30 protein-coding genes and 1 riboswitch (1 of these 31 only partly in view) are annotated in these 40,421 nt (G+C 46.6%); of the genes, 15 read left to right on the top strand and 15 right to left on the bottom strand.

What is annotated here, in order from left to right:
* The first annotated feature begins 501 nt into the window (after nt 1–501).
* On the top strand, nt 502–1,833 hold the full coding sequence (gene ltrA / locus B2739_RS08785; protein ID WP_331345487.1) for a group II intron reverse transcriptase/maturase: 1,332 nt from the start codon (nt 502–504) through the stop codon (nt 1,831–1,833).
* Nucleotides 1,834–2,194: 361 nt separating this feature from the next.
* On the opposite strand, the gene B2739_RS08780 is transcribed toward ltrA, so the two are convergent.
* The 6 genes from B2739_RS08780 to B2739_RS08755 all read right to left on the bottom strand — a co-directional run bounded on the left by B2739_RS08780 (nt 2,195) and on the right by B2739_RS08755 (nt 12,492).
* A complete protein-coding gene (locus B2739_RS08780; RefSeq protein ID WP_331345486.1) occupies nt 2,195–2,575 on the bottom strand; it encodes a DUF2195 family protein in 381 nt (126 codons plus the stop codon).
* A complete protein-coding gene (locus B2739_RS08775; protein ID WP_331345485.1) occupies nt 2,556–3,077 on the bottom strand; it encodes a tlde1 domain-containing protein in 522 nt (173 codons plus the stop codon). Before B2739_RS08775 ends, B2739_RS08780 begins: the two co-directional genes overlap by 20 nt.
* Before the next feature lie 329 nt (nt 3,078–3,406).
* Nucleotides 3,407–5,116, bottom strand: coding sequence for a DUF5597 domain-containing protein (locus B2739_RS08770; RefSeq protein ID WP_331345484.1), 1,710 nt, complete (start codon nt 5,114–5,116; stop codon nt 3,407–3,409).
* A 193-nt stretch (nt 5,117–5,309) separates the two neighbouring features.
* Nucleotides 5,310–8,231 (bottom strand): TonB-dependent receptor, encoded by a 2,922-nt coding sequence (locus tag B2739_RS08765; protein ID WP_331345483.1) that lies wholly within the window; start codon nt 8,229–8,231, stop codon nt 5,310–5,312.
* A gap of 50 nt (nt 8,232–8,281) precedes the next feature.
* The gene (locus tag B2739_RS08760) at nt 8,282–10,666 is read right to left on the bottom strand and encodes a glycoside hydrolase family 95 protein (RefSeq protein WP_331345482.1); all 2,385 of its coding nucleotides are present in this window, start codon (nt 10,664–10,666) and stop codon (nt 8,282–8,284) included.
* Between the two features lie 323 nt (nt 10,667–10,989).
* On the bottom strand, nt 10,990–12,492 hold the full coding sequence (locus B2739_RS08755; protein ID WP_331345481.1) for a tryptophan halogenase family protein: 1,503 nt from the start codon (nt 12,490–12,492) through the stop codon (nt 10,990–10,992).
* 244 nt (nt 12,493–12,736) lie between these two features.
* On the opposite strand from B2739_RS08755, the gene B2739_RS08750 reads away from it, so the two are divergent.
* Both B2739_RS08750 and B2739_RS08745 read left to right on the top strand, forming a co-directional pair.
* Nucleotides 12,737–13,714 carry a hypothetical protein gene (locus B2739_RS08750; protein WP_331345480.1) on the top strand — a complete coding sequence of 326 codons (978 nt, stop codon included), beginning with the start codon at nt 12,737–12,739 and terminating at the stop codon, nt 13,712–13,714.
* Nucleotides 13,715–13,833: 119 nt separating this feature from the next.
* Entirely contained in the window at nt 13,834–14,949 is a 1,116-nt protein-coding gene (locus B2739_RS08745) for a phospholipase A (protein WP_331345479.1), read from the top strand.
* A gap of 11 nt (nt 14,950–14,960) precedes the next feature.
* Here B2739_RS08745 and B2739_RS08740 read toward each other — a convergent pair whose 3' ends face one another.
* Nucleotides 14,961–15,323 carry a PilZ domain-containing protein gene (locus tag B2739_RS08740; protein WP_331345478.1) on the bottom strand — a complete coding sequence of 121 codons (363 nt, stop codon included), beginning with the start codon at nt 15,321–15,323 and terminating at the stop codon, nt 14,961–14,963.
* On the bottom strand, nt 15,320–17,731 hold the full coding sequence (locus tag B2739_RS08735; protein WP_331345477.1) for a DUF1631 family protein: 2,412 nt from the start codon (nt 17,729–17,731) through the stop codon (nt 15,320–15,322). The genes B2739_RS08740 and B2739_RS08735 overlap by 4 nt, the downstream gene beginning before the upstream one ends.
* A gap of 435 nt (nt 17,732–18,166) precedes the next feature.
* A riboswitch (guanidine-I (ykkC/yxkD leader) is annotated at nt 18,167–18,342 on the top strand.
* A gap of 68 nt (nt 18,343–18,410) precedes the next feature.
* Between B2739_RS08735 and B2739_RS08730 the strand changes: the two genes are divergently transcribed.
* The 6 genes from B2739_RS08730 (at nt 18,411) to uca (ending at nt 26,530) form a co-directional block, all read left to right on the top strand.
* Nucleotides 18,411–19,472: a putative urea ABC transporter substrate-binding protein gene (locus B2739_RS08730; RefSeq protein WP_331345476.1), complete on the top strand. Its 1,062-nt coding sequence runs from the start codon at nt 18,411–18,413 to the stop codon at nt 19,470–19,472.
* Between the two features lie 85 nt (nt 19,473–19,557).
* Nucleotides 19,558–20,379: an ABC transporter permease gene (locus B2739_RS08725; protein WP_331345475.1), complete on the top strand. Its 822-nt coding sequence runs from the start codon at nt 19,558–19,560 to the stop codon at nt 20,377–20,379.
* 64 nt (nt 20,380–20,443) lie between these two features.
* Nucleotides 20,444–21,220 carry an ABC transporter ATP-binding protein gene (locus B2739_RS08720; RefSeq protein ID WP_331345492.1) on the top strand — a complete coding sequence of 259 codons (777 nt, stop codon included), beginning with the start codon at nt 20,444–20,446 and terminating at the stop codon, nt 21,218–21,220.
* Nucleotides 21,221–21,223: 3 nt separating this feature from the next.
* Nucleotides 21,224–21,958 (top strand): urea amidolyase associated protein UAAP1, encoded by a 735-nt coding sequence (locus B2739_RS08715; RefSeq protein WP_331345474.1) that lies wholly within the window; start codon nt 21,224–21,226, stop codon nt 21,956–21,958.
* Between the two features lie 154 nt (nt 21,959–22,112).
* A complete protein-coding gene (locus B2739_RS08710; protein ID WP_331345473.1) occupies nt 22,113–22,754 on the top strand; it encodes an urea amidolyase associated protein UAAP2 in 642 nt (213 codons plus the stop codon).
* A gap of 170 nt (nt 22,755–22,924) precedes the next feature.
* Entirely contained in the window at nt 22,925–26,530 is a 3,606-nt protein-coding gene (gene uca, locus B2739_RS08705) for an urea carboxylase (RefSeq protein ID WP_331345472.1), read from the top strand.
* A gap of 178 nt (nt 26,531–26,708) precedes the next feature.
* Here uca and B2739_RS08700 read toward each other — a convergent pair whose 3' ends face one another.
* Nucleotides 26,709–29,336: a DUF1631 domain-containing protein gene (locus B2739_RS08700; protein WP_331345471.1), complete on the bottom strand. Its 2,628-nt coding sequence runs from the start codon at nt 29,334–29,336 to the stop codon at nt 26,709–26,711.
* A 217-nt stretch (nt 29,337–29,553) separates the two neighbouring features.
* On the opposite strand from B2739_RS08700, the gene nadC reads away from it, so the two are divergent.
* Nucleotides 29,554–30,411: a carboxylating nicotinate-nucleotide diphosphorylase gene (nadC, locus tag B2739_RS08695; protein WP_331345470.1), complete on the top strand. Its 858-nt coding sequence runs from the start codon at nt 29,554–29,556 to the stop codon at nt 30,409–30,411.
* Here nadC and B2739_RS08690 read toward each other — a convergent pair.
* The 4 genes from B2739_RS08690 to B2739_RS08675 all read right to left on the bottom strand — a co-directional run bounded on the left by B2739_RS08690 (nt 30,408) and on the right by B2739_RS08675 (nt 33,650).
* A complete protein-coding gene (locus B2739_RS08690) occupies nt 30,408–30,902 on the bottom strand; it encodes a pilin (RefSeq protein WP_331345469.1) in 495 nt (164 codons plus the stop codon). The genes nadC and B2739_RS08690 overlap by 4 nt on opposite strands.
* A 227-nt stretch (nt 30,903–31,129) precedes the next feature.
* Entirely contained in the window at nt 31,130–31,825 is a 696-nt protein-coding gene (gene tfpZ, locus B2739_RS08685) for a TfpX/TfpZ family type IV pilin accessory protein (protein ID WP_331345468.1), read from the bottom strand.
* A gap of 21 nt (nt 31,826–31,846) precedes the next feature.
* Nucleotides 31,847–33,076: a serine hydrolase domain-containing protein gene (locus B2739_RS08680; RefSeq protein ID WP_331345467.1), complete on the bottom strand. Its 1,230-nt coding sequence runs from the start codon at nt 33,074–33,076 to the stop codon at nt 31,847–31,849.
* A 64-nt stretch (nt 33,077–33,140) separates the two neighbouring features.
* Nucleotides 33,141–33,650, bottom strand: a complete 510-nt coding sequence (locus B2739_RS08675) for a pilin (RefSeq protein WP_331345466.1) — start codon at nt 33,648–33,650, stop codon at nt 33,141–33,143.
* Between the two features lie 283 nt (nt 33,651–33,933).
* On the opposite strand from B2739_RS08675, the gene pilB reads away from it, so the two are divergent.
* The 5 genes from pilB to yacG are packed head-to-tail and all read left to right on the top strand — an operon-like array spanning nt 33,934 to nt 38,700.
* Nucleotides 33,934–35,661, top strand: a complete 1,728-nt coding sequence (gene pilB, locus B2739_RS08670; protein ID WP_331345465.1) for a type IV-A pilus assembly ATPase PilB — start codon at nt 33,934–33,936, stop codon at nt 35,659–35,661.
* 3 nt (nt 35,662–35,664) lie between these two features.
* Nucleotides 35,665–36,951, top strand: coding sequence for a type II secretion system F family protein (locus tag B2739_RS08665; RefSeq protein ID WP_331345464.1), 1,287 nt, complete (start codon nt 35,665–35,667; stop codon nt 36,949–36,951).
* 2 nt (nt 36,952–36,953) lie between these two features.
* Nucleotides 36,954–37,853 (top strand): A24 family peptidase, encoded by a 900-nt coding sequence (locus B2739_RS08660; RefSeq protein WP_331345463.1) that lies wholly within the window; start codon nt 36,954–36,956, stop codon nt 37,851–37,853.
* Between the two features lie 4 nt (nt 37,854–37,857).
* On the top strand, nt 37,858–38,466 hold the full coding sequence (gene coaE, locus B2739_RS08655; RefSeq protein ID WP_331345462.1) for a dephospho-CoA kinase: 609 nt from the start codon (nt 37,858–37,860) through the stop codon (nt 38,464–38,466).
* Between the two features lie 21 nt (nt 38,467–38,487).
* A complete protein-coding gene (gene yacG / locus B2739_RS08650) occupies nt 38,488–38,700 on the top strand; it encodes a DNA gyrase inhibitor YacG (protein ID WP_082191340.1) in 213 nt (70 codons plus the stop codon).
* Nucleotides 38,701–38,765: 65 nt separating this feature from the next.
* Here the strand turns inward: yacG and B2739_RS08645 are convergent, their stop codons facing one another.
* Complete coding sequence (locus tag B2739_RS08645) at nt 38,766–39,716, bottom strand: Nudix family hydrolase (RefSeq protein WP_331345461.1); 951 nt, start codon at nt 39,714–39,716, stop codon at nt 38,766–38,768.
* A gap of 15 nt (nt 39,717–39,731) precedes the next feature.
* A protein-coding gene (gene argJ / locus B2739_RS08640) for a bifunctional glutamate N-acetyltransferase/amino-acid acetyltransferase ArgJ (protein WP_331345460.1) crosses the window boundary here: on the bottom strand, nt 39,732–40,421 show its 3' portion. It continues 531 nt past the right edge of the window; only the last 690 of its 1,221 coding nucleotides appear in the window; its start codon lies beyond the right edge, outside the window; its stop codon occupies nt 39,732–39,734.

Genomic DNA, 40,421 nt, shown 5'->3' with positions numbered 1-40,421 from the left:
TTGGCGTGCGCCGTGATAAGGCGGCGCTTTCCCCGTGGGTGAAAATCCCACTCGGCTATCGCTCCAGCCGAAAGCAACCGGAGCAACTATGGAGGCAACGAAATAGTTGAAGCCTCCGGTGAAGCGTGCCACAAAATATGGTGGCAGCGCGAGTGTGCAGGCCGTAACGCGAGTGAACGCCGAGCAATCCTCGAAATGGACGTTACACAGGCCGACCCGATCGCCATTTCGGGGAAGGCTGATACAACTGGAGGACTTGAGCAGGGTTGATTCCAGTTGCTGTGTCGGGGTAGTGGCGACAGCATGTACACAAGGGAAGCGCGCGCAACACGGGAAGCCCCTCTGCGTGATCTGGGGAGATCAACCGAACACCCGTGAGGGAGCGTTTGGGCGCATCGGGGTGGCGGAGAGGCTCGTAGTACCGCGGAAGCCGAGTAATGTCGGTGGAGGAAAGGGGCCTCAGTTCAAAACCAATGTTTAAAGTAGGAAAGGATCAGGAGATTGGGCAACCTAGCAACTCCAATTAGTGTTCGGAAACTACAGAGAGCATTACACGTAAAAGCGAAGACTGAAGATAACTACCGTTTCTACGCCCTCTATGACAAATTGTATCGACAAGATGTCTTGGCTCATGCCTACGCAAAGTGCCGCGCAAATCGCGGAGCACCTGGTGTAGACCGACAAGATTTTTCTGACATAGAAACATATGGTGTTGAGCGATGGTTATCGGAACTTGCGCAAGCACTAAAAGATGAGAGCTATCGGCCTGATGCAATCAGGCGAGTGTATATCCCCAAAGCCAATGGCAAACTCAGACCGCTGGGTATCTCGACGCTAAGAGATCGCGTTTGCATGACAGCAGCAATGCTGGTGCTGGAACCGATTTTCGAAGCAGATCTTCCACCACAGATGTATGCCTATCGTCCGAGGCGCAATGCGCAACAGGCGATAGTTGAGGTGCAAGAACAAATGTATCGAGGGCGACCCGATGTTATCGATGCAGATCTTTCGGATTATTTTGGCAGTATTCCCCACGTTGAAATGTTGAAGTCACTTGCGCGTCGTGTTGTTGATCGACGTGTTCTGAGTTTACTAAAGCGATGGTTGGAATCTCCTGTCGAAGAGAAGGATTCGAAAGGCCGCACAATGAAAACAACGGAAGCAAAAGACCAGCGGCGAGGAATACCTCAAGGTTCGCCAGTGTCACCACTGCTAGCAAATTTATATATGCGCCGGTTTGTGGTGGCATGGGAACAATTCGGCCTAAATGAACGTCTTGGAAGTTTTATTGTTACTTATGCAGATGATCTGGTGATTTTATGTCGGCGTGGAAAAGCTGATGAAGCATCTTCATGGATGCGCAAAATCATGGAGAAACTCAAGCTGACAGTGAACGAAGACAAGACGCGAATTTGTCGAATACCAGAAGAGTCTTTTGATTTTCTGGGTTACAGCTTTGGCAGGCTTTACTCACAGAAAACGGGCAAAGCCAGATTGGGTATGCGACCGTCGAAGAAGAGCATCAAGAACATGGTGCAAAAGCTTCATGGAATGACGACGAACTCATATTCGTGCATGGATACCACAGAAATGGTAAAACAATTAAATCGCACACTGGTTGGATGGGCGAATTACTTTTCAGTAGGAACTCATCTGCAAGCTTATCGTGCGATTGATAGTTATATCGCTATGCGGTTGCGTAAGTGGCTGCGACACAAATACAAAGTTAGAGGACGTCGAGGTGGGGCATTTCCTCAATCCCATCTCTACGGGCATTTTGGGCTCGTACGTTTAACGCAATTGGGTCGCGGTGAGTCGTGGGTGAAAGCGTGATGTTTTGTCCGAGAGCCGGATGCGGGAAATCTGCACGTCCGGTTCGATGAGCGGGGGCTGGAAACGTGAGCAAGGTAGAAGGAGTGTCACCTGCATTAAATCGAAAGAGCAGGAGTAGGAAGCCACTACCTAAACTCGGCGCGCCAGTCTTCGACTCTACCGAAAACCGAAATAGGTATTCATGCAGCGCTCTAAATCAACATTTCATGTTGGGGTTCGCAAGCTCACCACCAACCTACATTTCTAAACTTATAGGTGGTGAAGCGTGAACTTACAAACCTGATACGATCAAAAATGCTATAAACAAAAAGCCCGCCCGTTTTACAAAGGGCGGGCTTTTAACACCGGACATATTTAAAGATTAATCAGGCTGAGCACAAGAAAAGCTAACCTCCAAATCAACTTTATCGATCAAGGCATAATCTGCAGCAAGAGGAATTTTTTTATTACCTGATTTTTCCAGCGCCACTTTTCCACTTAACAAATATGACTTATAAGAATCCCGCTGGGATGACACTGAAAATAAACTCAATGCTGACTTACAACCACAGTCTGCGATTGAATTCTTGAGCTGTATATTGAATGACAACATCGGAATGGAATTTTCTTTTACAATTTTTGAATCAAAAATTTTTGTACATGCAGAGAGTTTATTATTTACCACTACAACTTCGTTAGCAGCTGCAGTGGCACTAATAAACAATAATGTACAGAAAAAGTAGTTAAATTTTTGTGCCGCCATTTGTTTGCTTTCCTTTGATATATGCCACTTTTATGGTTAGAAACGATTTTCCCGAGTTTCTCCCTGTTTCCCTTAGACCAGAAAAAATTCGCCCTTCAACTTCGATACATCCATGACTGTAACCTTTTGTAGAATCATGTAAATAAAAGCCGCCTCTTGTAATTGGAGAGCAACGAATTTTGGTAGCAGTGTCTGCGGGCTCCATTCTCGCTCTGTTATGCCCCCAATTTTGCCAATACGGCTCGCAGTTACCCGCATCAACACCTCGTGGTATAACTTGAATACCCCATGCAGGCTTGATAGCGCATCGACCTGTACCATCGTCCACGGCATTACCTTTGTCTGCAATAAATATTTTATAAAACCCTTCCGGTATCGGGCCGCTATCAGGAACACAATAGTACTCAGGATCCTGAAAACCAGTTAACCCAGATGTTGCTTTAAATGTGCCCTTACCAGACCACACTATTTTTTGTCCGTTATAAATCATATCGGTAATCACAATATTTGTTCTCCTTTACACGTACATTTAACTTACTTAAACAATAAAATCACTTAATCCTTGAGACCACATGAATATTCATGGTCTTTTGAGAGTTATTCAAGCCAAATAGTGTGATGCATATCAATCAATTCGCGCTGAATGGACTATTAGTAGAAAAAGCACAATAACAAGTGCCAAATTTCATCTCGGCGTTAACGCTAATAAATATTCTATTGATAATAAAAAAGCCCGCCGGTTCACAACAGGCGGGCTTTTTTGCTAAACGAAAATTTATAGAGAGTAACGTCCCCTCTCCCTTTGGGAGAGCGTCAGAATGAGCGCAATAATCAATTGACTTCGTAAGCTGCCATTTTCACTTTTAGTGTAACGGCGCGGTCACTGAAGTTCATACCCCAATCGGTTTGGTCGCCATTCCACACGCGATCCATCACCCATTGCCCTTTCACAAAATTGCCTTCTTCTACGCGTTCAATCATGTATTTTTTATTGGCCAATTCTGCAGATGGTTTAAATTCCACGCGCGCTTTGTGCGCAGTGACCAAATATTCGTTCTCACTGAGTTGGACAACCAAGGCACCACCAGCGGCTGGTGCGTTGCCTTCCGGTGGCGCGATCCAGAACATTGGGCGGCCGTAGGTGACTTCTATGTCCCATAGGCCGCCATCGACCACTTGCGTAAGTGCAGCAGCGCGGTCTTTTTTATGCTGGTCTTTTTCTTCCGGTGTTGCCTCGGCATTCCAGATTTTTTGTGTATCGCCTGTGGTGTCTAACGGTTCTGCAAAACCCCAGCTGTTATTTTCAAATAACAATTTTGCCCAAGCGCGCATATTCGATTCTATTGCACGATAGTGCTGTGCAAAGTGTTCGATGGTTTCATCGTTATATTCTTTTGCACCGAGCGGATAGTTGGTGTAGCCAGTGTCATCCATTCCGAACGGAGAAAAGCCAATACCACCCATGCCCAGCGTTGGGTATAGATAGCGGGCGTAAGGTTGGTCATTACCAATTTCTGCGACAAACAGGGCGTTATCAGCGCGGGTGTAAAGCTCCAATACTTTGCTGACAGTTTTGTGATCGCGGAAATAAATATCCGGTGCAATCAAATCAATATCGGGCGCAGCCGCTTTCCAAATGTGCAACACATTGTCGGTGCCACCGCCGCTGGAATATTGCCCCGGCAACCCTGGGTTAAACGGATTGCGCAGTGCTACGTTGACATACATCGGCAGATTTTTAATGGCTTTACCTGCTGCAGTAATGTCATTGCAATATTTTGCAATGTGATATGCATGAAAAAATTCATCCGCATCTTTTCCGAATACCTGCGCCCAGGTTCCGGCTTTCAGATTTAATGCTGCAACCAAATCGGCGGGCACAGGCGCATTGAATACTTGCTGGGCAGCAGGAGAAAAATCGCGTACGGAACCGTAGGTGCCAACTTCGTTTTCCACTTGCACCATAATGACTGTGTGATCTTTATCGGTTTTTTTCAGATGTTTCATTAATTCAACAAAGGCTTTTTTATCTGCCTCCATTGTGCTTTTCGCTAATGGCGACATTGAATTCAATGTATCGCCATCTTGTTTCACTACACGGGAAAAACGTTTGTTATCCAACTTCACCCACGCAGGTGCGTAATGCGGTGCGTTATTTTTCCAGGTAGCAAACCACAGCAACACCACTTTTACATTGCGCTCGCGCGCTTGCTTGAGCAGTATATCCACGTAAGAAAAATCAAACTGGCCTTCAACCGGTTCAATCTGTTCCCATGCCACTGGAATGCTCAGGGTATTGGCATGCATTTTTTCAACTGATGGCCACACATTTTTTAATGCCGCCGGATAATTACTGGAATTGTTGGTTTGTGCGCCCAGCATAATAAACGGCGCACCTTCTACCATTAACGCATGCTTGCCATTTTTACTCACCAACTGCGGCAGTTCGGCAGCCTGTAATTGCACAGGCAAAAAAACCGTTGCGCATAGAGCCGCAATTGCAGGTATTAACGCACGGAAAAATGTGGCTTTGTATTTCATAAAATGGATTCCGGAACTGAGTATTTTGATGCAGAAAAAAAATAAAACTGCTGCAGATAATTATTACCCAATTAGTATTTTTGATACGTAAACAGACAGGACTTTTTACTTACCATTACAAAATTATGTGGCTTTTTAAACTAAAAATGCCCTGTATCGCATTTGCGATACAGGGCACAAGCCTAACAACTCATTAGAAACGTGCGCGGATGCCCACTGCAAAACGGGCATCTTGTGCGTAAGAATACGCAACGTGATCGCCTGCTGCATTTTGGTCAATAATACCGACGGTTTTTTCTTTCAACAGGTTAGAGGCTTCCACTGTTACCGTGTAATTATCGAGGAAGTTATAGCTAATGGATGCATCCAATTGGCCATAGTCATCGTTGTACACCGGGATACGTGCTTTGCCGCCCAAACCATCGTTGAAGTCAGGATCAAAACCATTGCCGCCCCACGCGATCAGATATTTGCTGCGCCATGAATACGCCAAACGTGCAGACAAACCATCTTTCTCATACATACCCACAAGGTTGAATGCATTTTTTGACAGCTGATCAATTGGCAATTGCCCGTAAGAAGAACGGTCGGTATCAAGAGGAGCCGCGCCCGCTTGGGTATCACCGCCAACTGGTTGGGTATTTAATGGGATGTCAGCTTTGCTATCGATGTAAGTGTAGTTAGCTTGAATACCCAAACCATCGAACGGAGCAGGAAGCGCGTCAAAGAATTTATTCACGCCGATTTCCAAACCGTTGATATCGCCGCTACCGATGTTATCCAACCAGGTGGCTTCGCCTTTGTAATCGCCAATGGCATAAGCATCGGTTGTCTTTTTAAAGAAACCTTCTACTTGTTTGTTAAACAAAGCTGCATAGGCCATACCGCCGTTTGAATCGAAATACCACTCTACCGATAAATCGAATTGCGTTGCTTCCATCGGCTGCAGATACGGGTTGGTATCCTGATTCAGGTTGAACGATTTGATCACACCGGTTTCTTCATCGATATCGGCACTCACAGTTACGAATGCTTGCATATCGGAGAAAGATGGATTCCAAATAGCTTCAGACGCAGCAAAGCGAACATACAAATCTTCAGTTGCTTGCATACGCAAGTTGAAGCTTGGCAACACATGGGTATTGTTAGTTTTGGCTTCCAGCGGCTCGGTTGAACGAGGTACAACCACTACGCCATCAACAGTCGCTTCGTTAACAACCAAGGTGCCTGATGCGGTGTTATCGGTTTGCACCACACGCACACCAAAGTTACCGTCGATTGGCATCGCCAGATCATCAAAACCATAATTGGTCATGATATACATGGCCACGGTTTTTTCTTCTTGCAGATTGCGGTAATCCGGATTTTCCAAACGGTCCCACTCTTGATACACACTGCCCGCACACCACCATGCACCATCCGTTTCACAATCAGCGTTCACGGCATCGGTAGTTGCACGGAAATTTCTCGCCGCGTTTGATGAATACAAATAACCATTAGCAGGAACAGTCACATCGCCGCGTTGGAAATCACCAAATGAATAGAGAGTCAAATAATCTGCTGCTTGATCTGCAGTAACTTTTGGAATGGAATTTTTGTCAAAACCAAACCAGGTTGCGTAACGGGTATTCCAGTCGTAACCGGTATTGATGTTGTCACCGGTTTTTTCTGAATAACGAACACCGGCTTTAACCGATTTAATGACTGCGCCATCAAAATCATATTCTGCATCGATACGGCCGGTTTTTGCTTCGGCTTCATTGCGCTCAAAGTGGGTCATCGCTTGGCCAAGGTTGTAATTGGCGTAGTTAGACATGTACGCATCGTCGATGATGATCGAAGGCTTTTCAGTTCCAATACCTTCCATGCGCGCTTGCGCAGGAATCACTTTCAGACCCAGCGTGTAATCATCTACGCGTGCATCGGCTTTTACGTATTGTAAATCGGCAGAGAATTTCCAATGATCATCCGGAGACCATTTGATACCGGTGGAGTAGTCAGTGGTTTTGGAAACGTTTTGCGCCCAACGGGTACTGGTACCAAAATCAAGACCCCACTGTGCAGGGTTGGCAACCGTTACCGTACCGGATTCCATTGCGCCGTTTGCACTGTAAACCCAATCGTTGCCGGCAGTAGGAACCAGCGCTTGATCGCCATTATGGCCTTCAAGGAAAAACGCGTTTTCGTCATACACGTTGTCGTGTTTGGTTTGGAATGCAGTGAAATAAAGTTCAGTGTTGTCATTCGGTGCCCATTGCAATGCAAGGTATCCACCTTCACGAGTACTCTCGTGATCGTTGCGACGCCAATCCACACCTTTGGATACCCACACATCATCGCCATTAATATTTCTTGGCATATAAGGACGTGAGTACACCTGATCAGAACGCGTTGCCAAATCCGATGTGGATGCGTTTATAAGAATACCGAATTCACCTGCATCGGTTTCCCAACGGTTGCTGTATAAACCGGAGTATTCACCGTTGGTTTCTTCCAACTGATCACCGTAGTTGGCTTTTGCAGATACACTCACCAATTGGCCATCGGCATCAAATGGCATACGCGTGCGCAAATTAACGGTGCCGCCCAAACCGCCTTCAATCATATCGGCCGATGGACTTTTGTAAGTATCCACTGCATACATCAATTCAGCGGGAACAGATTCAAAACTTAAACCGCGACCACTCGCCGCAGAAAATACATCGCGGCCGTTTAATTCAGCGCGCACTTGTGTCAAACCGCGCACCGCAACACCACTACCTTCTGCTGCCGGGTGCTCGGCATCGTTATTGGTGTAGCGACCAACGGTTACACCGGGAACGCGTTGCAATGCTTCTGTTACGCTGCGATCCGGTAATTTACCGATATCTTCTGCAACGATGGAATCCACCACAACGCTGGAATTTCTTTTTACATCCTGCGCGCTTTGGATACTCGCACGCTGGCCACTTACGATCACTTCTTCAACTTGGTCTTCTGCAGCATCTTGCGCAAATGCAGGCGCTGTCAAACCCATAGTGCCAACGACCAGTGAAAGGCCGGAAGCCATTTTGATATACGCTGGTAATTGCTTTTTAAGGAATTGCGTTTTCAGCTGTTTGTTTTTGGTTGTCATGATTTTCTCCAGTTAGAATTATGTAATGACCTATTGGATTTTTAATTCTCCTAAAACGGTTTCTCGCTCCCCGCATCACTGCTTATCAAGCGATAGCTGCTGCCTCCTTGTGCGATAAAACTCCCGGTATTCCCCTCGCGTTTTAATTCAAGGGTTTTTCCTTTCGTTGCATCCTTTAATAAAAATTTTGTTAAAGGCTGCGCTATTCTGAGCTGTAAAAATTGTTTGGATGTTGACGATATTGTTGCTTCTGTTAATGCATGGTTGTGCCATTTCAAATCCAGGGTGATGCCGCCGCGGGCGCGCAGGCCGGTTACCGAACCCGATGGCCATGCATCCGGCAGTGCGGGCAGTAAATGCAATTCACCGTTGTGGCTTTGCACCAGCATTTCTGCAATGCCGGCTGCTGCGCCAAAATTGCCATCGATCTGGAACGGAGGGTGGTTGTCCCACAAATTACTGAGTGTGCTGCGCTGCAATTGCTCGCCCAACACTTTGTGCGCACGCGTGCCGTCTAATGCACGCGCCCACATGTTGACTTTCCAGGCTTGCGACCAACCGGTGCCGCCATCGCCACGGGCATTAAGGGTGGTGCGTGCGGCCTGCAACAATTGCGGTTGTTTGTGCGCATCGATTTGACGCCCCGGATGCAACGCAAATAAATGCGAGATATGGCGATGATCGTTTTTGGGATCATCCACATCTTCTTTCCATTCTTGCAGCTGCCCCCATGAACCGATGCGAATTCCTGAATCGAGTTGCGCTAGAGTTGAATAAATTTTTTGCGCGGATTTTTTATCGCCCAAGCGCACGGCGGCTTCATGGGTATTGCGCAGCAAATCAAATACGATTTGCTGGCTCATGGCAGCGCCGTTGGTAAAGTTGCCCTGCTCGGGTGAAAAACTCGGGGAGACGATTAGTTTTCCATCGCGAGGATCTTTTATTAAAAATGCCAACCAAAAATCGGTAGCACTGCGCATTAGTGGATAGGCGCGCTCACGCAAGAATTGTTCATCGCCAGAAAACAAATAATGTTCGTAATAATGTTGTGCCAACCACGCCGCCGCTTCCGGTTGCCAAAACGCAGTGGGCCATTCAATAACGCCAGTGAAGCCCCAAATATTGGTGTTTAGAAATAACGTCCAACCGCTGTTAACACCGGTGACTTTTTTTGCCGCGATGGTTCCCGGTTCAACCAGGCTATCGACAAAATCAAAATAAGGTTCCATCAACTCGGGCAAGTTGGTGGTTTCTGCCAACCAATAATTCATCTGCAAATTAATATTGACGTGATAGTCGGCATTCCACGGCGGCGTAACAGAATTGTTCCAAACACCTTGCAAGTTTGCTGGCAGTGAACCGGCGCGCGATGAGGCGATCAACAAATAGCGGCCGAATTGGAAGTAAGTTGCTTCCAGGGTGCGATCCAATTGCGCATCGCCGGTTTTGTATTTTTTTAATAGCGCTGCGGTCGGCTCAGTTGAACTGCGCTGGCCGATATTTAAATTCACGCGCGTAAATAGCGCTTGGTAATCGGCGCGGTGATCAGCTTGTATTTGTGCAAACGATTTTGCACGGGCGGTATCCATCGCCTGCTGCAATTTTTTGTGCGGATGTTGCCCGCGGTAGTGCGGATAGTGTTGTGCGTAATCCGTACCGGCATTCAACAAAATAATCAAGCTGTCGGCCTTGGCAATACGGAGGGCGTTATCGCCCACAGCCGATAATTCACCGCCCTGATTCAGGAATTGGATTTGCGTTTCATATTGCAAACCATTGCTGTGCAATTTTCCGGTCGCGATTAAACGGCCGGATTCAATGCGGGTGTTGATGCTGCGGTTGTCGGGCACACCGAGCGTGGCACGCAGGGAAATCTTGCCGGGTTTATCGGCACTGAGTTTGATCGCAATGACCCCATCCGGATAACTCGCCAGATACTCACGTTTGTAGTGCACGCCGCCCTGGGTGTAGGTCACATCAACTTGGGCATTATCCAACGACAAAACACGCTGATAGCTTCTGACATCGCTGTCATTTTTTTCAAAAGCAAGTTGTAGCTCGCCGAAGGTCTGGTAATCGCCATAGGCTGTGATTTTTTGCCCCAGTAATCGGGCTGCAGCTTCAGGCGCAAGGGAACCCTGCCCGGTGATGATCTTCCGGGCTTGGGCAAGTGCTTCTGCCCGTGGCTTTTGCGGCCAGCCAAAATCGTAACCTTGCGCCCCCGGGCCACCTGTCCACAGGGTTTTTTCATTGAACTGGATAAGGTCGCGCTCTACCCCGCCCGCAATCACCGCTCCCATCGCGCCATTACCAATCGGTAGCCCTTGGGTTTCCCAATCTTGCGCGGGCTGCTCAAACACCACTGCCATGGAAGGCAAAGGCTCAGCCGCCATCAGCGTAGGGCAAAGGCATGCCAATAGTGACATGACGCTCATACCACGCATCCAAAAAGGCTTGTGATGTACAGACGATGGATTCATAGGGAAGCAAAGCAGATTTTATATGGTAAATATGACTATATGCCGCATATTAAGATAATGTTTTTACCAGCGCAACAATTCTTACCAATGATAAACAAAAATCATATTTGTGATACAAAAGGAAACAAACCAAGAGCGAGAATGATGTCGGCGATGCCTGACAGATCCGGACTTTTATCAGCCGGATTGAGGAAAAACAGGTTATTTAGAGAGAAAACCGATAGGAGCCCAGAGGGGAAACGCAAGGCTCCACTGTTGAAGGGTTAAGCATTGGCCTGTCATGCGGATAGTGTTTGGATAAACCCAGCGTGACTGGGCGCAAGTGCTACGCCTTTTTGGATGGCGCTGCGCATTTTATCCAGGATCAATTGCGCTCGTTGCGAGTCATCCGAGGGGGTGATTCCGGCAGGATCAACGCCAAAACCGTAATACATGCTCAACCAGCTCTCCTCCTTAAAGGATTCCTGCTCCAACATGCTGATGTCGCCGGTACGCTTAAAGAGTGCGATTTTTTGCTCCAGACTGGTGGGAATGTCCATCGCCCTTACCTGCTGCCAAAACGCACCAGAACGGCCATTGAGCTTGTAGTGAAGGATAATAAAATCCCGGATACGCTCGTATTCCAGACGGTTGAGCCGGTTTGCTTCAGCCACCTGTTTTTCATCGATTTCAAAATTCACCAAAAAACTGGTCATTTTGGCGATGCCGGTCTGGATCAGCGAAATACTGGTTGACTCCAACGGCTCCAGAAAGCCACTCGACAAACCAATCGCCACACAGTTTTTAAACCAGAAGTCCTTGCGCATTCCGGTGGTGAAGCGGATCAAGCGCGGGTCGGTCAAGGGCTCACCGGCCAGATTGCCAAGCAACTCGGTGCGCGCCTCATCGTGGGAAATAAATTGGCTGGAGTACACATAACCATTGCCCACCCGGTGTTGCAGCGGAATATGCCACTGCCAACCGGACGATCTGGCCGATGAACGGGTGAAAGGGTCTGGCTCGCGCAAGCTCTGTGTCTGGACGGCTTGGGCGCTGTCACAAGGCAGCCAGTGACTCCAATCCTCGTAGCCCACCCCCAGGGTTTTGCCGATCAACAGCGCCGGAATACCGGTGCAATCAACAAATAAATCGCCGTCCAACACCTGACCGGACTCCAACGTCAATGACTGGATAGAACCGCGCGCACTGTCCAATTGAACGTGGTTTATCTTGCCTTCTATGCGGGTAACGCCACGCACTTCTGCGTAGTTGCGCAGGAATTTGGCAAAGAGCGATGCATCGAAATGGTAGGCGTAGTTGTACCAGGCCAAACGGCTGTCCGGATCAAAACTGGGCTGGGCAAACTTGCCCGCGCGCGCCAACTGGGTGCACAGACAAAATTGATCCAACCCTTGCCCATAGCCCTGCTGTCTGGCGGCCCACCAGGTTTTGTGAAAAGACCGGTCTTCAATAGCCACCCCGTAACCGGCAAAGGGATGGAAAAAATGCTTATCGGTTCCCGCCCAGTGTTCAAACGCAATGCCCAACTTGAAGGTGGCGTTGGTGGCGTGGATAAACTCACTTTCGCTGATCGCCAAATCACGGATAAATTGATGGATTCCCGGCACTGTTGCCTCACCCACACCGATGGTGCCGATCTGGTCGGACTCAACCAGCGCGACCTGAATATCGACCGATTCCAACCATTTGGCCAGATAGGCAGCCGTCATCCAGCCTGCAGTTCCGCCGCCCACAACGAGTATCTTTTTTACCGGAATTGGCGGATTCACAGGGGTTGGCATGGCATCTACTCCGATCTCTTTTTGTATTATCAGTATCATTAAGTCGCATTAATCATATATTGGGCAACACATAATGCCTATTACAATTTGCGGCCGGGGATATGGCATAGCAGTTGCTGTAAAGACTGCAATTTATGTCATTCCTTATTAGGAGACAGGTTGGATGCAGCCCCACTAACGGTTTCCAGACTTCGGAGTAGAGTTGACCATGGCCACAAGCACCATCAACAGACAGGGAGCAGCTATGGCTGCACCATCTCGCGGCAAAGGCTCAAGCCAGTTTGCACACTTCTGTGACTTGTATCACCAGCGCCTGGATGCACTGACGCTCGCCAAACAACTGATCCACATGATCAAGGCGGTGCAACGCCATCGCGGTATGACCATGGGCACCTTGGGGGGAAACGAGCAGTTCCGCGATGAGCTGGCGCATTTACAGGTCCAACTGGAGCGCCGATTGGAATTGCTGCAAGCCTTCTCGGCACGCAGCTTCGAATTATTGAGCCCGCGCGATCAGGAAAATCTGGCAAACGCCTGGCTCACCATCAGCCGCGACTGGCAGGAAGACAGTGTCATCGATAACTATGAATTGCACTGCCATCTGATTGAACAATTACTGAGTATGGTGGCGGCTTTGGGCAAACAGCTTGAACAACCCACCTCTCAGTCCATGCCGGAGCTGTCCATACCAGAGCTGTCCAGACCGGAAATGTCCATACCGGAAATGCAGCAACCCAAGGTTATCCATGCCGATGGAGCGCTCTACCCCAATCGCTTCAAATATCTGGAAGTCCTGCATTTTTCCACCCGCCTGATGCCCGCTGTTGCCGAGCAGATAGGCCGCATCCGCGCCCTGGCCACCTACGCCTCGGCGCTGGGTTATTGCGATAAAGACTTTGCCAGCAAGCTGCGTTATGTCATCCAATGCACCCGGGTCAATAACGAAAAATTGCGCCACCAAACCAAGCGCCTTGAAGGATTATTGGATAGCGATCTGAGCCTGCTCAGCCAGCTGAAAAGTTACGAAATCAAACTGGAGTTTTTGCTATCCATGGTAGAGAGCGATGTGGTCAACCCACATCAGATCAGTGCTGACAGTAGCCGTTTGTTCAGCCTGGCAACCGACATTATTGATGTGTACCTCAAGGTGGTCGATGAAGGTGTACAACTGCTAACGCAATGGCATGAGCAGGATATTGAGGTATGGGTACAGTCCTATTAAGCCATTCACCCGCGCCTCGCCCTGAGTGCTGAATGACAGGGCTTTTGAAAGATCGCTTGCCTCTGGGGGTTGACGACTTACAATGCCATCAACAGTCACCAGCGCCATCAGGATGTCCAATGCGATTTATTCGATTACCGGCTTTTTTAATCATCCCGAGCACACTTTTTTTCTTCGCGCATCACACGCTTGCAGAACTGGAAGAACCCACTACTGAAGCGATCAATACCTGCTTGCAATCATCGGTGACCACAGCCGATGAAAGCATGACAATTGCCGAACTGCGCGCTGCCTGCCGTGAACTTTACTTGCAAAACCACGCATCCGGCGTTCCCACATTGGAAGAAGAAACCGTCGCAACAGATCAACCACAAGAGACCAACCCAGAAGGCCGCTTGCTCAAGCGGCGCATGGCAATGGAAGCCTTAAACCGCTCCAACCGGTTTATTTTGACTCCGCACAAACGCAATTATTTTTCGCCGCTCAGTTACAGCCGCCACCCGAATAACACCCCCTATTTGAGTGCAGCAACTGACGGCGAAACAAATAACAACGAAGAACAAGCGCTCGTCGATTTAAAACATGCCGAAGCAGAATTCCAGTTCAGCACCAAAATCCTGATTTACGAAAACCTGTTTGATGATAATGGTCATCTTTACCTGGGATATACCAATCATTCGTTCTGGCAAATTTACAGCGATGAAGATTCGGCACCGTTTCGCGAAACCGATCATCAACCGGAACTCCTGCTAAGTTTTACCAATGACTGGGAAATTTTCGGCTTCAGGAACGTATTGAATGAATTCGCACTCAATCATCAATCCAATGGCAAAGGCGGGATTCAATCGCGCAGCTGGAACCGGATCATGGTCAATAGCGTGTTTGAGCGCGGCAGATTTATATTCGCGCTCAGTCCCTGGTATCGAATTCCGGAGCCAGAGCAAGAGTACCCCGGCGATCCCGATGGCGATGACAACGCCGACATAACGCACTATATGGGGCGTTTTGAATTTAACGGCGCTTACGAAAAAGGAAACAACATTTTTAATATTATGCTGCGCAATAATTTTGATGCAGACAACAAAGGGGCCATGGAGCTTGGCTGGAGTTTTCCAGTGAGTACCAATTTGCGAGGACAAGTGAAATATTTTAACGGCTATGGCCATAGCCTGATTGATTACAATGCCGATATGGAAGTGTTTTCACTTGGCATTGTGTTTACCGATTTATTTTAAATTTATTTTAATTAATAGGCTTCGCCTAACAACTGTACCAATGCACGTATAGATTCAATCGACTGCGGGGATGCATCAATAATGGAAAAACCAACCCAGTGCTTCCCCGTCAGATCCGCCTCCCGCGTCCAAAGACAATCTGCACCCAACTGGATAACCAATTGCCCATTCACAGGCTCAGGCAAATGCAGGTCGAGGGTGTAGATCCGGTCCTCATCCAACGCCAGATCTCCCATCAGCATCAACCCCTGGGTGTGGATATTCACCAGACGGCCAACGTAGAGATCGCGCAGGCTGTCATACACATCAACATCGCCATTAATCGTGTGGCGCTCTAACTCCCTATCGTGTTCGCGTGAACAGTTATGGGTCATGAATTACCTGCCTTAAGAGTATCTGCCCGCTCATTGAGGGTGTGATAGATATTTTCCAGCGCGCGCTCGAAGAAAGGCTTGGTACTGCCCGCAATAATGCGCGCACGTCCGGCGATCATATCGCGCGCCAACTGCAGCCCTGCCGCAAGGGATACTTTGCGCCCCTGCTGATCCACCAACATGTAATGCTGGGTTTTCTTGTTATACCAGGCCACTTTAAGGCGCTTGCCGCCATCAAACTCAAACCAGGTACCGAACTCAACCATTTTCAAGCTCTCAACAATTTTGGCTTCTTCGGTTGATACCGGCTGCAACTGCACAACCGAGCGCCCGGCTTTTTCTGCGGCCAGCGATTCCAACTTGCTGCGCATAGGCGCGGGAGCTGGCTCAGCTTTACGGCTTAACAACGCCATACGCTGCAGTGATAAAACAGCATCCAATAATTTGCGGCCTTTGGCTTGCTCATAACCGATGGTTTCAAAACCGCGCTCAAGCGCCGCATGCAAGCCATCCTGAAGTTCCATTTGTTTTACTTTATCGGCTTGCTGGGTTTTAGGCTCCAGCGACCACAGCAAATCATCAATCACTTGCAAGGCACGTTTCCAACTCTCCGATTTGTCGCCGTAGCGCAGCAGCACAAACGAAAGATAATCCGACCAGGGCTGCAACAGTAATAACAAAATCGCCGACGGCATTTCGCGGTTATCGGTGCGGCTGCGCACCTCGGTATTGACCTGGATTTTCGCTTCGCGTAGTTTTTCTTCGCCTTGTGCTTTTTCCAATGCACGGCGCTCCATCAACTCTTGCCGACGCGCCACGTTATGGGTGTACGCATTAAATTCAATCAGCAATTCGGCAAAAATTCGTACATCGTTTTTAAATTCTTGCAGCAAACGGAATACCGTCGTTTTGATCTTGGTGAAAATATCGTACTGGTCACTGCCATCGTTGCTGACCCAGCGCACACCCGCCTCTGCAAGGCTATTTAACAACACACGCGCCGGATGTTCGGGCTGCTCAAAAAAGCCTTTATCGATAAACGCGATTTTCAAAAATGGCGTGTGCAGATAACTCAATAACGCTTTAACCGAATCCGGTAAATGATCATCAGACAGCATGTACTCAAACAACATACCGACCAGATCGATCGTCTGCATATCGCCCGCTTCTACCGCGCCGTTTTCATTTTCGCTAGCGATCTGCTCCATCATTTTGCGGCCGACATCTGCGACCGATTGCGGTGCAATCGGAACGGGGCCTGATTCATGATTTGCCAACGCTTGCTGGGTAACAGTAAATGCCTGGGTTTGCAGCTGCTCCAGCACATTCACCAATTGAGGCTGGGTATACACCTCAAGGTTCGCCGCAGGCACACCAGGCGCTGCTGGCGTAGCACCCACTGCCGGATTATTGGTCGCTTGTGTTTCTTGTGTTGTCGCTACCTGTTGTTGAGCAAGTGATTGCGCCGCTTGAATGGCAGGCAATTGCTGGGTCACATGCGTCTGCAATAAACGGATCGCATTGAGCAGGCTGTTTTGATATTGGATGTCGTTGGGGTTCAGGGAACCACTGAGCAATTTATCGCTGGCGCGACGCTGGAGCTGCTGTACATCTTCCTGCTTCTCATTCTGTGACGACTGTTCATTGCGCTCGGAAGGATCATCCTGCACTGCATCCTCGGCCTTGACCGGTTTCTCACCCGCCGGAACAAAGCGCAAATTAGGCAACAAATTCTGGCGTACCAAATAATCATTCAGCTCATCGTACAAGCCGTCCAGCATGCCAATCACATCCTGGTCGAATAGCTTGTAACCAATGATTTTGGTTTTGACATCAATATCGAGGCTGCTCAGCACTTTGCGCAGGGCTTCGCAAAACTGTACCGGACTGACCGGATTAGTGCGCTCATCGATCTTTTCACCGTCATTCAACAGCGCCAATCGCTGCTGGATAGCCCACAACTGCTCGGAAAAAAAGTTATCGGCACGATGGGTGATTGATGTGATCGCAATGGTTTCTTCAAGATCGGAGTGCTCCACCAACGATAAAATATCGCCGCTGAAACGCTCTTCGCCGGTAAGGGTATTGAGGGATTTATTCTTGAACTTAACAAAACCATTTGCCAAATGCTGGCAAAATTCCTGCTCGGCGGCTTGCTGTACCGCAGCCATCAAGTTCTGGGTTTCGTAGAGCGCTATCTGTTCTTTATTGGATTTGGCAGCCTCGGCGACTTCAAGCACTTGCTTGCACCACTGCCGCCAGAAATTGGGAAAAACACGATAGGCAAAACCGCGCGTTAAATCGCGGCACTGCTTGAGGTATTGAATGACCAGCTGCTCAGACATGGCGACCGTAGAGTAAGTCGATGTCTTGCTGATATCAGAGCCTGGTAAGCCTGAGTTGTGCATAATTGTTCCGTATTTTTCCATAATTCTCATGTTCCCTAGCGCTTGTTTCTTTTCCAACCAGCCGGCACGCTTTGCACGGCAGGGGCAGGACCTGCAGCTCTAGAGAGCAGATGATCATATCTGTACAGGTGATCCTGAGCGACAATCTTAACAGTTCGTTAAGTTTCTTCCACACAATACAACGACTAGCCCATTGATTGATTAAAAATAGCACGATCCCTGAAGTTTGCTGCAAAAAGCCATGCTGCACCAAAACAAAGCCTTATGCACCCTGCAGATGCCACATAAGAGGGCATCATTAAATCCAGCATCATCGTTAAAGTCTGCAAAACCCTATCAAAATCAGCGTATTAAAAAATTGGCACCCAATTTGCGATTACTAACCTGTAATAACTGATCCGCACTCTGGGTGGTTTTAGCTATTCCATACAATTTGTAATAGAGAACTAGGGTTCCGGTTGCGCCAATCCGTGCAGTGAAGCGCAATGTCTGGTCCGAGAGTTTTCGACCTTCGCAGGCAGCACCAAGGGCTTAATCCCGCAGTGTCCCTTCTAGCTAGTAATAGTTAGTAGTGCCTTGAGGTTACACGGCGGGATAAAAGCCCGGGAGATGAATGGCATCACTGCCAGAGTGCTCCCATACGCTACGCCTATGTAACCAAAACCGCTGGAGGTTGTTCATGTTGCGTCATTCCCGCCTTATAAAACCATTACTCGCCCTTACACTCATGTTGTCTGCCGGTGCCGCCAGTGCAGCAGAGCCGTTCAAAGTCTGTTGGTCTATTTATGTTGGCTGGATGCCCTGGGGTTACGCTGCAGAACAAAAAATCGTAGACAAGTGGGCGAAAAAATACGGTATCGAAATCGAAGTCGTCCAAATCAATGACTACATAGAATCCATCAACCAATATACCGCAGGCCAGTTCGATGGTTGTGTGATGACCAACATGGATGCGCTGACTATTCCCGCTGCGGGCGGCGTGGATTCCACAGCGCTGATCGTGGGCGATTTCTCTAACGGTAACGATGGCGTTGTGCTCAAGGGCGCAAATAAAACCCTGAAAGACATCAAAGGCCAGAGCGTTAATTTGGTGGAGTTGAGCGTATCCCACTACTTGCTGGCGCGCGGATTGGAAACCGTTGGGCTGAAAGAATCGGACATCAAAGTCGTCAACACTTCTGATGCCGATATGGTTGCAGTTTATGGTACGAAAGATGTCACTGCGGTCACTACCTGGAATCCGCTGCTAAGCGAAATTCTCACGCAACCCAATAGCACCAAGGTATTCGACTCATCGCAAATTCCCGGCGAAATTATGGATTTGATGGTAGTGAACACCGAAACACTCGAAAAAAATCCCGCGCTCGGTAAAGCATTAGTCGGAGCCTGGTACGAAATCATGGGCGTGATGAGCGCATCCAACAAAGCTGCGACTGAAGCAAAAACAGCCATGGCAATAGCATCAGGAACTGACCTCGCCGGTTTTGAAGCGCAACTTGCCAGCACCAAAATGTTTTACACCCCGCAATCCGCATTGGAATTAGTCAACAGTGATGCACTGTTAAAAACCATGCAGAAAGTTGCTGAATTTTCATTTGACCACGGCCTGTTGGGCGAAGGCGCACCCGATGCCGAATTCATCGGCGTTGAAGGCCCTAAAGGCGTTTACGGCAACAAAGAAAACGTGAAGCTGCGTTTTGACACAACCTACATGCAAATGGCTGCCGATAAAAAACTGTAATTATTTTTACCTCACTGCATCCACATCCAAGACAGGCTTGGGTGTGGAGAAATTAAAAAACGAAAAACCATAATGCAGAACCACTATGAAGAGACTTATTAATTTAACGCCATCAAAACCGCTCAGATTATTGTTAGCGATTCTACCGTTTGCGTTATTGCTGGTTATTTATCTCGTCGCATCTGATGCACGCCTCGCCGAAAATGTTAATGACAAACTACTACCCAGTTTTGCGCAAATGGGTGATGCCATTGGCAACCTTGCATTTGAACCGAGCAAGCGCAGCGGTGAATATGTTTTTTGGCAAGACACACTCAGCAGTTTGTATCGCTTGGGCTTGGGCATTTTAATCGCAGCCACCTTAGGTTTTACGATTGGTTTATTGACCGGCGCAATTCCCACCATCCATTCACCCTTATCGCCGCTGCTAACTGTAATCTCCCTTGTACCGCCGATGGCATTACTGCCCGTGCTGTTTATTGTGTTTGGTTTGGGCGAAGTATCCAAAGTCGCTTTAATTGTAATTGGTGTAGCGCCGTTTATTGCGCGCGATATGCAGCGCTGCACGCAAGAAATCCCCCTTGAGCAACTCGTTAAAGCGCAAACACTTGGCGCATCCACCTGGCAAATTATTGTGCGGGTGTTAACGCCACAATTACTGCCGCGATTAATCAATGCAGTGCGTTTGTCACTTGGCGCGGGCTGGCTATTCTTGATCGCCGCTGAAGCCATCGCATCAACAGATGGATTGGGCTATCGCATCTTTTTAGTCCGTCGCTATATGTCGATGGATGTGATCTTGCCTTACGTTGCATGGATAACCTTACTGGCATTTTTGGTGGATTGGTTACTGGCAAAAATCAGCACCCTGTGTTTCCCCTGGCATCATCCTGCCACTGGAAAATAAGCAGACGTGTATGACCATACTTTCTTTTGACAAAACAATCCTTGACGAAAAAAGAGCTAAAAAAATGCCGATGATCCAGGCAAAAAATCTGTGGAAAACATACGGTGACAACATCGTACTGGAACGCATGAATGTCAGCGTCAACGCGGGCGAATTTATTACCATGGTTGGAACATCCGGCTGCGGCAAAAGTACTTTTTTAAAAATGCTATTGGGCATGGAATCCCCCAGCTCTGGCGAATTATTACTGGATGGAAAACCGATTCCCGATGAACCGGATCAGTCGCGTGGCATCGTGTTTCAACAATATTCTGTATTCCCGCATTTAACGGTATTGGAAAACGTCATCATCGCGCGCGAATTCGAATACTCACCGCTGCTGGGGAAATTATTTGGCAGCAAAAAGAAAGCGGTTGTTGAAGAGGCAAAAGCATTACTGGAATCAGTTGGGTTAACGCAGGCAACCCATCGCTACCCTCACGAATTATCCGGCGGAATGAAACAACGGTTGGCTATCGCACAGGCGCTTATCCGCCAACCACGAATTTTATTACTTGACGAACCGTTCGGCGCATTAGACCCCGGCATACGTGCGGACATGCACCAATTAATTTTGGAGCTGTGGCGCAAACATAATCTCACTATTTTTATGGTGACGCATGATTTAAGCGAAGGATTTTATTTGGGAACACGTTTGTGGGTGTTCGATAAATTACGCCGGGATAATCAAGCACCCACCGCATACGGTGCAAGTATTACTTATGATTTGCCGGTTACACGCAATAACACACAAGTTCCACCCGAATTAAAAACTGTTACACAAGAAATACAGGATTTTTAAACCATGAGCAAAATGCTGTACACCACAACCCTGCCCGGCAATGGCCATTGGTCATTGGAAATGCGCCGCGGAAGTTTGATGAAAATTACGGATCTGGAAGGCGGTGCCAATGTGGGAATGCTGTTTTACAACCCACGTAATTTATTGGAGCGCTATAACGCACCGGATACATTGAAATGCCAGCACACATTTAAATTGCAACGCGGCAATTGTTTGTACTCCGATATGGGGCGAATTTTTGCATCGATTGTGGAAGATCATTCTGCCAACGGCGAAGGTAACTGGCACGACACCATTTGCGGTAGCAGCACTGCAGAGCAGGTTGAAAAACAATGGAGCAAGCGCGACTACCAAAGCCATCGCAATCAATGGTTTCAAAATGGCTACGATGCATTTTTGGTAGAGCTGGCCAAATACGGTTTAGGCCGCGCGGATATGGCATCCAATATTAATTGGTTTAGCAAAGTGATTGCCGATGACCATGGCAATATCCAACTCGACACCAAAAACCAATGCGCTGGCAACAGCGTCACCTTGCGTTTTGAAATGGACACATTAGTAGTGATGCACGCATGCCCTCATCCCTTAAGTAAATCCAATCGCTATCCTTTTGCATCGGTAGCAATTGAATTGGGTGAAGCAGACCCTGTCACCGATGATGACTATTGCAAAAATTTCCGCGAAGAAAACCAACGCGGATTCCAAAATAACGCGCTGTATTATTTAGCTAACAAATGATTGCCAGAAGCAAGTCGCTAGCAGGGTTGGTTATTCAGAACACGCCGTGAATACATCCATGTAGGCTCGTCTTCGACATCCATGTCTCAGACGGTTCTGAATAACCAACCCTGCCATCGACTTGATAGCACCCTGTTGATAAAGAGGAAAAGTAATGTCTCATACTCCCAGCAATTTGCATCCTGAAACTGCCTTCACCAAACACTATGTTCCCGCTGGGGACTATTTTTTAGGTGAAATAAAACAAGGCCAAACATTTCGCATCGTGGATTTAAAAGGTAACCAAGCTGCCGATGTTTTATTTTACAACGCGAAAGACCCAAGCGAACGTTACAGCGCAATGGACACCATACGCGCTCAGGGTAATTTATACTTAACTACTGGCACAAAATTAATATCCAATGCCAATAACGAATTACTGGAAATTGTCGCAGACACTTGCGGCCGCCACGACACACTCGGGGGAGCCTGCGCAACGGAAAGCAACACAGTGCGCTACAGTTTGGAAAAGCGCTGCATGCACGCCTGCCGTGACAGCTGGATGCTCGCTATTGCTGAGCATCCCGAGTTCGGTATTAGCAAGCGCGACATTACCCACAACATCAATTTTTTTATGAACGTTCCTGTCACCAGTGACGGCGGGCTCACCTTTGAAGACGGCATTTCTGCACCGGGAAAATACGTAGAGCTAAAAGCGAAAATGGATATTGTGATGCTGATATCCAATTGCCCGCAATTAAACAATCCATGCAATGGTTACAACCCGACACCGATTGAAGTGATTGTGTGGAATTGAATTTAAAAATACCCGTAGGTTGGTGGTGAGGAACGAACCCCAACACTCATGTCGAGATTGTCATGTTGGGGTTCGTTCCTCACCACCAACCTACAAAATTATTTATTTTCATCTTCAATGGACGACCATTGTCGTATTAACCCCAGCAGGACGGCCTGCCGGAGCAACACATGTTTACCAAAGTTCTTATCGCCAACCGCGGTGCCATCGCCACACGCATTATTCGCACATTAAAAAAGCTCAATATCATTTCAGTCGCTGTGTATGCAGAATCGGATACTGACTCACTGCATGTCCGCCTTGCCGATGAATCCTATTGTTTAGGTGAAGGCGCGGCCGCACACACTTATCTGGATCGAAAAAAAATTATTGCCATTGCAAAACAAAGCGGTGCGCAAGCGATTCACCCTGGCTATGGTTTTTTAAGTGAAAATTCCACCTTTGTAGCCGAATGCGAAGCAGCAGGCTTGGTATTTATCGGACCCACTGCCGAACAGATGATTACATTCGGTTTAAAACATAAAGCACGCGAGCTGGCACAAGCCGCCAATGTACCGCTTTGCCCGGGTACTGATTTATTAAAAAGCCTTGACGAAGCAAAAATGGCGGCGATGAATATCGGCTATCCCGTAATGTTAAAAAGCACTGCTGGCGGCGGTGGTATTGGTATGCAGCTGTGCAATAGCGAGAGCGATTTGGTTGCCGCGTTTGACTCGGTAAAACGTTTGGGTAAAAACAACTTTGCCGATGACGGAGTATTTCTGGAAAAATTCATCGCCGCTGCGCGTCATATTGAGGTGCAAGTGTTTGGCGATGGCAAAGGCACAGCCGTGGCCATTGGCGAACGCGACTGCTCAAGCCAAAGACGCAATCAGAAAGTAGTAGAAGAATGCCCCGCTCCGAATTTATCGAGTACTCAACGCATCGCCATGCAACGCACCGCAGAGCAATTGTTGGCATCGGTTAACTATCGCAACGCTGGTACAGTAGAATTTATTTACGATTCTATTGATGAGAAATTTTATTTCCTTGAAGTTAACACGCGATTGCAAGTGGAGCACGGCGTTACCGAAGAAGTTTACGGTGTAGACCTGGTTGAATGGATGTTGCGCCAGGCAGCCGATGAGCTGGGCAACATCAAAAATCTGCGCGATCAATTAATACTAACCGGTCACGCTATTCAGGTGCGTGTATATGCAGAAGACCCTGCGCTCAATTTTCAACCCTGCGCGGGCTTATTGAGTAAAGTCGAATTTCCAGCAACCAATGAAAATGTACGCATCGATCACTGGATTGAAAGCGGCATTGAGGTACCTGCATATTTTGACCCCATGTTGGCAAAAATAATTGTGCACGGGAATAACCGCGAAGAGGCATTAACCAGATTATCCAATACATTAGATGAAACTTATCTCTACGGTATTGAAACCAACATCGGTTATTTGCGTGCATTGCTACAAGATCACACGCTCATTGCCGGCAAAATGACTACGCGTTATTTAAATAGTTTTGCCTATCAACCTGCGCGTATTGATGTCATTCAAGGCGGAACACAAACCACTATTCAGGATTTCCCCGGCCGTTCAGGTTATTGGCATGTGGGTGTGCCGACATCCGGCGCTTTTGATTCCTATTCATTTCGTTTGGGCAACCGTTTACTGGGCAATAGTGAATCGGCTGCGGGTTTGGAAATTACGTTACAAGGGCCAACACTCAAATTTGGTTGCGCCGTAAAAATACTATTAACCGGTGCCGCTATTGATGCAAAACTCGATGGAAAGCCTGTTTCAAACTACGAAGTCATTTCAATTGCCGCAGGACAGCAATTACAACTCGGACGGATTACCGATAAAGGCGCGCGCAGTTATTTGTGCGTAGCAGGCGGAATCCAATGCCCTGATTATTTGCAATCAAAATCCACCTTCACACTCGGGCAATTTGGCGGCCACAATGGTCGCGCATTACGCGCAGGCGATGTTCTCGCACTCGATGCACAACATTGTAATTCCGACATTAAACCCATCGTACTTGAAAGCAGTCTAAAACCGGACATCGACAACCAATGGCAATTGCGCGTCATTTACGGGCCGCACGGCGCACCGGATTTCTTTACCGATAACGACATCGCCACTTTTTTTAATACCGATTGGGAAGTGCATTACAACTCCAGCCGTACCGGTGTGCGTTTAATTGGACCAAAGCCTGAGTGGGCACGCACCTCAGGCGGTGAAGCGGGTATGCACCCATCCAACATCCACGACAATGCCTATGCATTTGGCACTGTGGATTTTACTGGCGACATGCCCGTCATACTCGGGCCGGATGGTCCATCACTCGGCGGATTTGTTTGCCCGGCAACTGTCATCAGCGCCGATTTATGGAAGCTTGGCCAGGTTCGCGCGGGGGATAAAATCCGTTTTATTGCGATCAGTATTGAAGATGCAGTCGCTATTGAAAAAGCGCAAAACGAATCGTTGAAACAGTTGGAAAACACCGCGAGCGAATGGAAAGCGATTGCGCCTGTATCCCCTATCGTTAAAACATTAGCGGCCAGCGATTTTGGCGAAGATATTGTTTACCGTGTCGCGGGCGATCATTTTCTTTTGGTCGAATACGGCGCGCTGGAGCTGGATATCCAATTGCGCTTCCGCGCCCATGCACTAATGCAATGGCTGGAAAAAAATTCGCTTCCCGGTTTGCGCGAATTAACACCGGGCATTCGCTCACTGCAAATCCATTACAACAGCCAAATACTATCCCTGAATGTATTGCTAGCTCATTTGGAAAAAGCGGAGCGGGAATTAGTCGCGCAATTGAGTGAATTAAGTGTGCCTTCGCGTATTGTTCACTTGCCGCTCAGTTGGGATGACAGCGCGTGCCAACTTGCCATCCAGAAATATATGCAATCGGTACGCGCCAATGCACCCTGGTGCCCAAGTAATCTGGAGTTTATCCGCCGTATTAATGGATTGGGTTCAATTGCGGATGTTAAAATAATTTTATTTAACGCCTCTTATTTGGTGATGGGATTAGGCGATGTGTATTTAGGAGCACCAGTTGCAACGCCTATTGATCCGCGCCATCGTTTGGTGACTACAAAATATAATCCCGCACGCACCTGGACTGCAGAAAATTCCGTGGGAATTGGTGGTTCCTATTTGTGTGTTTACGGAATGGAAGGCCCCGGCGGTTATCAATTTGTCGGGCGCACATTACAAATGTGGAACCGCTATCGCCAGACAAAAGAATTTAAACAACCTTGGCTGCTGAATTTTTTTGATCAAATCCGTTTTTATGAAGTCAGTGCAGAAGAATTACAGGATATTCGCAATAATTTTCCGCAAGGGCGCTACCCGATCAAGATCGAACAGAGCCAATTCAATTTGCGCGAATACCAGGCATTTATTGAAACGAATCAGGAATCAATTACTGCATTTACTCAGCAGCGCGAAAAAGCCTTTGATGAGGAACTGGCACGCTGGCATGCCAATGGCCAATTCAATTATGAGCAGCCTGAAACTATCGAAGAAAACGCTGACACTGAACTACCAGAGGATGCCATCCGCATTGATAGCTCGGTATCGGGCAGTGTTTGGCAGACTCAAGTAAAAGTCGGGCAGCGAGTGAGTGCAGGCGATGTGCTATTGATTTTGGAATCGATGAAAATGGAGATCAATATTACGGCAACTTGCGCAGGCACCGTAACACATCTCTTAAAAACCGATGGCGCTCGCGTGCAGGCAGGACAAACACTAGTAGTATTGGAAGCAAGCTAATTTTGCGCCCATCCTGCTTAAGCATTCCATTGTCTCTCCCGCACGAGGGAGTCCAGCTTTTGACATTAAACCCATGGATTCCCGCACGCGGGAATGACGAGAATTAAATTAATAAAAAACCCGGCACTTAGCCGGGTAATGTCCAGGAGAAGAGAAACAAGGAAGGAGAGAAAAGCAACTAACTCAAATTACGCTGATCGCGCAAAGTGCCAATAACAGCCTCCAGCGCACGATCAAACAGCATACCATCATCCAAAATAGTCAGGCGCTTGGTTTGCAGTGCAAGTGCCAGACTTTCACGACTTTCCTCTGCGACTTTCATACCCGAACGGTTAACAAAAATGTATTTTCCAACAGAGCGGATAATGGCAGCCAATCGACAGCGGTATTTTTCACCTGCATCGCCTTGCATTTCAAACCATGTACCTTGGGTAATATTGCTCACCAATGCAAGGTGCTGAGGATCCACTTGAATGCTTTCGCTGATGGCAGCGTCATGAGTATTAGCAGAAATATTTTCGTCCACTGTCGATTCTGAAACACCGATGGACTGAGTAGCAACACTTGTATCTTCACTTGCTGCAAATTCTTCATTTGCGACTGAAACTTCATTCGCTGCCGGCATTTCAACTACTGCTGCTTCTGTTTCATTCACTACAGCAGCAGACTCTGCAACAACGGTGAAAATCGGTTCTGATACTTCCGCAGCAGTATCACTTGTTACCGCCTGTGCGCGTTGTTCCGTTTGATTTTCGGGCTGTTGAGCGATTAATGGTTGAACGATGGATGACTGAGTAACTGATGATTGAATTGCTGCGCTCGCCGCCTGCTGCGCTTTGCGTTGCGCTTCCAGCATAGCTGCTTTCATATCTGCATTTTTGGTAGCCATTTCAGTGGCTTTTGCTTCCAATGCGGCAGCTGAAGATGTCGCTACTTCTGCTACAGGTTTCTGATCACCACGCAAACGCGCCAAATGCACAGTTTCCAATTGTTTAAACAGATTGGTAGTTTCAAATGGACTAAACGAAATACTTTCCAAACCTGTGCGTAATTTTTGTAGCAGTTCAGGCACAAGCTTTAATAAGCGCTGACGATTATCTTTATCCATAGGAGCAACGACACTCCAAACCAATTGCTGTGCCGTTGCGGAAGCATTACGCCACTCGTCACTATCCACCCCTTGCTTGAGCGAAGTGATAAACATCACGTTGGCCCATGCCTCACGCAATAATTTTGTTACTGCCAGAGGCAAGTCTTTACCCGCGCAAATACGATTTAATTCTGCATCGACCTGCGCACGCGCGCGTTCGGATTTTGCTTTGCCATCTTCAGCATCAATAGTGCGCTGTTCAAGAATTTGTGCACGGCGTTTTTCTTTATCAAGGAATGAGCGGAAATCCACCAACAACCGCTCGAAAATACTCATGTCCGTATCAAAATCAGTAAGCACCGTACGAACTGTTTCTTCCATTTTGTTGAAGAGGCTGTCTTTACGTTGATTTTCCTCGCTGGATTCTTGCCATCCCAAACAAGCCATCGCCATTTCGTTTAATAAACGGCGAGCAGGATGGCCGCCTTTACTGAAAAAAGTCTTATCGGCAATTGCCACTTTAACCATAGGAATTTGCAAGCGGCCAATCAACGCTTTCATCGGTGCCGCAAGGTTACGGTCATCCAGAATGAACTCAAACATCATGCTAACAAGATTGATGACATCATCATCGACCTGATTAATAGCTGCTGCCGTTTGGGTTTCACTGCGTAACAAATCGCCGAGCAAATTGCGTAAATTAACGGGCGCAGCAGGCGCACTGAGCGTATTTTGTTGTTGGGCAAGCGAAAGGATTTTAATTAAATCTTTTGTAGTAACTTCCTCACCGGGTAACTGCACGGGTGGACTACTACGATTGGAACCCAACAGATTGCGCAATTGATGCAAGACCTGGTTGGTTTGTTCATCATAACTTTGAACAAGCCCACCTGTTTCAGCACCAACTGATCCTCCCACATTAAAATTCGCACTGATACCTTGACCAAATTGGTCAACGCTTGTAGAGGCTGATGATGATTTTTTAGGGCGAACATCTTCTTTGAGCGATGGCAAAATATTCGCATCAACTAATGTTTGATTCAGCGCGGCAAACAACTTGCCAAGCTTGGTCATGACAATATTGTCGAACAACTTGAACAATACCAACTTGGCTTTTACATCAACATTCAGTGTTTTTGTCGAGTCAGTAAATGCATTACAAATAACATCAACGCCTAGCGGATTATTTTTTTGATAAACCTTGGTTGGCACCAAATGATCAATGCGCAACGTCAGATGCTGGATGGCTTCGGCAAATTGCTCGTTTGCTTTGTTGATCATGCCATCAACAGCAACCATTTCTTCCAATTCATCATTTTTTACCAGCGACAAATCATCCAGAGAGATGCTTTTTTCACCCGACGGGCTTTCATCGCGATATGCTGAAGGATCAAGCAACTGGGCGAAGCGAATATCAATACTGCGGAAAAATGCTGTTTCCATCGCACGGCGACGGATACGCACTTCGCGCATAGAATCAAAAAAGATGTTCTGATCGTGGTTATTGTTTGCTTTGTCTGCCAATTCAAACATGGCATCATCTACTTTATCGAACAACTCACGCAGGAAAAGCTGTAGCTGCTGCCGCGCTTTGTCGCGCAACGTGTGCATAGCAGCAGGTAAGCGTGCGAGCGCCACTTGGGAATTGGCGGTTGAATTCCGCTCGACGTTCAGTTGAACAACCTTTTTGGGGTCAGATTTCATATGCTCGGACATGGTTGATTACCATTGGGAAAAACGTGCTTGAATGAAGTATAACCAAGGCCAAGACACACCAGACAGGCAAATGATAAGATCGAGAGACATATCACAAATAGCTATAACTGCTCTGGCGTTTTAGCGTTTTTTAAGTAGATTTTGGAATTAGGGGAAAACTGGCGCGCCAAAATAGCCCGTTTTATCGCTTAAACTGTTTAATTATTCGACACATCTAATGAACTCTTTTTATAGCAAAAATCTGCCAACACTCGCCGCCGATATAACCAATAGCGTGAAAATTGCGCTGGCAGAAGACATTGGAAGCGGCGATATCACCGCCCAATTGATTCCGGCAAACCAAACCGCACAAGCGCACATCATCACACGTGAAGATTGCATTTTTTGTGGCAAAGCCTGGGTAGAAGAAGTGTTCCGCCAGTTAGATCCGCAAGTTGAGGTTATCTGGCACATAGAAGATGGGCAGGCAGCAAGCGCAAATAGTACGCTCTTCACGCTCAAGGGGAGCGCCCGCAGTCTGCTGACAGGTGAACGCGCGGCACTGAATTTTGTACAGACGCTCTCCGGCACCGCCACTATCAGCCATCACTATGCACAGAAAGTAGCCCATACCCACGTCAAACTACTGGACACCCGCAAAACCATCCCCGGCCTGCGCACCGCACAAAAATATGCCGTTGCTTGCGGTGGCTGCCATAACCACCGGATTGGTTTGTACGATGCCTTTTTGATAAAAGAAAACCACATTGCCGCCTGCGGAAGTATTGCAAACGCAGTTGCCGCTGCACATAAAATTGCCCCCGGCAAACCTGTCGAAGTGGAAGTAGAAACGTTTGAAGAGTTGGATCAAGCATTAACCGCAGGTGCAGATATCATCATGCTCGATAATTTTTCTATTGCCGACATGAAAAAAGCGGTTGCCATCAATGCAGGAAAGGCAAAGCTGGAAGCATCCGGTAATATCAACGAATCCACACTGGTCCCTACTGCAGAAACCGGTGTGGATTTTATTTCTATTGGTGGATTAACGAAGCATTGCAAGGCTGTGGATTTGTCGATGAGAGTGGGTAGTTAGTTACACCCTGCAGGACGATACTGCTCTTCTATTGTTGTAGAACAAGTCCACGAACCATTTGCGCTACGCTGCCAAGTTAATTTTTGTGATGCAAAAACCGGATGGGCCTGACCACTAAAAGTCGCTTCAACAGTAACAATACCACCTGCACCAAAGGTCACTTGTGGCACGCCCAAGCCAGGTGCGAGCACAACAGCGGTCTGGGAAGCGCCATCAATTAGTGATGAGCCTGATGCATTAGGATCACATTCATCCAATCCAGAGCCGACTGTTGTACGGCCGCCATTCACACAGTTTTCAATCAGCGCCCTCAAACCACCCGTTTCTGTCATGACTCTCGTTGCTTGCGATTTGGCAACATGATTTTGATACGCGGGTAGCGCTACAGCCGTTAGAATTCCGATGATTGCAACTACAATCATTAATTCAATTAATGTAAAACCCGCTGACGAAAATTTTTTCATTTGCTCATGCCCAGAGAAAAATTTCATTTATTTCTCACAATGAGCAATTATTACGCCAAACTAAAAAATCAAACATATTAGAACTAAATCAAGACAATACAGGCAGTATTTGTATAAAACGAACTTAAATCCATTTGCTTTTATTATGAATAAAACTAAATAACTTCACAGCAAGTGACAAAAATTGTCCAAATGTGAAATAGTTTGATAGCTGATGGAATTCATTTTCTCTGCTCGCAGTAAATGCCGCTGATTTACCATGGAGCGAGATCAACAATCGCAATAACTTCACCTGTTCTTTTATCAACAAATACAACCATGGGTTTTTGTTTGCCTATCATGGGGATATAACTATTTGCAGCTGGATACTTGCCAGCCTCTTGATCGACCTTATCAGCATTGTTAAAGCGCTTAAGCACTTCAATCGGCATAGCATTGGAGCCGTTTTTATTGGCGACCAACTCATATTTTTGCAAAAGTGCGGCTTGATAAAATGCGTCTCGTCTCGCGACAGCAGCAGGGACAGGCTCAATCACCGCACCCCATATAGGACCAGTTAAAGACAAAGGGAAATCACCCCATGAAGGTTGAGGGTTAGCTATTGCCTCATAGGCTTGCACAACTTCAAAACGATTATTGTTATACACCAACCAGACCGGCCTGCCTTGCGCAACAATATATAAACCATAACTCAGTGCAGCAATTTGCAAAACACCGATAATAGACAGATCCATTTTCAACGTCTTTTTGCCTTGCTTAGCAACGATTAATGTCAGTAACGGCCCAATAATCACATCGATACATAACAACAATAAAAAAATATCGGCCACTCCCAATGCTTTATCCAGTGGTGAGGGGTACCACACCAAAAAAACAACAAAAACTGTCAAAAGCGCAATCACAAATGAAATCAATAAGTGGGAAGCAAAACAAAAAAGACGAAATTTCATAAACATTAACTTCTTTGGTAATTAATGATGAGGGGCCATCACATTCAACACTGGCAACTTGCCTTGTAAGACGTAGTAAAGCGTTAATCGTTTGTAAATCCAACGAACCCACTCATTATCGGGGTTTTCTTGATGCCGATTAGCGCCACTTTTAAGCAAAACAGTTACACCACCGTAACTATCGACAACCGCGATAGAAGCAGAACCCGGCAAATAACCTTCATGATAATGAAGCATTATTCCTTCTTTTTCAGGCTGGTAATGGCGTACACCTAATACAAGGCATTCATCTACTTTTAGTAGGTTGCATTCTTCATTAGTGGCTTTTAATTCAAAGGGTGACGTTGATTGCCTATGCTGAATATCCCATAACAACCCAGCTAAAGCAGTAGCAGAACCTGAAAGGCCTGCTGCGGCAGATACTGCTTCAAAATCAAACAGCCCTAGATAGGAATCGTTATAGGTTTCCTCGTAACGGTAATCGTACCTGACCTCATCATCGTAGAAGTAGTTATTTATAAATTTGATATTTCGTTTATCTAATGAAAACACTTTCTCGATATAGCTACGATAACCCTCGCCTGTAACACGGTGAATAATTTCACCCAATAAGCAATATCCAAGATTGGAATAAATTTGCTGCTCACCCGGATTAAACGCCAGCCTTAATCTCTGTAACTCACTTACGTCATTCGGACACCAAGGTTTATTACGCAATAAAAACATAGGGTCGCCCGCCAATGTGAGGCGATCAAACCCCGCACGATGATTAAGTAAATGAGCAATCGTGATCTGTTCAATACGAACATCACTAAATTCTGTTAGCTCAGGAAAAAAGCTCACTACTTTTTCATCAAGATCTACTTTATGTTCGTTCGCCAATTTCAAAATAGCGGATGTCGTTATCAGCTTGCTGGTGCTTGCATAACGGTAACGATTATTAGATGTCACCGGTTCACTCATAAACGCTTTTTTATAACCAGATTCACAGGTATGCGCTTGCTTATCTGAATCTAAAAAGGTGACCTGTGCAGAATAAGCACCTTGGTTAGTAACGGCATGATCAATAAACAATCCCAACCAACCCGAATCACGAGAACATTGTGTAGAAAATGTTAAAACAAATTTGGCTTCAAGCGGCTGATACCAACGAGCCACTTTGTAAGGGTAAGTAGAGAGCTGAAAATAAAACCAGAAGGAAACTGCAATCAGAAATGCCGTAACAGGGTATTTAATCCACTTTGATTTCATAAGGTATTAACTTTGTACATAAAAAAGCCACCCGAAGGTGGCTTCTTTGGGCTAGCAACACATATTATGCACCGCCACCGCCAGCAGCAGCAACAGGACAGCCTGGTGGAGCGTATTTCTCGTCAACATCGGTTCCACATGTCCAACTACCGTTCGCATCGCGAGACCAAGTCAATTTTTTACCCGACAAAACAGCGGACGCACTGTTACCGAAAGTGCCTTCAACACTCGATGCGGCTGCAGCAATCGTTACCATCACTCCACCTAAGCCTGTGCCGGGAGTGGTTGGAACTTTTGTACCAGTCTGACCCAGCAAAGAACTGCCAGTGAAGCCAACTGAACAATTTGGAGCTACATCAGAACCACCAGGTTGGGTAACAGTCGTTTTACCGGCCATTAAGCAGTTTTCAACTATAGTTTTTACTGCAGCTAACTCTCCCATTACGCGGGTAACTTGAGATTTTGCAATGTAAGTTTGGTACTGCGGCAGCGCTACAGCAGCCAAAATACCGATAATCGCAACAACGATCATCAACTCAATAAGGGTAAAACCCTTTTGCATAGACTTTTTCATATTTAACTCCAAGGTTGATTGGCACAAGCCGTGTTAGAACAACACTTTGAGTGGAGCAAGCCCCGTACCAACTCCGTAAATTGAGAGTAGAAGTCCCGCAGCGACAAGGCTTTACCGATTTTGCAGCCTTGAATCGCCATGTTAGTACCCGGCAACTCACTTACCCATTCGGACATTAAGTGACATTTTTTGTCAGCCAGCTATTTCCTCGCACATCTTCCGCAGAACATAGGCTAATATTCATCACTTACAACGTTATAAATTGCTCTACCGGACTCCATATATGAATAATCCAGCAAGCACAGCTTCTTTGAATGGTTTGGCTCGCCGCTTGGTAGCTGACAATCTGCTCGATGCCGAAATAGCCGCTAAAACAGTGACGCAAGCGAAAAAAGAAGGTGTTCCTTTTGTTGATATGCTGGTCAGCAAAGAAATTCTGGATGCGAGAACAATTGCCAGGGTTGCATCAGAAGAATTTGGCTCACCGGTGTTTGATTTATCAGCCATCAACAAAGATTCTATTCCGCTAAAACTGGTTGATGAGAAGCTGATTCGGAAACATCACACACTCCCTATTGCCCGGCGTGGCAATCGCCTTTTTTTGGCGGTAACTGACCCTACAGATTTACATGCACTGGATGAAATTAAATTCAACACCGGCATCAATACCGAAGCGGTATTAGTAGAGGCTGATAAGTTACGCACTGCAATAGAGCATTATCTGAATGCTCAAGATGGAAACCTGAGTGATGCATTGGGGGGCCTTGATGAGAATTTGGATAACATTGATATCCAATCGGTAGATGACGGAAGCGGTAAGGATGAGACCTCAGAAGCAGATGAAGCCCCCATTGTTAAATACATCAATAAGGTGCTGTTGGATGCGATAAAAATAGGCGCCTCCGATATTCACTTTGAACCCTATGAAAAAAGTTATCGCATTCGTTTTCGTACAGATGGCGTACTCACTGAAATGTCTCGCCCGCCCGTGAATTTAGCAACGCGTATGGCAGCTCGCTTAAAAGTAATGTCGCAGATGGATATCTCCGAGCGCAGGCTGCCGCAAGACGGACGTATCAAATTAAAAGTATCCAAAACCCGCGCTATCGATTTCCGGGTCAACACATTGCCTACATTATTTGGCGAAAAAATCGTACTACGTATTCTTGACCCAAGCTCTGCAAAACTGGGGATTGATGCGCTGGGTTATGAAGATGACCAGAAAAAACTGTACATGGACGCGCTAGCCCAATCACAGGGAATGATTTTGGTAACAGGCCCAACAGGTAGCGGTAAAACCGTATCGCTTTATACCGGCTTGAATATTCTGAACACATCGGAAGTTAATATTTCCACTGCAGAAGATCCGGTGGAAATTAACCTGGAAGGTATTAATCAGGTTCAAATGAACACCAAAGTGGGGCTAACATTTGCAGAGGCTCTTCGCTCTTTCTTACGTCAAGACCCCGATATCATCATGGTGGGTGAGATTCGTGATTTGGAGACCGCAGAAATTGCAATTAAAGCATCGCAAACTGGTCACTTGGTATTATCAACACTCCACACAAACTCCGCTCCCGAAACACTGACACGTCTTTTAAATATGGGCGTTCCCGCATTTAACGTTGCAACGAGTGTAAGCTTGATTATTGCCCAGCGCTTGGCTCGCCGGCTTTGTACCGTCTGCAAAAAGCCCGCAACTGATATCCCATCAGACATCTTGACCCAAGAGGGGTTTGACGAAATAGGCATCCCGCGCGCAGAATTCCAGTTATTCCACCCAGTTGGCTGCGATAAATGCAACGGTGGTTATAAGGGGCGCGTGGGGGTATATGAAGTGGTTCGCATCACCCCGTTGATTGCGAACCTTATAATGGAAGGCGGTAATTCACTCCAAATTGCTCGCGCAGCCAAAGAAGCAGGCTTTAATAATTTACGGGTATCCGCATTGCGTAAAGTTGCAATGGGATTAACCAGCCTCGAAGAGGCCAACCGAGTCACCAAGGATTAATCCATGGCACTAGCATCGACCACAAAATCCGCCAGCTCATCAGCAGCAAAATCAAAGACTGCGGCGAGCAAAACAAAACAAATCTCTACCAGCAACACCTATGTATATAAAGGTGTTGATAAAAAAGGCAATAAAATCCAGGGAGAAATGAATGGCGGCAGTCCAACTATTGTTAAAACACTGTTAGCCAAACAAGGCATTACTGTACGGACCATATCCAAAAAACCCAAACCGTTATTTGGTGCGGGCGGCAAAGCAATTAAGCCCGCAGATATAGCCGTGTTTTCTCGTCAAATGGCAACAATGATGAAAGCAGGCGTCCCGTTAGTACAAGCGTTTGATATTGTTGCGGATGGTTTGGAAAACCCTAACCTGCGCAAATTGGTTTTACAAATTCGCGATAGCGTCGCAGCAGGTGGAGGGTTTGCCAACTCACTCAAAGAACACCCTAAGTACTTCGATGAACTATTTTGCAATCTTGTTGATGCAGGAGAGCAAGCTGGTGCGCTGGAAACCATGCTTGACAGAATCGCAACATACAAAGAAAAAACCGAAGCATTAAAAGCAAAAATCAAAAAAGCTCTCACCTATCCTATCGCGGTTATTATTGTTGCGATCGTGGTGACCGGGATATTACTTGTCAAAGTAGTACCACAATTTGCAGAAACCTTTAGTGGATTTGGAGCAGACCTGCCCGCATTTACATTATTTGTATTGCATCTATCTGAATTAGCACAAAACTACTGGTTTATTATTCTTATCGGAATGGCTGCAGCCGTATTTGCATTTAAAGAAGCCGTTAGGCGGTCCAGTGCATTTGCCTACCTAGTCGATAAATACGTATTGCGAATTCCAATCGTTGGAAAAATTATTTATCTATCTATTATGGCCCGATTCGCACGAACATTAGGAACCACATTTGCTGCGGGGGTACCTCTAATTGATGCTCTTACATCTGTTGCAGGTGCAGCGGGAAATAGAATTTACGCAAATGCGATCATTAAAGTTCGCGAGGATGTTTCTACAGGTATTCAGCTGAATACCGCATTGAAAGCCAGCGGGATATTCCCAACGCTATTAATTCAAATGTCAGCGATTGGTGAAGAATCGGGTGCGTTGGATGCAATGCTTGATAAAGTCGCTGTTTATTATGAAGAAGCCGTCGACAACATGGTGGATACACTCACATCCTTACTTGAACCAATGATCATGTCAGTATTAGGTATATTGGTTGGCGGCCTGATGATCGCAATGTACCTCCCCATTTTCCAACTCGGGGCGGTTGTATAAACGTGACTTTTTTTTCTGCTCTGCAAGTCTATCCAATTCTAGGAATAGCCTGCGCACTCATATTAGGTTTATTGGTTGGGAGTTTTCTGAATGTTGTTATTTATCGTCTCCCGAAAATGATGGAGCGAGAGTGGCAAAATCAATGCCAGGATTTTTTAGCTGCTGATAGCAACATCACTACACAATTGCATCAACCAAGTGAAAAGCAGGAGTCATTTAATTTAATGACTCCTGCATCTACTTGCCCTAAGTGCAGACATAAGATTCGCGCATGGGAAAATATTCCTGTTATTAGCTACCTATTCTTACGCGGCAAATGCTCAAACTGCCATGCAGGTATTTCTGTTCGTTACCCGATTATTGAAATAGTGACGGGATTACTGTCCGTTGCAGTAATCTATTATTTCGGTATTAACTGGAGTGGACTGGCAGCACTATTTTTGACATGGTCACTTATCGCACTAACCATGATCGATATTGATACCTATTTATTACCCGATGACATCACACTTCCACTTTTGTGGCTTGGCCTGATTGCGAATAGTTTTAACACCTTTACTGATTTACCTAGTGCATTATGGGGAGCTATTGCAGGTTATTTATCCCTCTGGTCTGTTTACAAGCTCTTTAAAATGCTTACGGGAAAAGAAGGGATGGGTTATGGCGATTTTAAATTGCTGGCCGCTCTAGGGGCTTGGATGGGCTGGCAAATGTTGCCGCAGATTATTTTACTGTCTTCACTTGTAGGCGCTGTAATTGGTCTATCGATGATACTGATCCGCGGACGCGATAAAAGTATTCCTATCCCGTTTGGCCCATATTTAGCAATCGCAGGCTGGATCGCATTTATATGGGGCGATACCATCAACCAAACCTATCTGAAACTCTTTGTGTCTTATTAAATCAGTGAAAAATACCAAATTAATTGTGGGACTTACAGGTGGTATTGGCAGCGGAAAGTCAGAGGCTTGCCGACTCTTTGCCGCGAGAGGAATAGTCATTGTTGATGCGGACAATATTGCTCGTGATGTTGTTTTGCCCGGTAGCACAGCACTACATGACATCAGCCTTCATTTTGGCGAGGAGATACTGACAACGAGCGGGGAGCTCGACCGACGCAAACTCCGCGACATTATTTTTTCCAATCCACACGAGAAAAAATGGCTTGAAAATCTGCTGCACCCTATCATCAATTTGGAAATACGCAATCAACTGGCAAATGCAGAAAGCCCTTATGTGATTCTGGCATCGCCTCTGTTATTGGAAACACGTCAATTTGAATTAACTAATCGCATTTTGGTGATTGATGCCAGCGAACAGCTACAAATAGAGAGGGCAAGTACACGTGACCGTAATGATACAGCCCAAATTAAAGCAATCATGAATACACAATTATCAAGACAAGAGCGTTGTGCAAAAGCAGATGATATCATCCAAAACCACGGCAACCTTGATGAGCTTGACGAGCAAATAGAAAAACTACACCAACGCTATCTTGAAATGTCCCCCCGATAAACGACAACATCAATATTCCATATGCAAGAATCCCTGAATAACACCGACTTAAATACATTAAAAATCAGCTGCCCAACCTGTAAGAAGATGATTTTATGGAACGAAAGCTTCCCTCATCGACCATTTTGCAGCGACCGATGCCGGCTAATTGACTTGGGAGAATGGGCAAGTGAAAACCATCGTATTGCAGGAGATAATTTGGACATTAATTCAGAAGACAAGCATGAGTTCTAAATAGTCGAGACTGCAACAAAAACATGGGAGATATTATCTAGTTGAAGATATTTCCCGCACCACACTCACCACCACGCGCTGATCCCCGCAACACCCTGCCCTCCATTCGATTGAGCAATCGTTATATGCTCATCGTTGACGCCGCCCAAAGCATAAACAGGAATATTGGCAAGCTCTGCAAGTGAAGCGAACTGTTGCCACCCCATAGGCTGTACATCTACATGAGATAATGTGGGCAACACAGGAGAGAGCAAAAGGTAATCAGAACCTATTTTTTGTGCATGCAAAATTTCATCTGCATCATGACAAGAAACTCCAAACAAAATTTGCTTATCAACAGGTCGATTACTTAAGAGCTTGGCTTGATGCCGATTTAAATGCAACCCTATATTTTTACCTGGATACATTTCTTTTACATGATGAAACTCATCAACCGAACAGTTAAGAACTAACTGCGCATTTTCACGAGCAATTAGATTTATAGCAGATTCGATATATTCGCCATGCAATAGCATCGAAAAATTTTCAATACGTAGCTGAACCAAACGTATGTGATGTGATAACGCAAGCGTCAAGCGTGAAACAAAATCGGCGTGATTGCTGTAGCTGCCCGTGATTAGATATTTTTGTGGGAGATTAATTGCTGAGATAATTGGTTGGTTAGCAGCAGGAAATTCGAAGTTCTTTAAATTATCAGCATCAACCCACTGAACGGACTGCCCTTCATTACCTACGGGCTCACCAGAAAATTGTGTAATTTTATAAACATCCAGTAAAACTGATTTATCAGGGTAATGATGACGAATCTGGATGAGGGGGCTGCTCGACTCTACACGAATTGCCAACTCCTCGTAGAGCTCACGGATCAATGCCATTTCAACGGTCTCCCCGGCATCAACCTTGCCGCCGGGGAATTCCCACAAACCGCCCTGATGTGCAGAAAGCGGCCGTTTAGCAATCAGTATTTTTCCGTCTGTGTTTACAATAACACCAACGGCAACATGTATTAATTTCACAATAAAAACACGTTATTAGGAACGATAATCCGCATTAATACGAACATATTCATAGGATAGGTCTGTAGTCCACACTGTCTCAGCAAAATCACCGCGTCCCAAATGAATGTTGATAGCAATTTCCGCCTGATTCATTACTGCTTGACCTTGTTCTTCTGTGTAACTTTTGGCTCGCCCTCCATTCTCAACAATCAAGGTATCATTCAGATGAACCCTAACCTTAGTTGCATCAAGATTGGAAATACCCGCATAACCAATAGCAGCAACAATTCTCCCCCAGTTAGGGTCTGATGCAAAAAGCGCGGTCTTGATTAAAGGAGAATGTGCAACAGCATAAGCTACATCCAAACACTCATCGCGATTCGCACCACCACTAACAGCAACAGTGACGAATTTAGTAGCGCCTTCTCCGTCACTCACAATTGCTTTTGCCAGATGCACATGCGCAGCAAGAATAACGTCACGCAACTTCTGGTACAGCTCGCCACTGGCTTCAGAAATTTCAGGAAGATCCACCTGCCCTGAGGCCATTAAAATACATGAATCATTCGTAGAGGTATCACCATCAATAGTAATGCGATTGAACGACTTATCTGCGGCCTCCCGTGCAAGACTCTGCAAAACATTTTGCGATACTTTTGCATCTGTCGCGATATAACCAAGCATAGTTGCCATGTTTGGCTTAATCATTCCGGCACCTTTGGA

The organism is Cellvibrio sp. UBA7661 (assembly GCA_002483365.1).
Lineage (GTDB): Bacteria > Pseudomonadota > Gammaproteobacteria > Pseudomonadales > Cellvibrionaceae > Cellvibrio.
This window is presented reverse-complemented; position numbering and strand designations above follow the sequence as displayed.

Bases quoted from the DNA above. Each gene is read 5' to 3' on its own strand.
- B2739_RS08710 (WP_331345473.1), top strand. From the start codon at position 22,113: ATGTCTCATACTCCCAGCAATTTGCATCCTGAAACTGCCTTCACCAAA.
- nadC (WP_331345470.1), top strand. From the start codon at position 29,554: ATGAACTCTTTTTATAGCAAAAATCTGCCAACACTCGCCGCCGATATA.
- B2739_RS08740 (WP_331345478.1), bottom strand. From the start codon at position 15,323: ATGACCCATAACTGTTCACGCGAACACGATAGGGAGTTAGAGCGCCAC.
- B2739_RS08760 (WP_331345482.1), bottom strand. From the start codon at position 10,666: ATGAGCGTCATGTCACTATTGGCATGCCTTTGCCCTACGCTGATGGCG.
- B2739_RS08780 (WP_331345486.1), bottom strand. From the start codon at position 2,575: ATGGCGGCACAAAAATTTAACTACTTTTTCTGTACATTATTGTTTATT.
- B2739_RS08720 (WP_331345492.1), top strand. From the start codon at position 20,444: ATGCCGATGATCCAGGCAAAAAATCTGTGGAAAACATACGGTGACAAC.
- tfpZ (WP_331345468.1), bottom strand. From the start codon at position 31,825: ATGAAATTTCGTCTTTTTTGTTTTGCTTCCCACTTATTGATTTCATTT.
- B2739_RS08730 (WP_331345476.1), top strand. From the start codon at position 18,411: ATGTTGCGTCATTCCCGCCTTATAAAACCATTACTCGCCCTTACACTC.
- B2739_RS08700 (WP_331345471.1), bottom strand. From the start codon at position 29,336: ATGTCCGAGCATATGAAATCTGACCCCAAAAAGGTTGTTCAACTGAAC.
- B2739_RS08745 (WP_331345479.1), top strand. From the start codon at position 13,834: ATGCGATTTATTCGATTACCGGCTTTTTTAATCATCCCGAGCACACTT.
- pilB (WP_331345465.1), top strand. From the start codon at position 33,934: ATGAATAATCCAGCAAGCACAGCTTCTTTGAATGGTTTGGCTCGCCGC.
- B2739_RS08675 (WP_331345466.1), bottom strand. From the start codon at position 33,650: ATGAAAAAGTCTATGCAAAAGGGTTTTACCCTTATTGAGTTGATGATC.
- B2739_RS08755 (WP_331345481.1), bottom strand. From the start codon at position 12,492: ATGCCAACCCCTGTGAATCCGCCAATTCCGGTAAAAAAGATACTCGTT.
- B2739_RS08765 (WP_331345483.1), bottom strand. From the start codon at position 8,231: ATGACAACCAAAAACAAACAGCTGAAAACGCAATTCCTTAAAAAGCAA.
- yacG (WP_082191340.1), top strand. From the start codon at position 38,488: ATGCAAGAATCCCTGAATAACACCGACTTAAATACATTAAAAATCAGC.
- B2739_RS08680 (WP_331345467.1), bottom strand. From the start codon at position 33,076: ATGAAATCAAAGTGGATTAAATACCCTGTTACGGCATTTCTGATTGCA.
- B2739_RS08770 (WP_331345484.1), bottom strand. From the start codon at position 5,116: ATGAAATACAAAGCCACATTTTTCCGTGCGTTAATACCTGCAATTGCG.
- B2739_RS08725 (WP_331345475.1), top strand. From the start codon at position 19,558: ATGAAGAGACTTATTAATTTAACGCCATCAAAACCGCTCAGATTATTG.
- B2739_RS08690 (WP_331345469.1), bottom strand. From the start codon at position 30,902: ATGAAATTTTTCTCTGGGCATGAGCAAATGAAAAAATTTTCGTCAGCG.
- uca (WP_331345472.1), top strand. From the start codon at position 22,925: ATGTTTACCAAAGTTCTTATCGCCAACCGCGGTGCCATCGCCACACGC.
- B2739_RS08665 (WP_331345464.1), top strand. From the start codon at position 35,665: ATGGCACTAGCATCGACCACAAAATCCGCCAGCTCATCAGCAGCAAAA.
- B2739_RS08735 (WP_331345477.1), bottom strand. From the start codon at position 17,731: ATGCACAACTCAGGCTTACCAGGCTCTGATATCAGCAAGACATCGACT.
- B2739_RS08715 (WP_331345474.1), top strand. From the start codon at position 21,224: ATGAGCAAAATGCTGTACACCACAACCCTGCCCGGCAATGGCCATTGG.
- B2739_RS08750 (WP_331345480.1), top strand. From the start codon at position 12,737: ATGGCTGCACCATCTCGCGGCAAAGGCTCAAGCCAGTTTGCACACTTC.